This window comes from Achromobacter sp. B7, assembly GCF_003600685.1.
GTDB lineage: Bacteria > Pseudomonadota > Gammaproteobacteria > Burkholderiales > Burkholderiaceae_B > Achromobacter > Achromobacter spanius_B.
In genome coordinates this window covers 5,698,267-5,755,136 of the sequence record NZ_CP032084.1, presented here as the reverse complement: position 1 = coordinate 5,755,136, position 56,870 = coordinate 5,698,267, and the positions used below count along the sequence as shown (strand labels likewise).

The 56,870-nt window shown below is 65.9% G+C and carries 54 protein-coding genes, 2 tRNA genes and 1 riboswitch (2 of these 57 only partly in view); of the genes, 33 read left to right on the top strand and 23 right to left on the bottom strand.

The window, feature by feature from the left end; translation table 11 throughout:
* Both DVB37_RS26010 and DVB37_RS26005 read left to right on the top strand, forming a co-directional pair.
* Positions 1–1,419, top strand: partial view of an aldehyde dehydrogenase family protein gene (locus tag DVB37_RS26010; RefSeq protein ID WP_120157656.1) — the 3' portion only. 159 nt of this gene lie to the left of the window's left edge; only the last 1,419 of its 1,578 coding nucleotides appear in the window; its start codon lies beyond the left edge, outside the window; its stop codon occupies positions 1,417–1,419.
* 97 nt (positions 1,420–1,516) lie between these two features.
* On the top strand, positions 1,517–2,722 hold the full coding sequence (locus DVB37_RS26005; protein WP_120157168.1) for an acetyl-CoA C-acyltransferase: 1,206 nt from the start codon (positions 1,517–1,519) through the stop codon (positions 2,720–2,722).
* A gap of 14 nt (positions 2,723–2,736) precedes the next feature.
* On the opposite strand, the gene DVB37_RS26000 is transcribed toward DVB37_RS26005, so the two are convergent.
* The 5 genes from DVB37_RS26000 to DVB37_RS25980 form a co-directional block, all read right to left on the bottom strand.
* A complete protein-coding gene (locus tag DVB37_RS26000) occupies positions 2,737–3,126 on the bottom strand; it encodes a hypothetical protein (RefSeq protein WP_046803195.1) in 390 nt (129 codons plus the stop codon).
* 61 nt (positions 3,127–3,187) lie between these two features.
* Entirely contained in the window at positions 3,188–4,684 is a 1,497-nt protein-coding gene (locus DVB37_RS25995) for a caspase family protein (protein WP_305782003.1), read from the bottom strand.
* A 17-nt stretch (positions 4,685–4,701) separates the two neighbouring features.
* Positions 4,702–5,328, bottom strand: coding sequence for an anti-sigma factor (locus DVB37_RS25990; RefSeq protein WP_120157167.1), 627 nt, complete (start codon positions 5,326–5,328; stop codon positions 4,702–4,704).
* 2 nt (positions 5,329–5,330) lie between these two features.
* Positions 5,331–5,996 carry an RNA polymerase sigma factor gene (locus tag DVB37_RS25985; RefSeq protein WP_120157166.1) on the bottom strand — a complete coding sequence of 222 codons (666 nt, stop codon included), beginning with the start codon at positions 5,994–5,996 and terminating at the stop codon, positions 5,331–5,333.
* A 113-nt stretch (positions 5,997–6,109) separates the two neighbouring features.
* Positions 6,110–6,697, bottom strand: coding sequence for a hypothetical protein (locus tag DVB37_RS25980; RefSeq protein ID WP_046803198.1), 588 nt, complete (start codon positions 6,695–6,697; stop codon positions 6,110–6,112).
* A gap of 213 nt (positions 6,698–6,910) precedes the next feature.
* On the opposite strand from DVB37_RS25980, the gene DVB37_RS25975 reads away from it, so the two are divergent.
* The 14 genes from DVB37_RS25975 to DVB37_RS25910 all read left to right on the top strand — a co-directional run bounded on the left by DVB37_RS25975 (position 6,911) and on the right by DVB37_RS25910 (position 21,442).
* On the top strand, positions 6,911–7,372 hold the full coding sequence (locus DVB37_RS25975) for a hypothetical protein (protein ID WP_104142720.1): 462 nt from the start codon (positions 6,911–6,913) through the stop codon (positions 7,370–7,372).
* 105 nt (positions 7,373–7,477) lie between these two features.
* Positions 7,478–8,383 carry a hypothetical protein gene (locus DVB37_RS25970; protein ID WP_104142835.1) on the top strand — a complete coding sequence of 302 codons (906 nt, stop codon included), beginning with the start codon at positions 7,478–7,480 and terminating at the stop codon, positions 8,381–8,383.
* Between the two features lies 1 nt (position 8,384).
* Positions 8,385–9,989, top strand: coding sequence for a hypothetical protein (locus DVB37_RS25965; protein WP_120157165.1), 1,605 nt, complete (start codon positions 8,385–8,387; stop codon positions 9,987–9,989).
* A complete protein-coding gene (locus tag DVB37_RS25960; RefSeq protein WP_240434007.1) occupies positions 9,979–10,875 on the top strand; it encodes a glycerophosphodiester phosphodiesterase in 897 nt (298 codons plus the stop codon). The genes DVB37_RS25965 and DVB37_RS25960 overlap by 11 nt, the downstream gene beginning before the upstream one ends.
* A gap of 65 nt (positions 10,876–10,940) precedes the next feature.
* Positions 10,941–11,393: a hypothetical protein gene (locus DVB37_RS25955; RefSeq protein ID WP_120157163.1), complete on the top strand. Its 453-nt coding sequence runs from the start codon at positions 10,941–10,943 to the stop codon at positions 11,391–11,393.
* A 63-nt stretch (positions 11,394–11,456) separates the two neighbouring features.
* Positions 11,457–12,353, top strand: coding sequence for an amidohydrolase (locus tag DVB37_RS25950; protein ID WP_370512723.1), 897 nt, complete (start codon positions 11,457–11,459; stop codon positions 12,351–12,353).
* A 37-nt stretch (positions 12,354–12,390) separates the two neighbouring features.
* Positions 12,391–13,620 (top strand): MFS transporter, encoded by a 1,230-nt coding sequence (locus tag DVB37_RS25945; protein ID WP_046803203.1) that lies wholly within the window; start codon positions 12,391–12,393, stop codon positions 13,618–13,620.
* A gap of 214 nt (positions 13,621–13,834) precedes the next feature.
* Positions 13,835–14,473, top strand: a complete 639-nt coding sequence (locus DVB37_RS25940; protein ID WP_120157162.1) for an aldolase — start codon at positions 13,835–13,837, stop codon at positions 14,471–14,473.
* Positions 14,474–14,548: 75 nt separating this feature from the next.
* Positions 14,549–15,886 (top strand): MFS transporter, encoded by a 1,338-nt coding sequence (locus DVB37_RS25935; protein ID WP_104142727.1) that lies wholly within the window; start codon positions 14,549–14,551, stop codon positions 15,884–15,886.
* A gap of 46 nt (positions 15,887–15,932) precedes the next feature.
* Positions 15,933–16,718, top strand: a complete 786-nt coding sequence (gene otnI, locus DVB37_RS25930; RefSeq protein WP_120157161.1) for a 2-oxo-tetronate isomerase — start codon at positions 15,933–15,935, stop codon at positions 16,716–16,718.
* Positions 16,719–16,817: 99 nt separating this feature from the next.
* A complete protein-coding gene (gene denD, locus DVB37_RS25925) occupies positions 16,818–17,792 on the top strand; it encodes a D-erythronate dehydrogenase (protein WP_120157160.1) in 975 nt (324 codons plus the stop codon).
* Between the two features lie 40 nt (positions 17,793–17,832).
* Positions 17,833–18,741, top strand: coding sequence for an L-threonate dehydrogenase (gene ltnD / locus DVB37_RS25920; RefSeq protein WP_046803208.1), 909 nt, complete (start codon positions 17,833–17,835; stop codon positions 18,739–18,741).
* A complete protein-coding gene (gene otnK, locus DVB37_RS25915) occupies positions 18,738–19,997 on the top strand; it encodes a 3-oxo-tetronate kinase (RefSeq protein WP_120157159.1) in 1,260 nt (419 codons plus the stop codon). Before ltnD ends, otnK begins: the two co-directional genes overlap by 4 nt.
* 95 nt (positions 19,998–20,092) lie before the next feature.
* A complete protein-coding gene (locus DVB37_RS25910) occupies positions 20,093–21,442 on the top strand; it encodes an amino acid permease (protein ID WP_240434184.1) in 1,350 nt (449 codons plus the stop codon).
* Here the strand turns inward: DVB37_RS25910 and DVB37_RS25905 are convergent.
* Together DVB37_RS25905 and DVB37_RS25900 are read right to left on the bottom strand one after the other, a co-directional pair.
* Positions 21,423–22,130, bottom strand: coding sequence for a FadR/GntR family transcriptional regulator (locus DVB37_RS25905; RefSeq protein ID WP_120157157.1), 708 nt, complete (start codon positions 22,128–22,130; stop codon positions 21,423–21,425). The genes DVB37_RS25910 and DVB37_RS25905 overlap by 20 nt on opposite strands.
* Before the next feature lie 171 nt (positions 22,131–22,301).
* Positions 22,302–23,207, bottom strand: coding sequence for a LysR substrate-binding domain-containing protein (locus tag DVB37_RS25900; RefSeq protein WP_120157156.1), 906 nt, complete (start codon positions 23,205–23,207; stop codon positions 22,302–22,304).
* 253 nt (positions 23,208–23,460) lie between these two features.
* Between DVB37_RS25900 and DVB37_RS25895 the strand changes: the two genes are divergently transcribed.
* From DVB37_RS25895 to DVB37_RS25855, 9 genes are all read left to right on the top strand, one after another.
* A complete protein-coding gene (locus tag DVB37_RS25895) occupies positions 23,461–24,882 on the top strand; it encodes an MFS transporter (protein WP_120157654.1) in 1,422 nt (473 codons plus the stop codon).
* Positions 24,879–25,976, top strand: coding sequence for a M14 family metallopeptidase (locus tag DVB37_RS25890; RefSeq protein WP_120157155.1), 1,098 nt, complete (start codon positions 24,879–24,881; stop codon positions 25,974–25,976). The genes DVB37_RS25895 and DVB37_RS25890 overlap by 4 nt, the downstream gene beginning before the upstream one ends.
* A 351-nt stretch (positions 25,977–26,327) precedes the next feature.
* Complete coding sequence (locus DVB37_RS25885) at positions 26,328–27,191, top strand: ABC transporter permease (RefSeq protein WP_046803215.1); 864 nt, start codon at positions 26,328–26,330, stop codon at positions 27,189–27,191.
* A gap of 3 nt (positions 27,192–27,194) precedes the next feature.
* Positions 27,195–28,241 (top strand): ABC transporter ATP-binding protein, encoded by a 1,047-nt coding sequence (locus tag DVB37_RS25880; protein ID WP_046803216.1) that lies wholly within the window; start codon positions 27,195–27,197, stop codon positions 28,239–28,241.
* Between the two features lie 8 nt (positions 28,242–28,249).
* Positions 28,250–29,131 (top strand): ABC transporter permease, encoded by an 882-nt coding sequence (locus DVB37_RS25875; RefSeq protein ID WP_104142744.1) that lies wholly within the window; start codon positions 28,250–28,252, stop codon positions 29,129–29,131.
* A 25-nt stretch (positions 29,132–29,156) separates the two neighbouring features.
* Positions 29,157–30,404 carry an amidohydrolase family protein gene (locus DVB37_RS25870; protein ID WP_046803218.1) on the top strand — a complete coding sequence of 416 codons (1,248 nt, stop codon included), beginning with the start codon at positions 29,157–29,159 and terminating at the stop codon, positions 30,402–30,404.
* Between the two features lie 5 nt (positions 30,405–30,409).
* Positions 30,410–32,068, top strand: coding sequence for an amidohydrolase family protein (locus DVB37_RS25865; protein WP_120157154.1), 1,659 nt, complete (start codon positions 30,410–30,412; stop codon positions 32,066–32,068).
* A gap of 1 nt (position 32,069) precedes the next feature.
* Positions 32,070–33,053, top strand: a complete 984-nt coding sequence (locus DVB37_RS25860; RefSeq protein WP_120157153.1) for a GTP-binding protein — start codon at positions 32,070–32,072, stop codon at positions 33,051–33,053.
* A gap of 90 nt (positions 33,054–33,143) precedes the next feature.
* A complete protein-coding gene (locus tag DVB37_RS25855; protein WP_120157152.1) occupies positions 33,144–34,193 on the top strand; it encodes an ABC transporter substrate-binding protein in 1,050 nt (349 codons plus the stop codon).
* A 63-nt stretch (positions 34,194–34,256) separates the two neighbouring features.
* Here the strand turns inward: DVB37_RS25855 and DVB37_RS25850 are convergent, their stop codons facing one another.
* The gene (locus tag DVB37_RS25850; RefSeq protein WP_046803222.1) at positions 34,257–34,736 is read right to left on the bottom strand and encodes a VOC family protein; all 480 of its coding nucleotides are present in this window, start codon (positions 34,734–34,736) and stop codon (positions 34,257–34,259) included.
* Positions 34,737–34,830: 94 nt separating this feature from the next.
* Between DVB37_RS25850 and DVB37_RS29035 the strand changes: the two genes are divergently transcribed.
* From DVB37_RS29035 to DVB37_RS25830, 5 genes are all read left to right on the top strand, one after another.
* Positions 34,831–34,953, top strand: a complete 123-nt coding sequence (locus DVB37_RS29035) for a hypothetical protein (protein WP_371683149.1) — start codon at positions 34,831–34,833, stop codon at positions 34,951–34,953.
* A complete protein-coding gene (locus tag DVB37_RS25845) occupies positions 34,940–35,155 on the top strand; it encodes a type II toxin-antitoxin system RelE/ParE family toxin (protein WP_120157151.1) in 216 nt (71 codons plus the stop codon). The genes DVB37_RS29035 and DVB37_RS25845 overlap by 14 nt, the downstream gene beginning before the upstream one ends.
* A 160-nt stretch (positions 35,156–35,315) precedes the next feature.
* Positions 35,316–37,331, top strand: coding sequence for a TonB-dependent receptor domain-containing protein (locus DVB37_RS25840; RefSeq protein ID WP_240434183.1), 2,016 nt, complete (start codon positions 35,316–35,318; stop codon positions 37,329–37,331).
* Positions 37,332–37,475: 144 nt separating this feature from the next.
* Positions 37,476–38,261 carry a 2-oxo-tetronate isomerase gene (otnI, locus tag DVB37_RS25835; RefSeq protein WP_120157150.1) on the top strand — a complete coding sequence of 262 codons (786 nt, stop codon included), beginning with the start codon at positions 37,476–37,478 and terminating at the stop codon, positions 38,259–38,261.
* A 173-nt stretch (positions 38,262–38,434) separates the two neighbouring features.
* Positions 38,435–39,427, top strand: a complete 993-nt coding sequence (locus DVB37_RS25830) for a tripartite tricarboxylate transporter substrate binding protein (protein WP_120157149.1) — start codon at positions 38,435–38,437, stop codon at positions 39,425–39,427.
* Between the two features lie 26 nt (positions 39,428–39,453).
* Here the strand turns inward: DVB37_RS25830 and DVB37_RS25825 are convergent, their stop codons facing one another.
* Entirely contained in the window at positions 39,454–40,359 is a 906-nt protein-coding gene (locus tag DVB37_RS25825) for a DMT family transporter (protein ID WP_104142755.1), read from the bottom strand.
* A 56-nt stretch (positions 40,360–40,415) separates the two neighbouring features.
* Positions 40,416–41,060 carry a LysE family translocator gene (locus tag DVB37_RS25820; protein ID WP_082134356.1) on the bottom strand — a complete coding sequence of 215 codons (645 nt, stop codon included), beginning with the start codon at positions 41,058–41,060 and terminating at the stop codon, positions 40,416–40,418.
* A gap of 291 nt (positions 41,061–41,351) precedes the next feature.
* Here DVB37_RS25820 and DVB37_RS25815 point away from each other — a divergent pair, with 291 nt between their 5' ends.
* Complete coding sequence (locus DVB37_RS25815) at positions 41,352–41,822, top strand: Lrp/AsnC family transcriptional regulator (RefSeq protein ID WP_046803228.1); 471 nt, start codon at positions 41,352–41,354, stop codon at positions 41,820–41,822.
* Here DVB37_RS25815 and DVB37_RS25810 read toward each other — a convergent pair.
* The gene (locus DVB37_RS25810) at positions 41,809–42,795 is read right to left on the bottom strand and encodes a tripartite tricarboxylate transporter substrate binding protein (RefSeq protein WP_120157148.1); all 987 of its coding nucleotides are present in this window, start codon (positions 42,793–42,795) and stop codon (positions 41,809–41,811) included. The genes DVB37_RS25815 and DVB37_RS25810 overlap by 14 nt on opposite strands.
* A gap of 173 nt (positions 42,796–42,968) precedes the next feature.
* On the bottom strand, positions 42,969–43,892 hold the full coding sequence (locus DVB37_RS25805; RefSeq protein WP_120157147.1) for a LysR family transcriptional regulator: 924 nt from the start codon (positions 43,890–43,892) through the stop codon (positions 42,969–42,971).
* Between the two features lie 173 nt (positions 43,893–44,065).
* Between DVB37_RS25805 and DVB37_RS25800 the strand changes: the two genes are divergently transcribed.
* The gene (locus DVB37_RS25800) at positions 44,066–45,238 is read left to right on the top strand and encodes a M20 aminoacylase family protein (protein WP_120157146.1); all 1,173 of its coding nucleotides are present in this window, start codon (positions 44,066–44,068) and stop codon (positions 45,236–45,238) included.
* Here the strand turns inward: DVB37_RS25800 and DVB37_RS25795 are convergent.
* From DVB37_RS25795 to DVB37_RS25745, 11 genes are all read right to left on the bottom strand, one after another.
* Entirely contained in the window at positions 45,235–47,817 is a 2,583-nt protein-coding gene (locus tag DVB37_RS25795) for a mechanosensitive ion channel family protein (RefSeq protein ID WP_120157145.1), read from the bottom strand. The genes DVB37_RS25800 and DVB37_RS25795 overlap by 4 nt on opposite strands.
* Positions 47,818–47,861: 44 nt before the next feature.
* On the bottom strand, positions 47,862–48,641 hold the full coding sequence (locus tag DVB37_RS25790; protein WP_120157144.1) for an SDR family oxidoreductase: 780 nt from the start codon (positions 48,639–48,641) through the stop codon (positions 47,862–47,864).
* A gap of 1 nt (position 48,642) precedes the next feature.
* The gene (locus DVB37_RS25785; RefSeq protein WP_120157653.1) at positions 48,643–49,656 is read right to left on the bottom strand and encodes an ABC transporter substrate-binding protein; all 1,014 of its coding nucleotides are present in this window, start codon (positions 49,654–49,656) and stop codon (positions 48,643–48,645) included.
* 20 nt (positions 49,657–49,676) lie between these two features.
* Entirely contained in the window at positions 49,677–50,441 is a 765-nt protein-coding gene (locus DVB37_RS25780) for an ABC transporter permease (RefSeq protein ID WP_046803232.1), read from the bottom strand.
* On the bottom strand, positions 50,438–51,202 hold the full coding sequence (locus DVB37_RS25775) for an ABC transporter ATP-binding protein (protein WP_120157143.1): 765 nt from the start codon (positions 51,200–51,202) through the stop codon (positions 50,438–50,440). Before DVB37_RS25775 ends, DVB37_RS25780 begins: the two co-directional genes overlap by 4 nt.
* Positions 51,199–52,659, bottom strand: a complete 1,461-nt coding sequence (locus DVB37_RS25770; protein WP_120157142.1) for an acyl-CoA reductase — start codon at positions 52,657–52,659, stop codon at positions 51,199–51,201. Before DVB37_RS25770 ends, DVB37_RS25775 begins: the two co-directional genes overlap by 4 nt.
* The gene (locus tag DVB37_RS25765) at positions 52,656–53,738 is read right to left on the bottom strand and encodes a long-chain fatty acid--CoA ligase (protein ID WP_120157141.1); all 1,083 of its coding nucleotides are present in this window, start codon (positions 53,736–53,738) and stop codon (positions 52,656–52,658) included. Before DVB37_RS25765 ends, DVB37_RS25770 begins: the two co-directional genes overlap by 4 nt.
* Before the next feature lie 69 nt (positions 53,739–53,807).
* Positions 53,808–53,899, bottom strand: a riboswitch (TPP riboswitch).
* 119 nt (positions 53,900–54,018) lie between these two features.
* Entirely contained in the window at positions 54,019–54,411 is a 393-nt protein-coding gene (locus DVB37_RS25760; RefSeq protein ID WP_205571592.1) for a PIN domain-containing protein, read from the bottom strand.
* Positions 54,408–55,181, bottom strand: a complete 774-nt coding sequence (locus tag DVB37_RS25755) for a hypothetical protein (protein ID WP_120157140.1) — start codon at positions 55,179–55,181, stop codon at positions 54,408–54,410. Before DVB37_RS25755 ends, DVB37_RS25760 begins: the two co-directional genes overlap by 4 nt.
* A 131-nt stretch (positions 55,182–55,312) precedes the next feature.
* A tRNA-Phe gene (locus tag DVB37_RS25750) sits at positions 55,313–55,388 on the bottom strand.
* An 85-nt stretch (positions 55,389–55,473) separates the two neighbouring features.
* Positions 55,474–55,549 (bottom strand) — tRNA-Phe (locus DVB37_RS25745).
* Between the two features lie 215 nt (positions 55,550–55,764).
* On the opposite strand from DVB37_RS25745, the gene hemA reads away from it, so the two are divergent.
* Positions 55,765–56,870 carry the 5' portion of a glutamyl-tRNA reductase gene (gene hemA, locus DVB37_RS25740; RefSeq protein WP_046803238.1) on the top strand. 169 nt of this gene lie beyond the right edge of the window, so only the first 1,106 of its 1,275 coding nucleotides appear in the window; the start codon lies at positions 55,765–55,767; the stop codon falls past the right edge of the window.

Below are 56,870 nucleotides of genomic sequence, written 5' to 3'. Positions count from 1 at the left end.
GCGTTGCAGGAAGCGTATTCGCCAATCGATCATTGGTTGATGGTCGGCCGCTTTCCATGTGCCGATGCCGACACGGTTGACCGCGCCATCGCGTGCGCCAAGCGCGCGCAGCCGGCCTGGGATGCGCAAGGTTGGACTGCCCGCATCGCGGTGTTGCGGCGGCTGGCAATGGTGCTGTCCGAACGCAAGCTTGACTTCGCCATGGCCACGATGATTGAAATCGGCAAGTCGCGCCTGGAAGCGTTGGGCGAAGCCGAGGAAGCGGTGGACCTGATCCGCTACTACTGCGATCAGGCTGAACGCAGCGACGGTTACCGGCAACCCCTGGCGCGCGCGTTCGACAACGAAAGCACGCAGGACGTGTTGCGCCCGTATGGCGTGTTCGCGGTCATCGCGCCGTTCAATTTTCCGCTGGCCCTGTCGGTCAACATGGTGTGCGCCGCGCTGCTGGCCGGCAACGCCGTGGTCTACAAGCCGTCGCCACGCGCCGCGCTGACCGGGGCATTGCTGCTCGGCGCCTGCGATGCCGCGGGCCTGCCGCCCGGCTGCGTCAACGGCGTGCATGGCGGCGCGAAGACGGGCGCGTTGCTGGCGCAGCACACTGGCATCGATGGCTACGCATTCACCGGCAGTCTTGATGTCGGCATGGACCTGCTGCAAACCGTGGCCGCCGGGCCCTACGCGCGGCCCGTCATTGCCGAGATGGGCGGCAAGAATCCCACCTACGTTACCGCCAGCGCCGATATCGACGTGGCGGTGCAAGGCGTGCTGCGATCCGCGTTCGGCCTGCAAGGGCAGAAGTGTTCGGCCGGGTCCAAGGTCTACGCGCATTCGGCCGTGTACGACCGATTCCTGGAACGCCTGTGCGCGGCGGCCGACGACATCGTGGTGGGCGACCCGCGCGACCGCGCCGTCTTCATGGGGCCGCTGATCGACGAAGCTGCGTGGCGGCGCTACCGCACCGCGTGCGAAGACGCCGACGCCTGCGGTCGAGTCCTGGCCGGCGGCCGCCGCTTGAATGCAGGCGAATTGGCGTACGGGCACTATGTGCGGCCTACCGTCGTCGCCGGCTTGCCGGCCGATCACCGCTTGAACCGCCAGGAATTATTCCTGCCCTTGGTGTCGGTATTGCCGTTCGACGATTTGCACGCCGCCATCGACGACGGCAACGCGGTGGCCTACGGGCTGGCCGCCGGCTGCTATGCACGCGAGCAAGCTGAGATCGACACGTTCCTGAACCGCGCCCAGGCCGGCGCGCTGTACGTCAACCGCGCCAGCGGCGCGACGACGGGCGCGTGGCCGGGCATCCAGACGTTTTGCGGCTGGAAGGGCTCGGGCATGACGGGCAAGGGCGGGCTGGGTCCGTACTACGTTGCCCAATTCGCACGAGAACAAAGCCACACCGTCTGGCGCGCCTGATCCCGCAGTACCCACAGTCCGCAGCGCCTACAGTCCGCAACACCCCCGGTCCGCAACACCGCGCCGTCACCCGCCTACGCCACATCAGGAACCCATCATGAGAGAAGCCGTCATCGTCTCCACCGCCCGCACGCCCATCGGACGGGCGTATCGCGGGGCGTTCAACGACACCACCGCCCCGACCCTGGGCGGCCATGCGATATCGCACGCCGTGGCGCGCGCGGGCGTGGCGCCTGGCGAGGTCGAAGACGTGATCCTGGGCGCGGCGTTGCAGCAGGGCACCACGCACATGAACGTGGCGCAGCAGGCGGCATTGCGCGCCGGGTTGCCGGTACATGTAGCCGCGATGACGCTGGACCGCCAGTGCGCGTCCGGGCTGATGGCCATTGCGACGGCCGCGCGACAGGTCACGCAGGAAGGCATGGACATCGTGGTGGCGGGCGGGCTGGAGTCGATCTCGTTGGTGCAGAACGCCAGCATGAATCGCAACCGCTGGCTGGACGACGCGCTGATGCGCGAGCAGCCGGAAATATTCATGAGCATGCTGGAAACCGCTGAAATCGTAGCCAGCCGCTACGGCATCCCCCGCGCCGCGCAGGACGCGTACGCGTTGCGTTCGCAACAGCGCACCGCCGCCGCGCAGGCGGCCGGGCGCTTCGATGACGAGATCGTGCCGCTTTCCGCCGTCATGCAGGTCACCGACCGGGCCACGGGCCAGACCACCGAGCAGCCGGTCACGCTTGCGCGCGACGAGGGCAACCGGCCCGACACCACGCTGGCAAGCCTTGCGGCCTTGCAGCCGGTGTTCAAAAACGGTCAGCGGCTGGATGCGGGCCTACACATTACCGCGGGCAATTCATCGCAATTGTCGGACGGCGCGTCGGCCTGCGTGGTGATGGAAGCGGGCGTGGCGCAACGGCGCGGGCTGACGCCGCTGGGCATTTATCGCGGCATGGCGGTGGCCGGTTGTGGCCCCGAGGAAATGGGCGTCGGGCCGGTGCATGCCGTGCCCCGCCTGCTGGCGCGGCATGGGTTGACCGTCGATGACATCGGTTTGTGGGAGCTGAACGAAGCGTTCGCGTGTCAGGTGCTGTACTGCCGCGACCAGCTGGGCATCCCCGATGACCGCCTGAACGTCAACGGCGGCGCCATCGCCATCGGGCATCCCTATGGCATGTCGGGGGCGCGCATGGCCGGGCACGCGTTGATTGAAGGCCGGCGGCGCGGGGTGCGTTATGCCGTCGTCACCATGTGCGTGGGCGGCGGCATGGGCGCGGCCGGCCTGTTTGAAATCGCGGGATGAGCGCGCGTCGGCGGCTACTTGGCGACGTTCTCGTCGTCCACCGACAAGCCGCCGTCTTTCATGATGCCCTGCGCGATGTCCTCGGCCGACTTGCCGCCAAAGCCGTGTTCGCCCGCGGTGATGCGAAAGCTGTCGCCTTCCAGCGGGCTCATCAGCGTGGCCGACGACAGCAGGATGCCGTTTGACCGGATCTGGATGCGCTTGCCGACGCGGTCACGGGTGAAGTCGGCCAGGGCCTTGCGGCTGTCGGGTTTGAGTTCAATATCCACCACGCGTGCGCCGGTGTGCGGGTCGGATGACGCGGTGGCGCGCTGGGCTTGCAAGGTGACGCTCTCGGCGTGCGCGGCCAGCGGCATCGCCACGGCGGCGGCCACCGCCAGGACCAGGTGTCTCATTAGGGGCATCGCGGACTCCTTCTGTTGGACAACGCCAATATCCTAGCCGAAGTCGCGCGCCCCGTTAACGTCAGGGCTGGCCGGCCGGGCGCACGCCCAGCGCGCGCATCCAGGGCGTGTCCGGCAGCCCCTGGATGGGCGGCATGCCGGGCAACGCCATCCCCATGGGATTGCGCGTCACGTCTTGCAGCACGGCGGCCCACTCGCGCGGGTCCAGCGGTTCGCCCATGCGTACGCGCAGGTCCAGCAGATCCAGCGCGGCGCGGCGATGGCCGGCTTCGGCGGCGTCGCGAAACAGCCGTTCGGCCACGTTGTAGTTCTTGGGTACGCCGCGCCCCATCCCGGCCAGTTCGCCCAGATAGGTTTGCGCGGGCGCAAAGCCCTGGTCGGCGGCGCGCTGATACCAGCGGGCGGCAGCCTTGTAGTCTTGCTGCACGTGTTCGCCGTTCTCCAGGATCAGGCCCAAGGTCGTCATGGCCACCACGTCGCCCGCTTGCGCCCGCGCTTGCAGCGAGGCCAGGCGGGGTTCGTCCAGGTACTGCGCGCCGCGTTCGACTTCGTATTCCCACGCGCTGATGCGCGCCTTGATCAAGTCGCGGCCCAGCGTGGGCGACGGGCCGCGCCCCGCCTGGCCGGGCTGGCCGGCTTCGGTCGGGGGCGTGGCGGGCGTCTGGCCGTCGGCCAGACTGGTGAAGGTCACCGTGCCGACCAGGCTGCTGGCGTAGTGCGGAACCTGGCGGTAAGCGGTGGCCACCTGCACATCGCCCGTCAATTGCTTGAAGAAGGTTTCAACCGGCGCGGACGCGGGCAGCTCGGCCAACCCTTGCGCGAAATAAAACGCATAGGGGCTGTGGCGCGGGCCGTCATTGCCAAAGCCGTCTTCGGCCGTGGCGCCGGGCTGCGTCGAAAACGCGATCAGCTCGCCGCCCGCCGGCACAGCGCGAACCAGGCCCACCGACGGTGCGCCACGCGTCAGGTTGGTACGGCAGGCGTCCAGCACCAGCAGACGCGCACGCACCTGCGCGCGGCGCAGCGCCTGCGACACGCGCTTCAGGCTTAAGGAGCCCTGCTGCGCCGTGCGGATGCGCACGTCGGCCAAGGCCACGGGCAGCTCTACGCCGAACAGGTAGTTCACGTCATCCACCGCCACCGCGTGGCCGGCGAAGTACACCAGCGCCAGGTCGGCGCCGTTTGCTCGCGTGGCGAATTCGTCGACGGCCGCTTCCATCTGCGCGGTGGTCAGGTCGGTCAGCAAGGTGACGTCGACGTTGCGGCGGCGCAGCGTGTCGGCAACCAGACGCGCGTCATTGACCGGGTTCGCCAGTGCATTGGTGGGGACGGCGTAGCGGGCGTTGCCGATGACCAGCGCATAGCGGCGGGTGGCCAAAACGGGAGTGGGCGTGGGCGCGGCGGTGGCGGCGCCCGGCGCGGACAGGCTTGGCGGGGCGGCGCCCAGCAGGCCGGCGCCTAGCAGGGCGGTGACCAGGCGGCGGCGGGTCCGGCTAAGGCTGGGGGCGGACGTGATGGGCATGGAGGGCATGGCGGACATGGCGGACGTGGCGGACATGGCGGATCGGCATGACTTCATGGCGTGGGGCAGGCTCCAGGCAGTGCCGCCGCAACGCCTGCCGCGCCCAGCGCCGTGGCGGCATCGTGCAGCGAGGATTCGCGCGCGGCGCTCAACACAAAGCGGCCGTCTTCGTCGGGTCCGGCCACGATGGACACCGCGTACTGCGCCAGGGTGTTGCGCAATTGCTTGGCGCTGACGGCGTCGGGCAGGTCCACCACCAAGCGCGGGCAAGCGCCGCCGCCGCGCGTCAGTGTGCCGTCCTGCACCGGCACGCCGTCGGACTGGAAACCCTCGCGCGGGGCTTGCAGCAGCACGACCACCGACAAGGCGATGGCCAACGCCCAGCCCAGCGGCATCAACGGGCTGGCGGGCGTGGGCCACAGCCATTGCCACAGGCGCGCGCGTGGCGAAAGCGGTGCGGGCGCGGGGCGAACGTGTTCGGCCAGCGCGTGCAGAAACTGCGTGTCGCGCTCGGCCTGGCCGATGTCGTTATGCGCCATCTGGCGTGCTTGCGCCAGCAGGCGCCATTCGTCTACCTCGGCCTGCAATTCGGGGTTGCGCGCCAGCTCGGCTTCAAACGCGCGGCGCTCGTCGGCGTCCAATTCCCCGGACAGGTAGGACAGTACACGGTCTTCAGACATGATCAGTCCATTCCTTTGCGCGCGCAGTCGGTCACTAGCTTGCGCGCGGCATGCAGCCGGCTCTTGACGGTGGGCACGTGCAGGTCTTGCTGCTTGGCGATCTGTTCCATCGGCACTTCGTCCAGATACAGGAACATCGTGGCGCGCAAGGTGTCGCTCAGTTGGTTCAGGCAGTCGCGCATGCGCTGCACGACGGACAGGTGCTCGTACGCTTTGGCGGGGTCCGAGAAGGGCGATGGGTCGCCCACGTCTTCGGCGTCGTCAAACACGTTGTCCTCGTGCTGGGCATCGGCGTCCGGCCCGGTCCATGGCACTTCATGTCGCGTGCGCCGATGCATCTGGATCAGCTCGTGCAAGGACCCCCGGTACAGGTAGCCGCCCAGCTTGCTGACGGCCAGCTCGTGCGCCGCCCAGCCGCCGGCCGGCTGGCCATGCAGAAAGCCTTCATCCTTGAACGTGCGCGTTTGCAGGAATTTCATCAGCGCGTTGTTGAAGGCGTCGACCACGCCCTCCGGCGACGCGTTGAAGAATTTCTTGCGCAGCTTCAGCGTGATGTGCTGCTCGGCCTTGTTGCGGAAATCCAGCGCGTAGCGCGGGTCGGCATGCATGATGCGCAGCAGCGCGTCGACGTTGTTGATGACGTAGCGCTTGGGGTCGAGCGTGTTCATGGTTCAGTTTCTTGTTGTCGAACTGGACGCAGTAAACGTCAGCCCATCGGCAGGGAACGCCGCCGCCCTGCAAACCGAGGGCAGCGGCACCTTAGCCGTGCAAGGGCGGAAAATCAAGCGCGGCGGCGCAGGATGGCAACGCCACGGAGGGTGAAGCCGATCACGATGGCCAGCGACAGGTAGAAGCCAAATCCAAAGCTCATGTTGTTCCACAGGCCGGACGCCATATCGCCCGCCATGCCACGGCTGGCGCGCGAGCCGCCCATGAAACCGGCGAACTGCCGCGTGGCCGCCATCAATTCACGCACCTGCGACACCACGCCCATCAGCGCGATCAGCCACAACGCCAGCGGCATGAAATACCCCAGGCGCGCCGCGCGTTGCGGCATCAGCGACGGCAGCAGGGGGCCCACCACGGCCAACAGCCACAACAGCGCATAGATGCCCGCGCCGGGTGCCTGGCCGCCCATCGACCCTTGCATGCCGCCGCCATTCTGCAAGCGCAGCAGGTCATAGAAGCTGAGGCTGGCGTTCGATCCCATCATGCGCACGGTCAGCACCGAGAACACGGTGGTGGCCAACAGGAACAGCAGCGCGCCCACGGCATCGCCACGGTTGACTCGGGCGGCGGCGGTGGCGGCCCAGCGCCCGCCGTGGGTCTTGGCCTGGGTCAATACGTCGCGCAGCTCTTTACCTTGCATGGTCATTCCTTTTCGGTTGCGGCAAATGGATGCCTGTACCAATGGCTATGCGCGGGGGGCAAAAAGGTTCGATTTATTTTTGACGGAATTTTTTTTCGGTCTTTCTTCAATCTTTCTTCGATTTTTTTTCGAACCTTTTTCGATGCCGTGCGTAGCAAGAGGCAAGGGCACGGATTTTCCCGCTGCCAACCTTCCACACGGAGAACCCCCATCATGTCCAACCCCACCGCCCTGGCGACCCTGTATCAAACCGTGGTCCAAGATGAACTGGGCCTGGTCGCCCGCATCGATGAAGACGGCGACGTGATGTTCCGCTATCCCGACCTGGGCACGATGTTCTTCAGCGTGAGCGACGCCGATCCGGAATTCCTGCGCCTGGTGTATCCCAGCTTTGTCGACGCCAATGAACTGGGCCTGACCCGCGAGCAGCTGCTGGAAGTCATGAACGCGGTCACGCATCGCTGCAAGGCGGTCAAGCTCAGCCTGGGGCAGGACCGCGCCGACAAGGCCGGGCGCATCTCTGCCTCGGTGGAAGGCTTTGTGGCGGGGCCCGACTCGCTGCCGGCCGAAGCGCTGCTGCGCGGCATCGTGGCGCGCTGCGTCAGCGTCATCCGTCATGCGGCGGGTGAACTGGTCAAGGACGCGCTGGAACAGAAGCAAAGCGCCGCCGGCTAAGCCGCGCCGCGCCTGACTACCCGCCGGAATTGAAACAAGCCTGGCCCTGCCTTGTAACTTTGAGATACATTGCGGGGCCGGTTTCCCGACACCTTGATGATTTCGATGCACCCGTTCTTATTCCGTTCGTTGACCCTGCGCCTGATAACCATGCTGTTGTTGCTGGGAGGGCTGAGCGCGTGCGCGGTCCAGACCAACTCGCGCGGCAAGCTGGTCTACGGTGTGGACACGGCGGCGTTGTTCGGCACCGAGATCGGCCAGTTCCCATTGCAGGACGGCGGCGAGGGCACGCTGCGGCGCGAAGGCAAGAACTTCTCGGTCAAGCTGTCCGGCAACCAGCGCGTGGTGCCCCTGAAAAACGTGGACTCGGCTCGCATCGCGCGCACCGAGAACGTCGGCCCGCGCACCGTCGTGGTCATCGAGACCCAACGGCGCAACTGCGACTACCGCTATACCGTGCTGGCCATCCAGGGGTCGGACGTGCTGTCCTGGGACCTGGGCAACTGCCGCGACCGGCCCGCCGTGCTGGTGCAAGACGACCGCGCCGCCCTGACGCTGGACTTCCCGAAGGGGTCCGGCATCGAACGCTTCGTTTATACGCAGGACGGCCGCATGCGCCGTGGCGACGTGAAGTCTGTTGCCGGTATGAACCCGCGCGCCAAACCCTTTGCCGACGAATCGCTGTACCCGGCGGGCTACCAGGAATCGCTGCGCCAGTACGGCGTCTATCCGCCGCCCGCCGCGCCCGCCAAGCCCAAGCCTGGCAGGGCACCCAAGGCGCCCAGGCCGGGCAAGTCCGCGCCAGCCGCCCCGCCGGATTCGGCCCCGACCACGGCGGTTGCCGCGCCCGGCAACGGCCGCATGGTGCCGCCGCCCGTGCAGCGCATGCCCGGCAGCGACACGCCCGCCGCCGCCAGCGCACCACCGCGTGGCGGGGCGTCGCGCGTGCCCGCCAAGCTGGACCTGCCCGACGAGGAAATCACCTCGACCCGAATCGACCTGAGAGATTGACGTGCGGCAAGCCCAGATTCGCCAAATCCTTATCCTGATCGCCCTGACCGTTGTCTACCTGAGCTTTGAACTGGGTTTCAACGCCCGCCTGCTGGACGTGGTGGGCAGCCGCGCCACGCCGCACGACATCGAAGAGCTGGAGTTCTTCGGCCGCACGCTGTCGGGCATCGCCGCCGCGCTGGTGGTGCTGCAACTGCTGTGGACGCGCCGCCTGCGAACGGGTGGCCAGCCGTCGTTCCTGAAGATCGTCGTGGCCTGCGCGGTGACCGCGCTGGTGGTGTTCGGCGCCATCAAGATGCTGGTGAACGTGCTGGTGGACACGCGCGATGCCGACTTTCGCCGCGTCGCCACCAACGCCGGTCTGCTCCAGCGGTCGTTGGTGCAGGGCGACCTGCATCTGGATGGCCTGGTGGACGATGGCGTCTATGCGCGGCCCGAGGGCAAGGCGTTCCTGGCCGTGTTCCAGGTGCTGCTGTCCAACATCGACAACCTGGACGACAAGGTCGAGCCCAAGAAACGCCAGGTCATCCGCAGCGACCTGCAACGCCAGATGAAGACGTTTTCGTTCGACGGCCGCGATGTGCGCATGACGGCGCCGGGCATCCGCGGCTATCACCAGGTCTACACCAGCGTGATGCAGTCGGTGGCGGACCGCTGGAAGAAATATGCCGGCGTGCCGGTTGCGTCCGACATCGGGCTGGCGCGCGAGCAGGACCGCGCGTGGTCCGATTACCGCAATAGCCTGTCGCGGCGCGGCTGGACGCCGGAACGCGTGCCCGCCCGCTACCAGGGCCGCGTCACGCAAGATGTGCGCAAGCGCATCCCGGTGCCTGCCGATTGGCAGCCGCACGACCGCGCCACGTTCAACGAGGCGGTTGCCCAGCAGTATTGGAAGACCATGCGCAGCCGCACCGTGCATGTGGAAGGCGACGCCATTCCGCCCGGCCTGTCCTACGAGGATTTCGTGGCGCGACCCGGCGTGCAAAAGCTGCTGCGCCAGACGCTGATGGTGCCGGCCAGCATGAACGTGGCCGCCAACTACACCGATCCCGCCAGCTTCAAACGCTTGTACGACGGCATGCTGGACCGCGCCGTCGACGAGGCGATGCCGCGCTTTTCCGCCAGCGCGTCTGACTTCCAGCGCGGCGGCCAGCATCAAAAGCTGGGCGAGGACGCCGCGCGCGCGGCGATCGTGCCGCCGGTCGCGTTGCTGTGTTCGCTGCTGGGCGCGGTGGGCCACTTTGCCAAGCTGCTTTATCTGATCGCCAAGCTGCTCGTGTGGCTGCGTACACCCGCCGGCCAGCAGCCCGGGCGCACGGCAACGCGCGCCGCCGGCCTGGCCCTGGTGCTGACGCTGGTGTGTGTATGGACGGCGTTTTCGTTCATGCAGAACAGCGTGACCCAAAGCGAACTGTTCCAGCAGATGTCGCGCGCCGACGTCGGCCGCGATGATGAATCGCTGGGGCAGGCGCTGCGCCGCCGCGTGCTGGCCAACGTGGCGCACGTGGTGGTGGTGGGCCAGGCGTACACCTATCCCTTCAACGAAGCGGTGCGCACCCGCTTGCTGGGCGGCATCAAGTATGGATATCACGGCGATGCAGGCTAAACGCTGGATGGCGGCGCTGCTTGCCGCCGCCATGCCCTGGTCGGGCGCCAGCGCCGCGTGTCTGGGCATGCAGGTGCACGCGCATCGCGGCGCGCCGACGTTGCCGGAGAATTCGCTGGCGTCCATCCGCGCGGCGTATGCGGGCCAGTGGGACGGCGTGGAAATCGACATGCAGCGCCTGAAGGATGGCCGCTGGGTGTTGCACCACGATGTGCTGACCGGCAGGTCGGTCACCGGCGTCGGGCGCCGCGCCGTGCTGCAACTGAGCAGCGCGGATTGGCGCGGCGCCAAGCTGGCCGGGCAGGGCGGCGGACAGCCGCCGCCGTTCCTGGACGATGCGCTGCAAGTGGCGGCCACGCAACCGGGCAAGACCTTCAACGCCGAACTCAAGGTTGTCTACCGCGATTGCGCGCCGGTGGGCAAGCTGGTCGCCGGCATGAAGACCGCGTTGCCGCACGGCAACTGGATGATCACGTCGGCGTTTCCCGAGGCACTGCGCTGCGTGCGCGGCACGGACCCCGATGGCTATCTGGGCCTGATCGTGTTCGACCCGCGCCACGCGGACGCCGTCAGCGCGAACCCGCTGGGCAAGTACGTATCGCAACGCGCCACCGCGCCCTCGCTTAACCGCCAGTGGCTGGCCAATCTTGCCAAAACGGTGGGCGCGCCTGTCGGTGTGCATGTGGACGCGATGACGCTGGCCGCCAACCCGCAATTGCTGCGTGACGCGGCGGCGCAATCGGTGCGCGTCTTTGTCTACGCGGTGGGCGGCGATGCGGCCTTGGCGCAGCAACTGCGCGCGACGCGGCAGCGCGAAGGCTACCTGCCGTCGGGCGTGATCATCGACGGCGACGCGCAGGCGTTCTGCCGCGCCGTCGGGGGTTGAAACGCGGGGGATTGGGCATACACTGAACGGCAAATTTTTCCGTTCACCGTCCGCAAGGAAGCCCCATGCACGCCCGCGCGATTTCGTTCTTCTCCTGCCTGCTGCTGGCCGGCGCCGCCCACGCCGGCTCGGCGCCGGCCGAACTGTCTTGCGTATCCGATAGCGGCAAGGTCGCGATAAAGGGCACGATTCCGTCGCCGTCCTCCGAAGACCTGGACATCACGCTGAGCTACTTCGACGCCACCCTCGCCCTTAACGACACGACGACCCAGGGCAGCTATGTGGTGTCGGACTTTCCGCAGTCCGTGTTCCTGTTGCTGGTGCCTTCGCCAGGCACGGCGCTGACGCTTTACGCGCTGCCGTCCACCATGGCGGTGGAAAAGACCAGCGACAGCGGTGACATGGCGGGCAAGTTCCAGGCCAAGTTGAAGGCGCCCCGGCCGCGCTCGGCCACGGGGGCGCAGACCCCGGCGGCACTGACGGCGACGCTGAACTGCGAATATCGGTATTCGCTGTAAGGCCACAGGATGGGCCTTCGAATGGTCCGTTCAACAGGCCATAGGCCATTTGAGGAGACAACTTTGAACACCACCCCGATCGCGGGCGAACCGCCGTTGTGCCTGGCCCCGCTGCCCGACATGGACGCCGCCACCTTCGATATCCCGCCCGGCGCCTGCGACACGCACGCGCACGTCGTCGCCCCGGACACCGCGGCCTACCCCTTGGTGCCCGAGCGCACCTACACGCCGCCGCCCGCGCCGGAATCGGCCTACCTGGCCATGCTGCAAAAAACCGGCATGTCGCGCGGCGTGCTGGTGCAGATCAGCGTCTACGGCACCGACAACCGCTACATGCTTGAGGTGCTGTCCCGCCACCCCGACACGTTGCGCGGCATTGGCGTCGTGTCGCCCGATGTCACCGACCACGAACTGGAAGCCATGCACGCGGCCGGCGTGCGCGGCCTGCGCATCAATGTGCTGTTTGGCGGCGGCATCGGCTTTGACGCCATGGAAACGCTGGCGCATCGCATTGCCGATCTGGGCTGGCACATGCAGTTCCTGATGGACGCGCGCCAATTGCCCGAGCTGCTGCCCCGCATGCGCAAGCTGCCGGTGCCCGGCGTGGTGGACCACATGGGGCACATGCCGGTGGCTGATGGCCTGGGCAGCCCCGGCTTCCAGGCGCTGGATCACCTGGTGCGGGACCACGGCTGGTGGGTGAAGCTGTCGGGCGCGTATCGCATCAGCGAACGCTTTGATGATTTCAGCGACGTGACGCCGTGGGCGCAGGCGCTGATCCAGGCCGCGCCCGACCGCATGCTGTGGGGCAGCGACTGGCCGCACGTGCACCAGACCCGCATGGTCAATACGGGACGCCTGCGCAACCAGCTGGCGCTGTGGGCGCCGGACCCCGACGTGCGCCATCGCATCCTGGTCAGCAACCCCGAACGCCTGTACGGGTTCGCCCCGACGCGATAGCCGCGCATCGCCAGAACAACAACACAAGAGACAAGCCATGCAATGGTATAGAGAGCTGAACAAGACCGAACGCCGCACCTTCATCGCCGCGTTCGGCGGGTGGGCCATCGACGCGCTGGACTTCATGGTGTTCACGTTTGTGATCGCCACCTTGATGACCCTGTGGGGCATCGACAAGGGCCAGGCGGGCATGTTGGGCACCGTGACGCTGCTGTTCTCCGCCATCGGCGGCTGGCTGGCCGGCATCCTGGCCGACCGCTACGGCCGCGTGCGCGTGCTGCAATACACGATCCTGTGGTTTTCGGCCTGCACGGTGGCCATCGGCTTCGCGCAGAACTTCGAGCAGTTGTTCGTGCTGCGCGCGTTGCAGGGCCTGGGCTTTGGCGGTGAATGGGCCGTGGGCTCGGTGCTGATGGGCGAAATCGTGCGCGCCGAACATCGCGGCAAGGCCGTGGGCACGGTGCAAAGCGGCTGGGCGGTGGGCTGGGGCGCGGCAGCAATCCTGTACACGGTCGCGTTCTCGGTGCTGCCCTCGGAATGGGCGTGGCGCAGCCTGTTCTGGATCGGCGTCCTGCCTGCGCTGCTGGTGCTGTACATCCGCAAGAACGTGCCCGAACCCGAGGTGTTCCAGCGCGCGCAGGCCAAGGTGCAAGCCGGCCAGGAGCGCGCCTCGTTCTGGACGATCTTTTCGCCGGCGCTGATTAAGACCACCGTCATCACCGCCATCCTGTGCACGGGCGTGCAGGGCGGCTATTACGCCATTACGACGTGGTTGCCCACCTACCTGAAAGTCGAGCGGCAATTGTCGGTGCTGAACACGGGCGGCTACCTCATGGTCATCATCCTGGGGTCGTTCTGCGGCTACATCGCCGGCGCCTATCTGGCCGACCGGCTGGGCCGACGCGCCAATCTGCTGATTTTCTCGGTGCTGTCCACCATCAGCGTCTACGCCTACACGCAGTTGCCGTTGACCGATCACCAGATGCTGTTCCTGGGCTTTCCGCTGGGCTTTGCCGCATCGGGCATTTTCAGCGGTATCGGCGCCTACCTGACCGAACTGTTCCCGTCCGGCGTGCGCGCATCGGGACAGGGGTTTGCGTACAACTTCGGGCGCGGCATCGGCGCCTTGTTTCCCAGCCTGGTTGGTTTTCTCAGCCAGACGCACGGGCTGGGTTGGGCCATTGGCGCCTTCGCCACCGGCGCTTATGCGGTGGTGATCGTGACGGCGCTGCTGCTGCCGGAAACCAAGGGGCGCGTGCTGGAATAAGCGCTACCCGGCAACACTCAAAACGCCGACAAGGCCCGGGCATCGTCCGGGCCTTTTTTCTTTCGCCTAGGGTTTACCCGGTAGGGTTTGCGATCCTAAATTTGTATGATGACCCGATAACTTATATTCATGAGACAAGTCATCATGCCGTCCTGGCCATCACCTTCCCATTGCGTTCCAGCGCCTGTCCGCCCCTGCTTTCCAGGGGTTTTTCATGACTGACGAAGCCCGCATCCGCGAAGAAATCTGCGTCGTCGGGGCCAGCCTTTACCAGCGCGGCTACACGGTCGGCGCCGCCGGCAACATCAGCGCGCGGCTGGACGACGGCTGGCTGATCACGCCCACCGACGCCTGCCTGGGCCGGCTGGACCCGGCGGAACTGGCCAAGGTCGACCTGGGCGGCAACTGGGTGTCGGGTGCCAAGCCGTCCAAGACGCTGGTGCTGCACCAGGGCATCTATCGCGCCAGCCCCGAATCGCGCGGCATCATCCATACGCATTCCACGCACCTGGTCGCGCTGACGCTGGCCGGGGTTTGGAAAACCGACGAAGTGCTGCCGCCCATCACGCCCTATCAAGTGATGAAGGTGGGCCGCATTCCGCTGATCGCGTATCGCCGCCCCGGCGACCCGCAAGCCGCGGCCGAGGTCGAAGCCGTGGCCGGCCAGGTGCGCGGCGCGCTGTTCGAACGGCTGGGGCCGGTGGTGTGGGAACGCTCGGTGGCGCACGCCTCGTATGCGCTGGAAGAGCTGGAAGAAACCGCGCGCCTGTGGCTGATGAGCCAGCCGCGTCCCACGCCCTTGTCTGCCGACGCCATCGAAGAATTGCGCACAGCGTTCGGCGCGCGCATCTAAGCCCATCAACCGCAAATAAAGTCGCCTGGCCGCCTTGGCGCGGACCGGTGCGGCGCATTCTCCTGGAGACTTTTCATGCCCCCGATGGATCTGGCGTCAGGCGCCAACCCCGCTGCCGCTTCGGCATCCCAACCTGAATCCCGCGAAACCGCGCGCGCCTACGCCAAGGTGTTCTGGCGGCTCGTGCCGTTCCTGATGCTGTGCTATGTCATTGCCTACCTGGACCGCGTCAACGTCGGCTTTGCAAAGTTGCAGATGTCGCAAGACCTGGGCTTTAGCGAAACCGTGTTCGGGCTGGGCGCGGGCGTTTTCTTCATTGGCTACTTCCTGTTTGAAGTGCCCAGCAACCTGCTGATGCATCGCCTGGGCGCGCGCATCTGGATCGCGCGCATCATGATCACGTGGGGCATCCTGTCCGGCATGTTCATGTTTGTGGAAACGCCCACGGGCTTCTACATCCTGCGCTTCCTGCTGGGCCTGGCCGAAGCGGGCTTCTATCCCGGCGTGATCCTGTACCTGACCTACTGGTACCCGGCGCATCGCCGCGCGAAGATCATCGCGCTGTTCATGTCCGCCATCCCCGTGGCCGGCATCTTCGGCAACCCGCTGTCGGGCTGGATCATGGAAGCCTTTCACGGCACGCACGGCTTGCAGGGCTGGCAGTGGATGTTCCTGATTGAAGCCATTCCCGCGCTGCTGATCGGCGTGGTCACCATCATGTACCTGGACAACGGCATCGCCAGCGCCAAGTGGCTGACGCCCGACGAAAAGCAGCTGCTGACGCGCGAGATCGAACAGGACCAGAAGCAGACCGGCACGCAAAAGCACTCGTTGCGCGCGGTGTTTGGCGACAAGCGCGTGTGGTGGATGTGCCTGATCTATTTCGCCTTCGTCGCGGGGCAATACGGCCTGACGTTCTGGATGCCCACGCTGATCAAGTCCACCGGCGTGACCGGGGCACTGAACATCGGCCTGCTGTCGGCCATTCCGTTTATCTGCGCCATCATCGTGATGAACCTGCTGGGCCATTCGGCGGACAAGCGTCGCGAACGCCGCTGGCACTTGATCGTGCCGGCGCTGGCGGGCGCCATCGGCTTTACCGCCGCCGCATCCTTTGCCGACAACACCGTGGTGTCGCTGATCTGCCTGTCGTTGGCCGCCGCCGGCGTGCTGACCTGCGCGCCGTTGTTCTGGTCGTTGCCCACTGCCTTCCTGTCGGGTACCGCGGCGGCGGCGGGCATTGCCATCGTCAACTCCGTGGGCAACCTGGCCGGGTTCGCCAGCCCCTACATGATCGGCTACCTGAAAGACCTGACGAACTCCACGGCGTCCGGCATGTACGTGCTGGCCGCCGTGCTGGTCATCGGGGCCATCGCGGTGTGGTTCACGCCCGCCAAGCTGGTCAATCGCTAAGGCGTTATTGCCGCGTAGATAAACGTTATTGAACAAAGGACTCGCCATGCCGCGCCTGGCCGCCAACCTGACCATGATGTACACCGAGCATCCGTTCCTGGATCGCTTTGCGGCCGCCGCAAGCGATGGTTTTCAAGGGGTGGAGTTTCTGTTTCCCTACGACTACGCCGCCGCCGATATCCAGGCGCGGTTGCGCGATAACGGCTTGACGCAGGCCTTGTTCAACGCGCCGCCGGGCGACTGGGCTGCGGGCGAGCGCGGCATTGCGTCCTTGCCGGGGCGCGAAGATGAATTCCTGCGCGGTCTGGACCAGGCGCTGGAATATGCGGCGCAACTGGGCAACCGCAGCCTGCACGTCATGGCCGGGCTGATTCGACCGGAGCAGGACCGCGCGGCGCATCGCGAGGTGTACGTGAAGAACCTGGCCCACGCCGCGCGCATCGCGGCAACGGCCGGCATCACGGTGGTGATCGAACCCATCAACACGCGCGACATCCCTGGCTTCTTCCTGAACCGGCAAGATGACGCCCAAGCCATCTGCAAGGAAGTCGGCGCCGACAACCTGAAAGTGCAATTCGATTGCTATCACTGCCAGATCGTCGAAGGCGACATCGCCAAGAAGCTGGAACGCGACATGGCCGGCATCGGCCACATCCAGATTGCCGGCGTGCCTGACCGCCACGAGCCCGACGTGGGCGAACTGAACTATCCCTACCTGTTCGACCGCATCGACGCGCTGGGCTATACGGGCTGGATCGGCTGCGAATACCGGCCCAAAGCGGGCACGCGCGCGGGCCTGGGCTGGGCGCAACCCTATGTTGCCCGGCGCTGAGTCGTACAAGGCTGCGTTGATCAACATCACGTTGCTTAGCACCGAATTGCACATCAACGAATTGCACATCACCGAATTGCAAACCACCGAGATCGCATCATGAAAATCCTGATCACCGGCGGCGCCGGATTCCTGGGCCAGCGGCTGGCTCGCAAACTGCTGGAGCAGGGCACGCTGACGCTGGACGCCAACGGCCCGCAAGCCATTACCCGCATCGACCTGCTGGACGTCGTCAAGACCGATGCGTTCACTGACCCGCGCGTGCACTCGCAAGTCGGCGACATTGCCGACCCGGCCGTGCTGCGCCAGGCCATCGACACCGACACGCGCGCCGTCTTCCATCTGGCGGCCATCGTCAGCGGGCAGGCCGAGGCCGATTTCGACTTGGGAATGCGCATCAACCTGGACGCCTCGCGCGCCTTGCTGGAAGTGTGCCGCGCGCTGGGTCACCAACCGCGCGTCGTCTTTACCAGCTCGGTAGCCGTGTACGGCGGCGACTTGCCCGACACCGTGCGCGACGACACCGCGTTGAACCCGCAGTCGTCCTACGGCACGCAAAAGGCAATTGCCGAACTGCTGCTGGCCGACTACACGCGGCGTGGTTTTGTTGACGGGCGCGTGCTGCGTCTGCCCACCATCAGCGTGCGCCCGGGCCGCCCCAACGCCGCGGCATCGTCCTTTGCCAGCGGCATCATCCGCGAGCCACTTAACGGCGAAACCGCCGTCTGCCCCGTGGGCGCCGACACACGCCTGTGGCTGTTGTCGCCGCGTGCCGCCATCCAGGCCTTGATCGCCGGATGCGAGCTTTCGGCTGACGCCGTGGCCGACCGCGCGCCCATCAACCTGCCGGGCGTGTCCGTCACGGTGGCCGACATGGAACAAGCGCTGCGCGAGGTCGCGGGCGATGACGTCGCCGACCGCATCACGTGGCGCCCGGACGAACGCGTTGAACGCATCGTGGGCAGCTGGCCCGGCCGCTGGGACACCACGCGCGCCAGCCGCCTGGGCTTGAAGGGCGACAACAGCTTTGCCGACATCGTCCGCGCCTACGTGGCCGACGACTTGCCGCGTTGATACGCGGCGCCATTCTTACGACATTCCGGACGAACCCGCCATGAGCCTTCCGCAATCCACTCCCCGCCGCGTCGGCGTCATCGGCCTGGGCGCCATGGGCGCGGGCATCGCCCAAAGCCTGCGCCGCGCCGGCCACGATGTGCACGTGTACGACATCCGTTCCGAAGCGGCCGCAGCCTTTGCCGCTGATGGCGGCGTGGCCTGCGCCACGTTGGCCGACATGGCAGCCGCCTGCGACATCATCATCAGCGTGGTGGTCAACGCCGCGCAAACCGAATCGGTGCTGTATGGCGACGGTGGCATCGCCACCGCCTTGCGGCCCGGCGCCGTGTTCGTGATGTGTTCCACCGTGGACCCCAACTGGTCCATCGCGCTGGAAGCGCGCCTGGCCGAGCAGGGCGTCCTGTACCTGGACGCGCCGATTTCCGGTGGCGCCGCCAAGGCCGCCGCCGGCCAGATGACGATGATGACGGCAGGCGCCAACGCCGCCTACGACGCCTGCGGCGCGGTGCTGGAATCCATGGCCGGCAAAGTCTATCGGCTGGGCGACCGCGCGGGCGCGGGCAGCAAGGTCAAGATCATCAACCAGTTGCTGGCCGGCGTGCACATCGCCGCCGCCGCCGAAGCGATGGCGCTGGGTCTGCGCGAAGGCGTGGACGCCGATGCGCTGTACGAGGTCATCACGCATAGCGCGGGCAACAGCTGGATGTTCGAGAACCGCATGCCGCATGTACTGGCCGGCGACTACACGCCTTTGTCGGCCGTGGACATCTTCGTGAAGGACCTGGGCCTGGTGCTGGACACCGCGCGGCACAGCAAGTTTCCGCTGCCGCTGGCCTCCACCGCGCATCAGATGTTCATGCAGGCGTCCACCGCCGGGCATGGCCGCGAGGACGACAGCGCCGTCATCAAGATTTTTCCGGGCATCACTTTGCCGGAGGCAACATGAGCATCAACATCAAGCTTGGCTGCATCGCCGACGACTTCACGGGCGCCACCGACCTGGCCAACAACCTGGTGCGCGCCGGCATGCGCACCGTGCAGACCATCGGCGTGCCGGGTGAGCCGTTGCGCGCCGATGCGGACGCCGTGGTCGTGGCGTTGAAAACCCGCACGCTGCCGGCTGATGAGGCCGTGGCGCAATCGCTGGCCGCGCTGCGCTGGTTGCAGCAGCAGGGCGCCCAGCAGATCTATTTCAAGTACTGCTCTACGTTCGACAGCACGCCGCAGGGCAACATCGGCCCGGTCACGGACGCGCTGATGACGCAGCTGGGCACGCCGTTCACCATCGCCACGCCCGCGTTTCCCGACAACAAGCGCACCGTCTTCAAGGGCTATCTGTTCGCGGGCGACGTGCTGCTGAACGAATCGGGCATGCAGCATCATCCGCTGACGCCGATGACCGACCCCAACCTGGTGCGCGTGTTGCAGGCGCAAACCTCGCGCAAGGTCGGGCTGATCGATTACAGCGTGGTGGCGGCGGGCGCGGATGCCATCCGCGCGCGCATCCAGGCCTTGCAGCAAGAGGGCGTTGAGATCGCCATCGTGGATGCCGTGTCCAACGACGACCTGCTGACCCTGGGGCCCGCGCTGCGCGACATGCCGCTGGTGACGGCGGGCTCTGGCGTGGCCATCGGCCTGCCCGGCAACTGGGGCCTGGCGCCCAGCACCGTGGCCGTTGACGTGCGCGCGCCCGGCTTGCAGGCCGTGGTGGCGGGCAGCTGCTCTACCGCCACCAATGCGCAGGTAGCCGCGTTCATTGAAAGCGGGCGGCCCGCGATGGCGTTGGACCCGATGCGGCTGGCATCGGGCGAAGACGTGGTGGAGCAGGTGCTGGCATGGGCCGCGCCGCGCATGCAGGACGGCCCGGTGCTGGTCTATTCCACCGCGCAACCGGATGCGGTGATAGCCGCGCAAGGCGCGCTGGGCGTGGCGCGCGCGGGCGAGATGATCGAGGCGGCCATTGCGCGCATCGCGGTTGGCCTGGTGGAGCGCGGCGTGCGCCAACTGATCGTCGCGGGCGGTGAAACCTCCGGCGCCGTGGTCCAGGCGCTGGGGCTTGCGCAGATCACCATCGGCACGCAGATCGACCCGGGCGTGCCGTGGTGCGCCGGTCATTCGCCCGTGGCGAATGAAGACGTCAGCATCGCGCTGAAGTCAGGCAACTTTGGATCGCGCGACTTCTTCATCAAGGCGTTCCGCTGACGCCGATTCAGCCATACACACAAGCAGGAGGGCAGGCAGTGGCCAGCAAACAGAACAACGCGCTGAAAGGCGGCTTGAAATCACGGCACCTGACGATGATGTCCATCGCCGGGGTCATCGGGGCGGCGCTGTTCGTCGGCTCGGGCAAGCAGATCGCGCTGGCCGGCCCCGCCGTCATCCTGGCGTACCTGGGCGGCGGCATCCTGGTCATCCTGGCGATGCGCATGCTGGGGGAAATGGCCGTGGCGCAGCCGGACACGGGTTCGTTTTCCACCTACGCCGACCGCGCCATCGGGCGCTGGGCGGGGTTCACCATCGGCTGGTTGTATTGGTATTTCTGGGCGTTCCTGATGGGCTGGGAGGCCTATGTCGCCGGGCAGATCCTGCATGGCTGGTTTCCGCAGGTGCCGGATTGGGGCTACGCGCTTTTCATCACGGTGTCGCTCATCATCGTCAACTTCATGAACGTGCGGAACTACGGTGAATTCGAGTTCTGGTTCGCGCTGATCAAGGTGATTGCCATCGTGGCGTTCCTGGTGATCGGCAGCCTGGCGGTGGTGCACCTGTGGCCCTGGGGCGAGGCGCGCGGCGTGTCGCAACTGACGGCGCAGGGCTTCATGCCCAATGGCATCAAGTCGGTGGTGGTGGCCATGCTGGGCGTGATGTTCGCGTTCATCGGCGCGGAAATCGTGACGGTGGCCGCCGCCGAATCCGCCGACCCCGCGCGCGAGATCATCAAGACCACGCGCTCGGTGGTGTGGCGGATCTGCCTGTTCTATGTCGGCTCGATCTTCATCATCGTGTGCCTGGTGCCGTACAACGACCCGCTGCTGTCGCAGCCCACGCACGGCAGCTACAACGTGGCGCTGAGCCGGCTGGGCGTGCCGCATGCGCAGGCCATCGTCAATTTCATCGTGTTGACCTCGGTGTGCAGCTGCTTCAATTCGGCCTTGTATACCGCGTCGCGCATGCTGTATTCGCTGTCGCGTCGCGGTGATGCGCACCGCATCATGCAGGTGACCGGCCGGCGCACCGGCACGCCTTATGTCGGCGTACTGGTGTCCAGCGTGTTCGCCTTCGTGGCGATCTGGATGATGGCGACGTCCAAGATGGATCTGTACGACGTGCTGATGCAGGCCACCGGCACCATCGCGCTGTTCGTGTACCTGGCGATTGCGCTGTCGCAGCTGCGCATGCGCTATCGCTTGCAGGCTCAAGGCGTGGAACTGACGTTCAAGATGTGGTTGTTTCCGTGGCTGACCTATGCCGTCATCGTGTGCATCATCGCCGCGCTGATCACCATGGTGGTCGAAGGCACATACCGCAACGAAGTGGCCTATACGTCGTTGCTGGCGGGCGTGATTGTTGTGATGGGGCTGGTGGCGCAGCGCTTTGGCATCGGCACCGGCGGGCGCCGATTGCAGGTCAGCGGTGCGCCCGGCTAAGGCGCTTGGCCGCGTTGACCATGTGGATGCGCGCGGCTTCGCGCGCGCCTTCCACGTCTTGCCGGCGGATGGCCTCGACGATGGCGACGTGCTCTTGCAGCACGTCGCGCATCAGGTCGGCGTGGCGTGCTTCGTTGCCGCGCGTGACGCGCGTGGCGGCTTCCAGAAACTGGCTGACAAAGGCCAGCGTGGTCAGAAAATACGGGTTGCCCGTGGCGCGCGCGATGCTGCGATGAAAGGCCACGTCTTCCTTGACGCCGTCGCCGCCGTCCGCCACCGCCTGCGAAATGGCGCCCAGCGCGTTGTCGATATCCGCCATGTCGCGCTTCTTGCGCATGGCGGCGGCCTGCGCCGCGATTTCGGTTTCCAGCGCGCGCCGCAGGTCCACGATGTGCAGCACCGCGTCCAGTGAGGTGAGTTCCGTCGCATCGATCCGCAGCGCCCGATTACCCGTCAGGCCGGTAACGAAGACGCCGCTGCCTTGCCGCGCTTCCACAATACCGTCCTGCCGCAGGCGCGACACCGCTTCGCGGATGACGGTGCGGCTGACGCCGAACTGCTCGGCCAGCGCCGCTTCGGTAGGCAGTTTTTCGCCCGGCGGCACGCGGCCTTCGTCGATTTCGGCGAGCAGGCGCTTGGTGACCGTGTCGGTCAGCGTGGGCTGGGAAGGAAGGCGGGGGAACACCATGGGTATCAAGGGCAGGAGTAAGGCGGGTGCGGGGCAACGACGCCGGTCGCGGATGGCGATGTCGGACGTCTGTCGCGTGTTGACGCTGACGTTGATGTTGACTTTGACGTTGACAGCAGCGCGTGGCGAGGCCCGGCGGCAATGATAACCGGTAGACCGGCGCTACCGACGCTATCGGCGGGGTGGGCGGTGCTGGGCGTGGGCCTCGTGCAGGCAGTCGATGAAACAGCGCGCGGCGGGCGTGGGCGGCGAGTCGGCGCGCGTCAGGATCGACACCCGCGCGGCTGGCAGTTCGTGCAACAGCGGCACCATGCGCACGTCGCGCGGCAGCAGCCGGTGGTCGAACAGATTGCGCACGAAGATGCCCAGCGCGTCGCTGTCCGCGATGATGGCCAGGGCCACCGCGATGGACTGGCACGGAATCACATCGCGCGGCGCAGGCAGTTGTTGCGTTGCGAAAGCCAGCCGCAGCAGGTTGGCCGGCGCCTGGATGTTGCCGGGCAGCAGCCACAGGGCCTCGTGCAGATCGGCCAAGGTGCGGGCGTGGCGCAGCGGATGCCCGGCTCGCGCGCCCACCGCCAGCGGCAGCGTGAACAGTGTCGTGCGGGCAAAGCCGTCGTCGATGTCGCCGTCGTATTCCGTTTGCACCAGAAAGTCGTAGCGGCCCGATTCCAGTTGTTCGTGGCTGAAGGGCGGCGCCACTTCATTGAACGCCACCGATACGCGCGGCATGCGCGCCCGGAAGGCGGCCAGCGCGGCGGGCAGCACCGTCAACGCGGCCGAACTGATGGCCAGGTTCAGGCTGCCGCCTTCGCCGTCGCGCATCTGCCCGATCTCTTCCTGGGCGCGCCGCGCTTCTTGCAGGATCACCACGGCGCGCTTGTACAGCGCGTCGCCGTACGGGGTCAGTTCAACGCCGCGCGCGCTGCGGCGCACCAGTTCGGCGCCCACGCTTTGTTCAAGCTCGCGCAGGCTGCGGGTGGCGGCGGGCTGCGTCACGAACAGGGCGCGCGCCGCCGCGCGGATGCTGCCGTGCTCGGCGATCAGGACAAAGGCGCGCAATTGGCGAAGATTCATGGCGTGGGGATGGCGGGGGGAAGGAGTGATGACGGGGCCGGGATGGGCGGGGCTATAACAAAAAGCTTTCACTGGAACAAAAATACTGTCTTTTCCTTATCGTCCGCCATCCGTATATTCACGCGGACGGGGCAGGCAAAGCGACCGGGACATGACGCCCGGCGGCCATCAGGCCAACACGGCGCGGTCAATGCGTGACGCGCGCCGCGTGAAGCGGGACCATCGCCCCGGCAACGGACATCAAGGGGAAATCATGTCTATCGCCATCGCCGCCGATTCCGGCCGGCAGCATCTGCATTCATCGACGATGCGTCGGCGCGTCATTGCCGGCACCACCATCGGCAACGCGCTGGAGTTCTTCGACTTCACCGTTTTCACGTTCCTGATGCTGGTCATCGGGCCGCTGTTCTTTCCGGCTGCCTCTGGCTACGGCCAGTTGCTGTTGACCACCGCCACCTTCGGCGTGGGCTTCCTGATGCGGCCCGTGGGCGGCATGCTGATCGGGTCGTACGCCGACCGCCACGGCCGCCGCGCCGCCATGACGCTGACGCTGTGGCTGATGGGGCTGGGTTGCGCGCTGATCGCCGCCGCGCCCACCTATGCGCAGATGGGCGTGGCCGGGCCGGTGCTGATGGTGCTGGCGCGGCTGATCCAGGGTTTTGCCGCCGGTGGCGAGGTGGGCGCGTCCACCACCTTGCTGGTGGAACACGCGCCGGCCAACCAGCGCGGCTTTTATTCCAGCTGGCAGTTCGGCAGCCAGTCGCTGGGCGTGATGCTGGGCGCGCTGACGGTGGCGCTCTTGACCGCCACGCTTAGCCCCGAACAGATGCAGGCGTGGGGCTGGCGCGTGCCGTTCGTCATCGGCATCCTGACCGTACCGGTGGGCGCCTACATCCGCCGCAACCTCGAAGAAACGCTGGAGGCGCCGGAATCGTCGCCGGGGAATCACGCCCGCCAGGCGGTGCAGGGGGGGCATACCACCCCCGCCGCGCATTCCCCGGCCAGGGCGGCCGACTCGCGCGTCACCCCGGCAGCCTCGACCGCGCCGTCCCATCAACCGCTGCGCCGCGTGTTCACCGAGCACAAGGCGCAGGTCGTCAAGGGCATCCTGCTTGTCATCGGCGGCATGGTGTGCGCGCAGATCATCGGCTTTTACATGCCCGCCTACGCCAACAAGCAGCTGGGCCTGCCCGCCACGTCCACGCTGTTTGCCAGCGTGGTGCTGGGCGCCATCGGCTTTTCGATCGCCCCGTTTGTCGGCATGCTGGCGGATCGCGTGGGGCGCAAGAAGGTCATCTTCTGGTCGCGCGCCGCCACGGTTTGCGCCTTGCTGCCGTGCTTTGAATGGCTGGTGTCCGCGCCCAGCACGGCGCGGCTGATGACGGTGATTGCGTTGCTGGCCGTGTTGCTGGCCTTGCAGACCGCGCCCGTCATCACGATGCTGCCCGAGCTGTTTCCCAAGGCCGTGCGCACCACCGGCATGTCCGTCGTGTATGGTCTGGGCATCTCGGTATTTGGCGGCTTTGCGCAGTTCTTCGTGACCTGGCTGCTGCATGTCACCGGCAACCCCATGGCGCCCGCCTGGTATTTGATGGTGACCGTCACGCTTTCCACCGTGGTGCTGTTCTGGATTCAGGACCGCACCGGCCATGCAATCGACACTCAGGAGGCATGATGCCCAGCAGTACAAGCTACTTTCCCCGCAGCTACGCCGAATCGCGCGAGCGCTTTCTGGCGGATGCCGAGCGCCTGGGCGCGTCCGTCGCGTCCTACCCGATCGAGGCGGTGGGCAGCGAGGGCGAAGCCTTGGCCACCGACGTTGCGCTGATCGGCGCGCCCGACGCCAAGCGCCTGTTGATCATGACGTCCGCCACGCATGGCGTCGAAGGCTTTTGCGGGGCGGGCTGCCAGTTCTCGCTGATGGACGACGCGCCGATGCTCAAGCGCGCGCGCCAGGCGGGCGTGGCCTTGCTGCTGGTGCACGCGGTAAACCCGTACGGGTATTCGTGGATGGCGCGTACCGACGAAGGCAACGTCGACTTGAATCGCAATGCGCAACCCTTTGACGGCGCGCCGCTGCCGGTCAACGCCGGCTACGGCGCGCTGCATCCGCTGCTGCTGCCCACGCAATGGCCGCCATCCGACGACAACCAGCGCGATCTGGCGCGTTACGTCGCGGAACATGGGCAGGCCGCCTTTGCGCAAGCCGTGTCGCGTGGCCAGTACACGCACCCCGACGGCTTGTTCTACGGCGGCGCGGCGCCGGCGGCCTCGCTATCCAACCTGCGCCGCATCCTGCAAACGCATGCCAGCCCCTATGCACATATTGGTTGGATCGATGTGCATACCGGTCTGGGGCCGCGCGGCCATGGCGAAAAAATCTACGCCGGCCGCCGCGATGACGCCGAAGTGGCGCGGGCACGGCAGTGGTGGGGCCTGGACATTGCCGTGCCGTTTCAGGGGACATCGGCTTCCGTGGACATCACGGGTCATCTGGCCAGCTTGATCTATCAGGCCTGCCCGCAGTCGTCGCCCACGCTGATGGCGCTGGAATACGGGACGGTGCCCTTTGACGACATCGTGCTGGCGCTGCGCGGGCGCAACTGGCTGCGCGCCAACCCGGACGCCCCGGCCGCGCTGCGCCGCGACATCCTGCAAGCCACGCAGGACGCGTTCTATTGCCACGCCTATGACTGGCACGGCATGGTGCTGGGGCAAAGCCGCGTGGCGGTGCTGCAAGCGCTGTGCGGGCTGGAGGCGGCGCGCTGAGGCGCTGACACGCCGGTGCGCCGGTGCGCCGCTGCGCCGCTGCGCCGCTGCGCCGGTGCGCCGCTGCGCCAGCGCATGACGGACGGCACCGAGCCCCCGGCGCCGTCATTCCCATTGAAACCCCGGGTTGCACCTGCCCCTGTTTTCACACCGAGACGGGTTGCACCTGCTCGCGCCGCGCGCGTCGGGAATTACCCGCGTCGATGCGGCGTCGGGCGCGCAATGTTGGGTAATCCCTAGTTGAACGGCGCAGCAACCCATCGATATGCTTCGGTTAACCGAGAGAACCGAAGAGTTCCATGCGGAGGAGTTTTAAACCGAGCCGGCACCTCGCTGACAAGGAAACAGGATTTGCATAGCGCGCCTCCTTTGAACTCGGCCGTCACGGCCGCCCGGGTCAAGCCCATACGCGTGATCCCCTGGGCAACGTGGCTGCACCGAGTTTTCGTCGTACTGATGTATGCGTTCATGCTCTGCCCCATCGTGCTGGTGGTCTGGCTGAGCTTTTTCAAGGACGCCATTCTCTACTTCCCCCCGTCCGGCTACACGCTGTCCTGGTACGTCAAGGCCTGGGAAAATCCCGCGTTCGCCAACGGCTTCCTGTTCAGCCTGCAAGTGTCCCTGGTGGCCGCCGCCATCGGCGTGGTGATGGGCGTGCTGGCCGCGGTCGGCATTGCGCGCTACCGCTTCCAAGGCAGCAAGGGCATCAACACCTTGCTGCTGTCGCCGCTGCTGATCCCCGGCATCGTGGCGGGCGTGGGCATCTACCTGTTCTATCTGCGCGCCGAGGAAATGCTGGACCAGGACATCATCGGCACCTTCGGCGGCCTGGTCATCGCGCACGTCTGCCTGACGATTCCGTGGACGGTGCGCCTGGTCACCGCCGGCATGGCGGGGCTGGATGGCTCCATCGAGGAAGCGGCGCGCAACCTGGGCGCCAGCGCGCCCAAGGCCTTCATGCGCGTGACCCTGCCCATGCTGCGCCCGTCCATCGTGGCGGCGGCGCTATTCAGCTTCGTGGTGTCGTTTGAAAACCTGGAGCTGTCGCTATCGCTGGTGGGCCCGGGGCGCACCACGTTGCCGATCGCCATCATGCAGTACCTGGAATTCAATCTGGACCCGACCATCGCTTCGGTGGCTTCGGTGCAAATCCTGCTGTTGGGCATCATCATGCTTGTGACCGACCGCTATGTGAAACTCAGTCAGGTGGTGTAAGAAATGGCGAAGGTCTCAATCGAGAATATCCGCAAGCAGTTCGGCGCGGCGGTGGCGGTGTCCGACTTTTCCCTGGAGATCGCCGAAGGCGAACTCGTCACGTTCCTGGGGCCCAGCGGCTGCGGCAAGACCACCACGCTGCGCATGATTGCCGGCTTCATTACGCCGACGGCCGGACGCATCCGCATCGGCGATACCGACGTCACCCGTTTGCCCGTGCACAAGCGCGATACCGGCATGGTGTTCCAGCGCTACGCGCTGTTTCCCCACATGACGGTGGCCGAAAATGTGGCCTTCGGGCTGGAGATGCACAAGGTGCCCAAGGCCGACCGCGACGCCAAGATCCGCCGCGTGCTGGACATGGTGCGCATGACGGAATTGCGCGACCGCTATCCGCGCCAATTGTCGGGCGGACAGCAGCAGCGCGTGGCTATTGCGCGCGCGCTGGCTATCGAACCCAAGGTGTTTCTGCTGGACGAGCCGCTGTCCAACCTGGATGCCAAGCTGCGGCTGGAAGTGCGCGAGGAAATTCGATCGTTGCAGCAGCGCTTGGGCCTGACCACGGTATTCGTCACGCACGATCAGGAAGAGGCGCTGGCCATTGCCGACCGCATGGCCATCATGCATGACGGCATCGTGCAGCAGGTGGGCGCGCCCGCCACGCTGTACGAGCGTCCGGCGAATCTTTTCGTGGCCGACTTCCTGGGCAAGATGAACGTGTTCACGGGGCGCGGCCAGGCCGACAACCAGTTCCATACCGATGCGGGCCAGCGCATCGCCACGCCGGACGGCGCCGGCGCCACGCATGTGGGCGTGCGGCCCGAGCGGGTGCGCCTGGCCGAGCAGCCCCTGGGCGGCAACGCGCTGGCGGGCGTGGTGGAATCTTCGCTGTACCTGGGGTCGGTGCTGGAAGTGCGCGTGCAGCTGGAAGGCGGCAACCGCATGATCAGCCAGATCGTCAATGGCGGCGCGGGCCGCGCGCAACCGGCAACCGGCTCGCGCGTGTACGCGTGCTTCGAGCCGGAAGACTGCGTGGCCTTCACGCAATAGGAGCCGCCATGACGACCGCAACCGTAGACGGGCGGCCCAGCCGCTGGCTGGGGCCCGGGCTGGCCTTTCCCGCATCGCTGGTGGTGCTGGTGATCATCCTGGTGCCCATCCTGCAACTGGCCCGCTACAGCTTCAACCATTTCGATCCGGCGGAGCTGATGCAAACCGCCTTCACCTTCGAAAACTACGCCAAGTTCTTTGGCGACCCTTACTACCGCGACATCTTCTTCACCACCTTGTGGGTGGCGGCGCTGTGCACGGTGCTGGCCCTGGTGCTGGGCTTTCCCGTGGCGTATTTTCTGGCGCGCACGCAAAGCCGGTACAAAAGCCTGTTTGTGATTCTGCTGGTGTTCCCGCTGATGGTGGGCAACGTGGTGCGCGCGGCCGGCTGGATGGTGGCGCTGGGCAACGCCGGCGTGGTCAACGCGGTGTTGCAGGGCCTGGGCGTGATCGACAAGCCCATCACGCTGATGTACACGCCCACGGCGGTGGTCATCGGCACCACGGCCGTGGTCATGCCGTACCTGATCCTGACATTGCAAAGCGTGCTTGAAGGCATGGACCTGTCCGTGGAAGAGGCGGCGCGCAATGTCGGCGCCAACTTCTTCACGACGTTTCGCCGCATCGTGTTGCCGATTGCCGCGCCGGGCGTGGCGGCGGGCACGATGCTGGTCTTTATTCTTTGCATGAACGCCTACGCCACGCCGGTGCTGCTGGGCGGCTCGGGCCTGACGATGATGGCGCCCGCGCTGTACGACCAGATCACCCGCGCCTCGAACTGGCCGTTCGGCGCCGCGCTGGCCGTCATCCTGGTCTGCGGCACGCTGGTCATCGCACTGATATCGAACTGGCTGATCCATCGGCGCTACATCAAGACCATGGCGTCTTGAGCCCGAATCACAACAAGGAAATTTCATGGCATCCGTATTGTTCAAGAACGCGAACCTGCTTGATCCCTTGCAGGCCGAATTGCTGGAGGGCCACCATGTGCTGGTCGAGGACGGCGTCATCAAGGAAGTGTCGGACAAGCCCATCACCAGCGCCTCGGCGCAGGTGATCGACGCGGCTGGCCGCACGCTGATGCCCGGCCTGATCGACCTGCACGTGCACGTGCTGGCCACGCAGTTGAACCTGAGCACGCAGGGCGTGCTGCCCGATGCGCTGGTGATGATGCGCGCGGTGCCCATCATGGCGGCGATGCTGCGCCGCGGCTTCACCACGGTGCGCGATGCGGGCGGCGCGGGCTGGGGCCTGAAGTGCGCCGTCAACGAAGGCACGGTCAAGGGGCCGCGCCTGTTCATCTCGGGCCGCGCCATCAGCCAGACGGGCGGCCACGGCGACCCGCGTCCGCGTTCCGACCACCTGCGCCCCATGAGCTTTTGCGGCTGCTGCTTTCGCGCGGGCGACATCGGCCGTGTGGCCGACGGCATCGACGACGTGCGCAAGGCCGTGCGCCAGGAACTCCAGATGGGCGCGGACCAGATCAAGATGATGGCCTCGGGCGGCGTCGCATCGCCCACCGATCCCATTGCGTCCTTCGGTTATTCGGAAGAAGAAATCCGCGTCATCGTCGACGAAGCCGCCAGCCGCCAGACGTATGTGATGGCGCATTCCTACACCGCCGACGCGATCGAACGCGCCGTACGCAACGGCGTGCGCACCATCGAGCACGGCAACCTGGTGGATGAGCGCGTGGCGCGCTTCATGGCCGAGAAGGGCGCCTTCGTGGTGCCCACGCTGGTGACCTACGAAGCGCTGGCCAACGAAGGCGCCGACTATGGCCTGCCGGCGGACTCGGTTGCCAAGATTGCCACCGTGCGCACCGCCGGCCTGCACTCGCTGGAAATCTACAAGAAGGCGGGCGTGAAAATCGGCTATGGCTCGGATCTGCTGGGCCCCTCGCAACGCCTGCAAAGCGACGAATTCCGTATCCGCAACGAAGTGCTTTCCACCCAGGAAGTGATTCAGTGCGCCACCACCACGGCAGCCGAAGTGTTGAACCAGGTGGGCCAGCTTGGCCGCATCCAGCCGGGCGCGCTGGCCGATGTGCTGCTGGTGGACGGCAACCCGTATCGGGACTTGTCCTGCCTGTTGGGGCAGGGCGAGCACATCGCGCTCATCATGAAGGGCGGCGAAATCGAACACAACGGACTGGGGGTGTAAGCGCCATGAGCGATCCCACGTTTTCGCAATCGGAAGTCGGCGAAGAATCCCGCGACGTCAACGCGGCCAAGGGCTGGCATCCGCCTTCCGCGCCGGTGTCGCGCGACCGTGGCCTGGGGCCGTTTCCCCGGCTGATCCTGCGCGGCGCAACCATCATCGACGGCACCGGCGCGCCGCCCTGGGGGCCGGTCGACATCGTGATCGAAAACGACCGCATCACTGCGCTGGTCAACGTGGGCACGCCGCACAAGGCTATCGACCCCAAGCGCCGCCCGGGGCCGGGCGACCACGAAATCGACTGCCACGGCAAGTTCGTCACGCCTGGCTTTGTGGACGCGCACGCGCACATCGGCACGCCGTATCACGCCATGAGCGGCATCGTTCCGCCCGCCGACTACATCTACAAGCTGTGGCTGGCGCATGGCGTGACCACGGTGCGCGAAATGGGCGCGATGGGCGGGCTGGGCTGGACGATGGAGCAGCGCGAACTGTCCGCCGCCAACAAGATCGCCGCGCCGCGCATGGTGGTGCACAGCGTGTTTCCCGCCGTGAACGACCGCGTCAAAACCATCCACACGCCCGAGCAGGGCCGCGAATGGGTGCGCAAGCTGGCCGCGCGCGGTGCGGACGGCATCAAGTTCTTTGGCGCGCCGCCCGCCATCATGGAAGCCGCGCTGGACGAAGCCGCGCAACTGGGCCTGCGCTCGGGCTGCCACCACGCGCAGATGGCCGTGACCCGTGTGAACGCATTGAAGTCCGCGCGCTGGGGGCTGACCAGTTCCGAACACTATTACGGCCTGCCCGAAGCGCTGTTCGAAGACCGCGTCGTGCAGTCGTTTCCCACGGACTACAACTACAGCGACGAGTACTACCGCTTTGCCGTCGCCGGCCAGACCTTCATGCAGGCCGCGCAGCCGGGCTCGGCCAAGTGGCGTCAGGTGATGGACCAGTTCCTGGAGCTTGGCCACACCTTCGTGCCGACCTTCAATATCTACGACGCCAACCGCGACCTGATGCGCGCGCGCCGCGCGGACTGGCACGACGACTACACCTGGAAGGCAGTGTGGAAGTACTTCCAGCCGCAGCGCGGCGGGCATGGCGCCTACTGGTATCGCTGGAGCACCACCAACGAAATCGAGTGGAAGCAGAACTACCGGCTGTGGATGCAGTTCATCAACGAATACAAGAACCTGGGCGGGCGTGTGTGCGCGGGCAGCGATTCCGGCTTCATCTTCCAGATCTACGGCTTTGGCTTCGTGCGCGAACTGGAACTGCTTCAGGAAGCCGGCTTTCATCCCATTGAAGTGCTGCGCGCCGCCACCTCGCAAAGCGCCGCGTTGCTGGGCATCGATGACGACACCGGGTCGATCGATGTGCAAAAGCGCGCCGACCTGCTGATCCATGATCAAAATCCGCTGACCGATTTCAAGCTGCTGTTCGGCACCGGCGCCATGCGCCTGAACGACGACACGGCCAAGGTCGAATGGCAGCGCTGCCTGCGCACCACCATCAAATCCGGTGTGGTGTACGACACCGCCGAACTGCTGGCCGACGTGCGCAAGATGGTCAAGGACAGCTGGGCGGAAGACGTGGATGGCGAACGCCCGCCGTTTGGTGGCGCGCCGTCGGGTTCGCCTTGCGACAGCGCGGACGAGGCAGGCTGACATGGCCGTCGACCTGTTCCTGTTGTGCGGTTTCCTGGGCAGCGGCAAGACCACGCTGCTGGTGGATTACCTGCGCGATCCGGCGTCCCGCGACACCGGCGTCATCGTCAACGAGGCAGGTGAAATCGGCGTGGACGGCGCCATCGTTGCAAACGACAGCGACAACGTGCCGATGACGCTGATGGCCAATGGCTGCGTGTGTTGCTCGTTGCGCAGCGACCTGGTCTATACCTTGTCGGCGTTGCTGGACGCGCCGCGCCCCGAGGGCGAAGGCCCGTTGCAACGCGTGATCCTGGAATGCAGCGGGCTGTCGCGGCCCGGCCCGATCATTGCGTCGCTGGCCGACCCGGAACTGGCCAGCCGGGGCTTGCGGCTGACGGTGGTGTGCACCGACGATTGCGCGCGCGACCCGGATGCGTTGGCCGAGATGGATGAGGCCATGGCGCAGTTTGGCGCCGCGCACCGCATCGTGCTGACCAAGACCGATTTGCTGCCGGCATCCGAGCTTGCCGGCCGCGCCGCGCGCGCCGCCGCGCTGAACCCGCTGGCCGACGTCATTGCCGACCCCGACCGCCGGAGCGCCGTGCAAGCCGCCTTTGCGCTGTCGCAAGGCGTCGCCGACTTGGCCGGGCTGGCCGCGCGCATGCTGATCGCGGGCGGCGCCGGCGCCAATGCCGCGCACCCGCGCATCCGCGTGATGGCAGCGCGTGCGCGGGACGGCATGAGCTGGACCGATTTTTCCGAATGGCTGGATAACCTGGCCGGCTTGTGCGGCGAACGGCTCTTGCGGCTCAAGGCCGTAGTGCGCGTGACGGAATGCGCCGAGCCCATCCTGATCCAGTCGGTAGGCACGACCTTCAGTGCGCCGCAACGGCTGACGCGTCAGCCCGATGCACGCGATGCCATCATCGTCATCGCGCGCGACATCGACGCGGCCGAAATCCAGGCGCTGGCACCCGATGCGCCGGTCCAGATGCTGGTCTGACCGGTTTGAAAACCCAAGGCGCGCGGGCGGGCACAGCCGCTTGCGCGCCACCGTAGCAAGTCGTCAGTTCCCCTTCGATACGAGGTTGTTATGCAAGAGAAAAACCTGACTCGCCGTGGCTTCATCAAGACCGCCTCGGGCCTGGCCCTGGCCCCCGCGTTGGGCTGGGTGCCCGGCATGGCGCACGCCGCCGAAAAAGACCTGGTCGTGGGCACGTGGGGCGGCGACTACCAAAACCTGCTTCAGCAGATCATCAACCCCATCGTCGACAAGCAAGGCGTGAAGGTGGTGTACGACACGGGCAACGCCGTGGGCCGCGTGACCAAGTTGCGCGCGGAAAAGAATTCGCGGCGCGGCAGCATGGACGTGGCCCTGCTAGGCGAAGTCGATATGTATGACGCCGAACGTTCCGGCACGCTGGAGCCCATCGACGTCAAGAAGCTGCCCAACCTGGCGCACGCGATTGCCGCGCTGAAAACGCCGTATTCGATTCCGCACATCTTCAGCGCGATGACGCTGGTGTACAACACCGAAAAATTCCCGACGCCGCCGGACTCGCTGCAAGTGCTGCTGGACCCGAAGTGGAAAGGGCAGGTGGGTTTCTCGGACATTCTGTACCTGTACAACTCGGTCTTCGTCGGCCTGGGCGCGGGTGGGGACACCAAGACGTTTGACGGCGGCAAGCGCTTCCTGGCCAAGCTCAAGCCCAATGCGCCGCGCATCTATCCGTCCAACGAGGCGGTGGCGTCCGCATTCAAGTCCGGCGAAATCGCCATCGCCTGCATGTGGAAGGCGCGTGCGTTGCAGTGGAAGGACAGCGGCCTGCCGCTGGGTTTCGTGATCCCGAAGGAAGGCTCGGTGCCGGTGTCGTTCGAAGCGGGCGTGGCCAAGAACAGCCGCAACAAGGAGGCGGCGTGGGAATACCTGAACGCCATGCTGGACCCGCAAGGCCAGATCGGTTTCGCCGAAAAAATGGGCTACGCGCCCACGGTGACCAACGCGACACTGCCCGAGAACCTGAAGCGCGTCGGCTTCACCGATGCCGAAGTCAAGCTGCTGCACGCGTACGATTTGAAGGGCCTGACCGAACGCAAGGCCGACATCCTGGAATTCTGGAACAAGGAATTCAAGGCGGGTTGATGGGGCGGATGATGTGGCGGCGGGGCCGGGCGCCCGGCCCCCCCGTCGCCGCGCTTGCCGCAATCATCCCCGCCGCGCCGCCTCGATCCGGGCGACGTCGATCTTGCCCATCGTCATCATGGCTTCGAACACGCGCTTGGCGGCGGCGCGGTCCGCGCCCGTGTAGGCCTCGGTCAACACACGCGGCGTGATCTGCCAGGACAAGCCCCACTTGTCCTTGCACCAGCCGCACTCGCTTTCCCGCCCGCCGTTGCCGACGATGGCATTCCAATAGCGGTCGGTTTCTTCCTGGTCGTCGGTCGCCACCTGAAACGAAAACGACTCGTTGTGCTGAAACGCCGGCCCGCCATTCAGGCCCAGGCACGGGATGCCCATCACGGTGAACTGCACGGTCAGCACTTCGCCTTCCTTGCCCGACGGGTAGTCGGACGGCGCATGATGCACCGCGTCCACCGAACTATCGGGAAACGTCTGCGCATAGAACCGCGCCGCCTCCAGCGCGGTGCCGTCGAACCAAAGGCAAATGGTGTTCTTGGGAATCATCGGGAGTCTCCTGGTGGGATGAGAACCCGTTGACGCCTGGCGTCCGAACAACCGGCGCGCATCGCGTGCAGGGTCTCGTGATGTCGAGAATACTCTGTGTTTTCGCGAAAAGGTCCAGGAGGCGCTCGTCGATACGCGTCCAGCGGTTTCCCACCAGGAGGTGATGGCCGAGGCGCGTGCCTTGATCGGCAAAAAGAAGCATCGTGCCGGTTCTTGAATGGCGCCAGACGGCTCGCGAAGACCTGCTGGCGATTGTTGAATACATATCGGACGACAGCCCGGCGGCTGCGCTTCGCTTGCTTGATGAGATTGAGCAGAAGGTGGCTAAGTTGCGCCGGCGTCCACAGCTTTATCGCGTGGGGCGGGTCGCGGGAACCAGGGAGATGGTGGTCAAGCCCCCCAAAACTTCATCGCATTGATTCTGAAATGTTATATCATTCGTCCGCCGTTTGTAATGATATAACATCCGAGAGAACGTAGATGAAAGGCAAGAAGCTGGGGTTCAAGAAGGCAGGCCGGGTGGCAGCGAAGGCGCGCGGGCCGCGTCGGGGAAGCCTGAAACCGTTGGTGTGTTCGTTGATGCTGATCGCGCCGGTGGCGCAGGCCGAGAGCGATGCGGACGTCAACCGCGCCAAGACGTTGGCGCCCATTACCGTGTCGGCCAATCCCCTGGGTCTGGACCTGAACAGCACCACGCTGCCGGCGTCCGTGCTGGAAGGCGACGCATTGATTGAGCAGCGCACCGGTACGCTGGGCGAAACGCTGAAGAACCTGCCCGGCGTGAACAGCGACACATTTGGCGGCGGCGCCAGCCGCCCGGTGATTCGGGGCCAGACCGCGCCGCGCGTGAAGGTGCTGTCCGATGGGTCCGAAGTGATGGACGCATCCAGCATCTCGCCGGATCACGCCGTTACCGTGGAACCGCTGTTGGCCGAGCGCATTGAAGTGCTGCGCGGGCCGGCCACCTTGCTGTACGGTGGTGGCGCGATTGGCGGCGTGGTCAACGTGGTCGACAAAAAAGTGCCGACCGCCGTGCCGGAAAAGGGCGTCGAAGCCGAAGCGGAACTGCGCGGCGCAACCGGCACGAAGGAACGTGCGGGCGCCGTCGGCATCACCGCGGGCGAGGGCCAGTTTGCCGTGCGCGTCGAAGGGATGAAGCGCCGCACCAGCGACTACGACGTGCCCGACTGGCCGGGCGGCAAGCTGGAAGGCTCGTACAGCGAATCCGCGCAAGGCTCCGTCGGCATGTCTTGGATTACGCCGCGCGGCTACGTCGGCCTGGCGTTCACGCATCTGGAAAGCAAGTACGGCTTGCCCGGCCACAACCATGAATACGAAGGCTGCCACCCCCACGGCACGCATTTGCATTGTGGCGGCCACGACGATCACGACCACGAAGAAGAAGGCCACGACCACGATCATGATCACGAACATGGCGGCGTGCCCTATGTGAAGCTGCGCAGCAACCGCCTGGACCTGCGCGCCGAATACCAGGACCCCTTCGCCGGCTTCGAGAAAATCCGTGTGCGCGGTGGCTTGACGGACTATCAGCACGACGAGATCGAAGGCGGCGAAGTCGGCACGCGTTTCAAGAACAAGGGCTATGACCTGCGCGTGGAATTGCAGCACAAGCCCATCGCCGGCTGGCGCGGTGTGATTGGCATGCAGAACGCGTATAGCGACTTCAGCGCAGAGGGCGAAGAAGCCTTTCTGCCGCGCAGTCGCACGCGATCAAACGGTTTGTTCGTGCTTGAGGAATACCAGCTGAACGACTGGCGCTTCGAAGTGGGTGCGCGGCAGGACTGGCAACGCATTTCGCCCGAAGGCGGCGCGCCGCGCAGCAGCCTGTCCGGCACGTCGTTGTCGGCAGCGGCCATCTGGGACTTTGCGCCGCAGTATTCCGTCGCGCTGTCGTTGTCCCGTTCGCAACGCTTGCCCAACGCGCAAGAGCTGTACGCCGATGGCGTGCACCTTGCCACTAATACGTATGAGCTGGGCAACGCGGACCTGGGGCGCGAAACGTCGCACAACATCGACCTGACGTTGCGCAAGCATGCCGGCGACACCACGTTTTCCGCCAGCGTGTTCCACAACCGCGTGAAGAACTATATCTATGCCAACACGCTGGACCGCTACGAAGACTTTCGCTTGATCGAGTACACGCAACGCGACGCGGAATTTACCGGCGTGGAAGGCGAGCTGCGGCACCAGTTCACGCCTGTGTTCTCGGCCGCCGTGTTCGGCGACTACGTGCGCGGCAAGCTGACGGGCGGCGACGGCAACCTGCCGCGCATTCCGGCGGCACGCGCCGGCGTGCGCGGCAACGTGAAGTGGCAACAGTGGTCGGGCGGCGTGGAATACGCGCGCGTGTTCTCGCAGAAGGACATCGCGTCGTACGAAGACAGCACGCCGGGCTACAACATGGTCAACGCCGTAGTGGCCTATCGCGGCCGCTATGGCGACACGGGCTACGAAGTCTATGTGCGCGGCACCAACCTCTTGAACAAGCTGGCCTACAACCATGCGTCGTTCATTTCCTCGGTGGCGCCGCTGCCGGGTCGCAGTGTGATGCTGGGCGTGCGCATGACGTATTGATGCAGTGCGGCACACCACGCGGGGATCGCGCGCATCACTTCGCGTGGTTCCCGCGTGCAAATCGATTGCACGAAACCGGCCGGCGGTGTGCTAAGTTGCCGGAATTCCCGTTCGGAATTCCCGCTGGAACCCCAAGCCGCCGCCATGCTGAAATTCGCCGCCAACCTATCCATGATGTATCAGGAATATCCGTTCCTGGACCGTTATGCCGCCGCCGCGTCGGATGGCTTTACGGGGGTCGAATGCATGTTTCCGTACGCAGAACCCGCCGCCTTCGTGCGGGAACGGATGGACGCGGTTGGCGTGTCGCAAGTGCTGTTCAATGCACCGCCGGGCGTGACGGCGCGCGGTGAACGCGGGCTGGCGGCATTGCCCGGCCGGCAGGCGGAATTCCAGGCAGGGATTGAACATGCCTTGTCGTATGCGACGACGCTGTCTTGCTCCAATGTGCACGTCATGGCGGGGTTGGCGCCCGACGGCGTGCCGCGCGAATCGCTGCTGGATTGCTACCGGGAAAATCTGGATTGGGCGGCGCGCCAGGCGCGATCGGCGGGTGTCACGTTGCTGATCGAACCCATCAACACGCGCGACATCCCGGGCTACATCCTGAACCGGCAGAGCGAGGCCCACGCCATCGTGCAGGCCGTGAACGCCTCGAACCTGAAAGTGCAGATGGACCTGTACCACTGCCAGATCGTCGAAGGCGACGTCACCACCAAACTGCATGAGTACCTGCCCACGGGCCGCGTGGGCCACGTGCAGATCGCGGGTGTGCCGCACCGCCACGAACCGGATCGCGGCGAGCTCGATTACGGCTGGGTATTCAACGTGCTGCGCGAACTGGACTACAGCGGCTGGATCGGCTGCGAGTACCGCCCGGCGGGCCACACGTCGGCGGGCTTGCGCTGGCTGAACGCGGCGCGCGGCTAATCGCAACGCGCGGCTGAACACCGCGCTGTCCCTGTCCCCCTGTCCCCCTGTCGCCTTCTTCTGTCCTCATTTTCTCCTGCATTGCCGCCCGAAACGCCGGGCTTGCGGTCGTGCCGAAAATAGTTAATATGTTAATCAAAATAAATGCAAACCAAGGTCGAGGAGGCCGGGACATGATGACAAGCATCTTGCCACGCACGTGGCGGGCCGCGGCGCTGACCAGCGCCGCTGCATGGTTCGGCCTTGCATGCAGCGTCGCTTCGGCGGGTGAATTCCCCGACCATCCCATCCGCTGGCTGGTGCCATTCAGCGCGGGCGGCGGCAGCGATATCGCCACGCGTATCGTCGCCAGGCACGTGGGCGAATCGCTGGGGCAGACGGTCGTGGTCGAGAACCGGCCGGGTGCCGCCACCATCGTCGCCGCGCAAGAGACCGCGCGCGCCGCGCCCGACGGCTACACCTTGATGACCGCAGGCATGAGCACGCTGGCCTTGAACCCCTGGCTATACAAGAACCTGCCCTATGACCCCGCCCGCAACCTGACCCCGGTGTCCACGCTGGTGTCCCTGCCGATCGTGCTGGTGACCTCGCCCACTTCCGACCTGTCAGACATGCCCGCCGTCATGCGCTACCTGCGCAGCGACAAGCCGGGCAGCTATGCCTCGCTGGGCGTGGGCAGCCCGCATCACCTGGCCATGGAGCTGTTCCTGGAATCCATCGGCGGACGCGCCACGGCAATTCCGTACAAGGGCACGCCGCCCGCCTTGCAGGACGTGGCGTCGGGCGTGGTGCCGATGATGATGGCCGACCTGGCCGCCGCGCGGCCGTTGATCCAGGCCGGCAAGCTGCGCGCCATCGCGGTGCCGGCCGCGCAGCGCTCAGCCCAGTTACCCGACGTGCCGACTTTTGCGGAAGTGGGCGGGCACACGTTCGAGGCGGCGGCCTGGCAAGGCGTGGTGGCGCCGGCCGGCACGCCCGCACCCATCGTCGATAAGCTTAGCCAGGCCATCGTGGCCGCGTTGAAGTCGCCCGACGTGGTCAAGCAACTGACCTTGCAGGGCATGGAACCCACGGGCAGCACGCCGCAAGCCTTTGCCGACTATGCGCGCGCGGAAAACGAACGCTGGGGCGCGGTGATCCGGCACAAGGGCATTTCGGCGGAATAGCGCGGGATCAGCCGCGCCTGTGGCGCTTAGTCGCGCACCCTGGCGCGGCGCTTCTTGCCGCGCTGCGCCGTGGCCGCGCAACCCGCCGACGCGATGACGATGCCGGCAATTGCCAGCCATTGGGTTTGCGACAAGTGTTCGTTCAGCACGATCACGCCGGCCAGCGCGCCCATGGCCGGCTCCATGCTGAGCAGCACGCCAAACGTCTTTTGCGGCAGGCGCCGCAGCGCGATCATTTCCAGCGAGTAGGGCAGCGCGCTGGACAAAATGCCCACGCCGATGCCCGCCAGAATCAGCTTGGGGTCCAGCAAGGCCATGCCCGCATGCGCGACGCCCACCGGCAAGGCCACCATCGTGGCCGCCAGCAAACCCAGTGACGTCGCCTGGCCGCCATGCACGTTGCCGGCCATCTTTCCGAAGACGATGTATAGCGCCCAGCACACGGCGGCGGCCAGCGCGTAGGCAATGCCGGTCGGGTCCAGGTCGTGCAGCGACTGGCCGGTGGGAATCAACAGCACCAGCCCTGCCAGCGCGCAGCCGATCCACACAAAATCAATCGCCCGCCGCGACATCAGCACGGCCAATGTCAGCGGGCCGGTGAATTCAATGGCGATGGCGATGCCCAGCGGCAACGTGCGCAGCGCCATGTAGAACAGCAGGTTCATGCAGGCCAGCGTCACGCCGTACAGCGCGATCTTCGCTGCGTTTTGCCGGGTCAACGCGAAGCGCCACGGACGCCAGAACGCAATCAGGATGATGGCGCCGATAACGATGCGATAGGCGGTCGTGCCCTGCGCGCCCACCTGGGGAAACAAGGACTTGGCGAACGACGTGCCGATGCACAGCGACGCCATCGCGCCGATCAGCGACAGGGTGGGAAGCAGGGTCGAGCCCGTGGCGTTGTGCCCGGTGTTCAAGGTGGCGGCGGTCATGGGTGCTAGGTAACGCTCAATGCAGGAACGCGCGGACGCGCAACAAAAAACGAGGTTCAAGGCGCCAGCGTGGCGGCCGTGGAGTAAAGCACATACAGCGCCAGGCCCAGCATCACGGCGCCCAGCAAGCCTTGCTGCATGCGCAAGAACCAGGGGTTACGCCCGACCCAACCACGAATGCGCGACGCGCCGTAGGCAAAGCAGCTGCCGTAAGGCAGGCTGAGTACTTTCATGGTGATGCCCAGCACCATCATCTGCACCCACACGGGGCCGTTTTCCGGCGAGGTGAACTGCGGCAGGAAGGCGATCATGAACAGCAGCACCTTCGGGTTCAGCAGGTTCGTCATGAAGCCCTGCCAGAACGCATCGCGCGCATCGCCCGGCCGCGCCGACAAGGACACGTCGGCCGCCTGCGCGCAGCGGATCATCGCCTTGATACCCAAGTAACCCAGATACAAACCGCCCGCTGCCTTGATCGCCACGAACAGCGTCGGAAAGGCTTGCAGCACCGACGCCAGGCCCAGCACCACGGCGGGCACCTGGATGAAACCGGCCGCCACGTTGCCCAGCACGCTGTGCAAGGCCGGGCGAAAGCCTTGCGTCATGCCGCGCGACAGCGTCAACGCCATGTCCGGGCCGGGCGTGAGTTTAAGCGCCGCGTCGGCGGCAAGAAAAAGCAGAAAAAGGTGGAGCGACGGCATTGCAACGGCGGCTGATTGGCGTGTCCCACGGCAGGGCACCGGGGACGGAGGGCTCTCAGTGTACGCACGCCCGCTGATTTTTTCCTGCGTCCGGCGGCGGCCAAATGAAGTTTCCCGTCGAATTGGGGCCGGACCTGTTCGCGCCCAGGATTAGAATCTGCGCAAGCCCGGAATCAACCCCGACCTTGGCCCGCAGCCCGCCCACAGCCCGGGCCGTTATCCGGCCTGTAGTCCGGCCCGCCAGCCGAAGCCGCCACCGCGTTTCCGACCTCCCCCCGTTCCGAGACCCCAATGGAACTAGACGATTTTGATCTTCAAATCCTGCAAAGCTTGCAGGAAGACAACCAGCGCACCAGCCAGGACGTCGCCGAACGCGTGAACCTGTCGCCGGTATCCTGCCTGCGCCGCATGAAGCGGCTGCGCGAATCCAAGGTAGTGACGGCCGATGTGTCCGTGGTGGACCCGGCCGCCGTGGGGCGCGCCATCATGATGGTGGTGCTGGTGTCGCTGGAGAGCGAACGCGCCGACAAGCTCGACCTCTTCAAGCGCGCCATGCACGGCGCGCCCGAGGTCATGCAGTGCCTGGCGGTAACGGGCGAAGTCGACTTCGTGCTGACGCTGACCATGGCCGACATGGCCGAATACGACGACTTCGCCCAGCGCCACTTCTGGGGCAACCCGAACGTCAAGCGCTTCTCGACGCTGGTGGTGATGAGCCAGGTGAAGAACACGTTGACGGTGCCGGTGGCTACATCGGCTTGAGGCCCAGCGTCTGGATCATCTGGCGGTACTTGGCGACCTGAGCGGTGGCGTAGGCGTCTGCGTCGGGCTGGCTCATCGGCGCCAATAAGCGGCGCCCCTCGGCTTCCATGCGGGCGCGCAGGTCGGGCTGTTCCAGCGCATAGCCCACGGCACGACGCAAGGTGTCCACATCGGCGGCGGGCGTGTCCTGGCGCACGTAGTAACCGCCCGCGATCGTGTAGACGAAATCGGGGATGGTCTTGCTTTGCGATATCAGCGGCAGCTTGGCCAGCGCAGCGGGCAGCGTGTCCGAAAAGCTGGTCAGGATCTTCAACTGCTGTTGCGCGGCCATGCCCTCCATCGCTTGCTGGTAGGGCAGTACCGCAAAATCGACCTGGCGTCCGATCAGGTCTTGCAGCGCGGGCGCCGCGCCGCGATAGGGCACGTGCAGGAATTCCGCGCCCACGCGCCGGCCCAGGTATTCCGTCATGATGTGGTAGAGCGAACCGACGCCCACACTGCCGAAGGTCAGGGGGCTGGCGCCCGGCCGCTTGGCGTAGGCAATGAATTCATCCACGGTATTGACCGGCAGGTCCGCGCGCGCGAGCAACACGATGGTGGCTTCGCTGATGGGCTGCGTCAGCCGGAAGTCTTCGGGCTTGTAATGCGCGGCGGCGTTCAAGAACGGGCTGAGGATGACCTCGTTGGGCGACCCGTGCAAGAACGTGTAGCCGTCCGGCGCGCTGGTCAACACGCGGCGCGCGCCCAGCATGCCCGCACCGCCGCCCACGTTTTCCACCACCACCTGTTGCCCGAGCGCGTGCGCGATGTGCACGCCAAACTGGCGCGCGGACGCATCGCTGGCGCCGCCCGCCGGATACGGCACCACCAGGCTCAGGGGCTTCTTGGCCGGATAGTCCGCATGGGCCAGCGGCGTCATGGCGCAGGCGGCAAGGCAAACGGCGGCCATCCGGGCCGGTAGATTCCAACGCATGCTGCTTCTCCCTTGTCATTTCTGTTGGCGCGCAGCCGGTTGTCCGGTCTGCCGTATGCAGTCTAGGCAGCGGCGATTGTTCGCATCAATGACTGGCGGGAGGTCCGATCATTGTGATTTTTGCATCGATGGAAGCGGCCGGCCAAGGCGCTGCCGGCTGAGGCGAGACCGGCCTAGGTGCGGCGGGACTCCAGGGCGGGAAAGGTCTTCAGGATGTGGCGCAGCATGCTGGCCGTGGCGGGCGGCAGATGCCGGCCGGCCAGGCTGATGACGTGCGTGCGGCTGTTGTTCAGGATGGGGTTGGCCAGCGGCAGCGACACCATCTGGCGGAACTGCGCGCCCTTGAGCGGCACGGACAGCGGGTTCACCACATAGCCCAGCCCCTGGCTGGCGAATTCCCACAGGATCTTGAAAGAGTTGGTCAGCAGCGCGGGCTTGAGCTTGACGTTTTCATCCAACTCGGCCGCCTGGATGTGCTGGCGCACGCCAAACGATTCGTCCATGGCGGCCCACCCGTAGGGCGCCAGGTCGGCCAAGCGCAACGCACGGCGCGACCGCGCCAGCGGGTGGTCTTTGTGCACGTGCACGCGCATCGGCGCGGCGCGCGAATAGTGCGATCGCAAGCGCACATCGTTGGGCGGCTGAAAGGCCAGCGCAATCTGTACGCGCTCTTGCACCAGGCAACGCACGGTCTCGTTAGTGCCGGCCACGTGGATGCTGTAGGTGATGTCGGGGTGCTTGCGCACGAAGGACAGCAGCACGGGCTCCAGCACCATGTCGACAAAGCCCTCGCCCAGCGCCAGCTCCACATGGCCACGCGTTGCGCTTTTCAGGTTGTTGACTTCGGCCTGGAAGGATTCGTTCAGGTCCTGCTGACGGCGGGCGAACAGCGCCACCAGGCGGCCGGCGTCGGTAGGCACCACGCCGCGCCCACGGCGTTCCAGCAGCGTCAGCCCGGTGTCTGCCTCCAACCGGGCGATGGCGCGACTGATGGCGGACGGATCGGTATTGAGCTGATCGGCGGCGGCGCGCAACGTGCCGGTTTCTATCACTTGCAGCAAGCAGAGCGTCCGTTTGAACTCCAGGACATCATCCATGATTGGTTTCCATGACGGGCTTTCAAGAAAGACGCACCCCGCGTATTCGGCCGGTTGCATCGTTGCAAAAACCGCATCGATAAGACGCAATCATTGCTATCGGCTTTGTACCCGCGCCTGTCTATAGTCGATAGCCGTATTTCCCCCAAGCCTGCCTACGGAGAGACCGCAACATGGCTAACGTCCCATCGCCCATCAGTCTGGAACTGCTGCGCAACATGCGCGAATGGCGTCGCGACCTGCACGCCCATCCCGAAACCGCCTTCTGTGAATTCCGCACGGCCGACGTGGTGGCGCGCGAATTGGAGCGCGCGGGTGCCGTGGTGCATCGGGGCTTGGGCAAGACCGGCGTGGTAGGTACGCTGGCGCGGGGCGTGGGGCCGGTGATCGGGCTGCGCGCCGACATGGACGCGCTGGACATGCAGGAACTGGGCGACGCGTCGCACCGGTCGACCATTGCCGGCAAGATGCACGGCTGCGGCCACGACGGGCATACGGCCATGCTGCTTGGGGCAGCGCATCACCTGGCCGTGGACCCGGAATGGCGTGGCACGCTGCACCTGATCTTCCAGCCGGCGGAGGAACACGCGGGTGGCGGGCTGGCCATGGTGCAGGACGGCTTGTTCGACCTTTTTCCCTGCGACGCGGTGTACGCGCTGCACAACTCGCCCAATCTGCCGTTCGGCACCGTGTCCACGCGGGTGGGCACGGTGATGGCGAATTGCGACACGTATGAAATCAACGTCACCGGCAAGGGCTGCCATGCGGCGCAACCCGAGCATGGCATCGATGCCATCGTGGCGGCCGCGCAGCTGGTTACCGCCATGCAGGCCATCGTCAGCCGCAATGTGAAGCCCACCGATGCATTGGCGCTAAGCATCACGCAGATTCATGCCGGCGATACCTGGAACGTGGTGCCCAACAGCGTCATGTTGCGCGGCAGTTGCCGCACGTTGACCGCCGCCACGCGCGACTTGGCCGAACGGCGCCTGCGTGAAGTGTGCGCGGGCGTGGCGGTGAGTTCCGGCGCCCGTATCGAAGTGCAGGTGTTTCGCGGCTATCCGGCGTGCGTGAACACGGAAGCCGAGGTGCAGCTGGCGGTCCGTGCGGCGGCGCGCGTGGTGGGCGCGGACAAGGTTGACGCAGCTTGCACGCCGCGCATGGGCTCGGAAGATTTCGCCTATATGCTGCAACAGCGCCCGGGCGCGTACGTGTTTGTCGGCGCCGGGCGGCCAGGCGTTGAAAACCCGCCTGTGCATAACCCGTACTACGATTTCAACGACGACATTCTGCCGCTGGGCGCGCATTACTGGGTGGAACTGGTGAAGACGGCGATGCCGATTTAGCGCGGCGGGGGGCGGGTTTCTGACGGCTCGTGGGTGGCGGAAGGGGCGGAAGGGACGCGAGTAGAGGCTGTAGAGGCAGCAGAGGCAGCAGAAGCAGCGGACGCCGATTCGGCTGCCGCCGATGCGACGGATGCGCCTGCACGCGCCAACGCCGCGCCGGCTTCCTCCGACACCGTGCGCAGATGCAGATCGCGCTGCGGGAAGGCGATTTCGATGCCGGCCTGGCGCAGCGCGTCGTACAGGCGCGTCAACAGATCGCTGCGGATGTCGATCCAGCGGTCGAAATCGTACGTCCACGCGCGCACACTGAAGTCCAGCGTGCTGGCGCCGATGCCCATGAACAGTACCGTGGGCGCGGGGTCGGCAACGATGCCGGGCGTGTCGCGGGCGACGGCATCAAGCAGCGCGATCGCCTGGCGAGGGTCGGTGCCGTAGGCCAGGCCGATGCTGGCTTCAATGCGGCGGCTGCGGTCCAGCATGGTCCAGTTGGTCAGCTTGTCCGACAGCAGCGTGCCGTTGGGCACGATCACGTCGGCGCCTTCGAATGTCTTGATGCGCGTGGCGCGCATGCCAATGTCGCGCACCTGGCCGGACGTGCCGCTGATCTCCACCACATCGCCCGGTTGTATCGGCCGCTCGAACATCAGAATCAGGCCCGATACGAAGTTGTTCACCACGCCTTGCAAGCCAAAGCCGATGCCCACGCCCAGCGCGCCGAAGACGATGGTCAGCTGGCTGGTCTGGAAGCCCGCCGCCGACAGCGCAATGCCCAGGCCCAGCAGCAGCACCAGGTAGTACGACAGCGACGCAACGCTGTTGCCCACGCCACGCGGCAAGGCCATGCGGGTCAGCACTTCGTCGCGCAGGATCAGGCGGATGGTGCGCGCCGCCCAGAAGGCGATGATCACCGAAATAAAAAACAGCAGCACGTTGCCCAGGCTGATGGAAACTTCGCCGATGGTCAGCGTGTAGGACAGCACTTCGGTAACGAATGCATAGGTGGCGCGCAGGATGCGAAAGCGGTCCATCGCGTAGACGGCCCAACCCACCGCGGCCGTTGCGGTCAAGAGGCGGATCAGCAACTGCACCAGCGGCGGCGCGTGTTCGCGCGCCAGCCGGAAGCGCGAGATGCCTTGCCGGGTCAGCAGCAATTGCAGCAGGGTGATGATGACCGTCACGCCGGCATAAAGCACCAGCCCGAAGTAGCCGCAGCCGATCACCGCGCTGGTCAGCATTTCGGCCAGCGACACATTGCCGAACAGGTTTGCGACCAGCGACACGCCCAGCAAGGCGGCGGCGCCCCAGGCGATGGCGCGCAAGATGGACGCCAGCCGTGCCGAGGCGGCAGGGTGGACCTGACGGCGGGTGCGGTGCAGCAGCCACAGGATGGCGGCCAGCGCCAGCGCGGTCAGCGCCACGGTGGACAGGCGGTAGAACAGCGTGTTGGCCAGGAACAGAAAGCCCAGGCGCTCGGCCAGGAACAGTGCGGTGATCACGTGCGGCCATTGGTCCAGCTGGCGTCGCGCGGACGGCGGCAGCAGGCGCAGCACCGGCACGGCGGCCAGCACCAGCGCTACCTGCTGCACCATCAACGGTGCGTCGGGCTCCAGGGCCAGCACGCCCAGCATCGATAGCAGCAACCAGGTGGACAAGGGCCGGCCCAGCACCCCGGCGGCGGTTTCGCTCATGACGCCCGCGCGAATCGCGTCGCGACTTTTTCTTGCCAGCCACAGCAGCAGCGGCAGCAGCAACAGTTGCAGCACATGCAGCGCGCGCTGATTGCCACTGCCCGCCGCGCCGTAGTCGCGCGCGAAGCGCACTTCGATGTCCAGGCCGGTGCGCAACAGGGCCAGGGTATCTTCGCCCGTGTCCTGCGATTTGCCTGCATCCCAGAGCGGTGGCGAATCGATGCGCATCAGCCGCGCGTCGATATCGTTGATGGCGTCACTGACCGCGCGCTGACCCGCCTTGATGCGTTCTTCGACGGCGTTGGCGCGCTGTTCAAGCGCGGCCTGGCGCGAGAGCGGAATGGACAGGGCCTGCGCCGCCGCCGTCAACTGCGCCTGGACGGCGTCCACCCGGTCGGCCAGCGCGGGCGGCAGGCCGGCGGCGGAGGAAGAATCCTTGATGGCCTGCCATGCGGCGCGGCGGCGCAGCAGTTCGGCGGCGTCGCTGGCGTACCAGGCGGTAGCCTGGCGCAGGTCCGCCTGCCAGCGCGCCAGCCGGTTGGCGTCAAAGACCCAGTGCCGCTCCAGGCTTTCCACGCGCATGATGGGCAACGTGCGCAGTTGGGCAGGCTGGAATTCGTAGAGTTTTTCGTCGGCGGATTTGCCGATGGCCTCAAGCGCCGGGCCCAGGGTAGCGTCGGGGTCGGTCACGGCCACGCGCTGCAACACGCCCTCGGCGTAGCGGGTGTCGCTGTCCGCTCGCAGTGGAATGTCCGCCATCTGGATGGCGGCGGGCGGGGCAGGCGGCGATGCGGAAGGTGGGTCGGCGATGGCCACGCGGGCGGCGGCCAAGGCCAGCAAGCCTAGGGAACATCCGAACAGGTACTTGAGGACTCTGGCTCGGACGCGCATGTCGCGACTCCGTGGGGATGCTGCGAGGCGGGGGGCAATCCACTCTAGCGCATCACCAGTCCGCCGTCCACGAACAGCACTTGCCCCGTCATGAAACCGCTCCAGTCAGACGCCAGGAACAGCACCGGCCCGGCGACGTCCTGGGGGCGGGCGATGCGCCGCAGCGGCGTGGCCGCAATCAGCTGCTCGCGAAATGATTCCTGCGTGGCGCCGCTGGCGTCGGTCGGGTAGACCAGGCCGGGGGCGACGCAGTTGACGCGCACGCCATACGGCCCCAGCTCAACCGCCAGATTGCGGCTGAATGCCACCAGCGCGGCCTTGGCAGTGGTGTAGTCGTGGTACGGCACCACCGGATGTTCGACCAGGTTGCTGGCGATGTTGACGATGCAGCCTTGCGCGCGCTGCTTGAAATGCGGCAGTGCGGCGCGGCACACGTTGAATGCGGCGCCGACCGCGCCATCGAACTGCGATTGATAGTCCTGCCATTGCAGCGCATCGAAAGCGGTGCGCTGGCGGGGGTCGAACGCGTAGGGCCGCAAGGCATTGTTGACGACGATGTCCAGGCGGCCGGCGTCTTGCACGATGCCGTCGACCATGGCGCGCACGGCGTCGGGAACGCCGACGTCCCCCTGCACGGCCCAGGCATCGCCGCCGGCGGCCTGGCATTGCGCGACCACGCTGTCGGCCGCGGCCGTGTTGCGCAAATAGTTGACGACCACGGTGGCGCCTTCACGCGCGAAGCTGCGCGCGATTTCGGCGCCGATGCCTCGGCTGGCGCCCGTCACCAGCACCACCTTGCCTGCGAATTTCAACGCCGCATTCATGTCATGCCTCCGGCAACAAGTGCGTGTCGACAACGGCGGCGATGTCGATGGGCTGCTTGATGAGGCCCAACGCGTGGTAAGCGTCCGCCGCCTGTTGCAGCAAGCCGATATCGATGGTGCCCAAGGGCCTGCCGCCGGATGCGATGGATGCGGCGTTGCGCAGCCGGATCACTTCCAGGTTGACGGCCAGATCGGTGCCGTCAAGGGCGCGCTTGCCGGCCAGTTGGGCCGCTTCTTCGGGATGCGCGATCATCCACGCGGCGCTGTCGCGATAAGCCTTCAGGAAGGCGCGCAGCAGGGCCTGCTTTTGCGGCAGTGCCGACTCGCGCACGACGAACAGGTCGCTGGACACGTTCAGGGTGTCGCTGACCTGCATCACGTTGACCTCGCCCAGGCCGCGCTTGCGCCCCACCAGCAAGCCGGTGTCGGTGGCGGCGGTGGCGTCCACTTGCCCTTGCAGCAGCGGCGCAAAGTTCAGCACGCCGGTGACGACGATTTCAACATCGGCTTCGGTAAGCCCGGCCTGATGCAGCATCACCAGCAGGTTCTGGCGCGTGCCGCTGGACAGGCTGTAGACGCCGATGCGCTTGCCCTTCAAGTCGGCCGGCCGCGTGATGTTGGCCGACTTCAACGACACCACGTTGAAGACATTTTGCGGATAGATGTCGTAGATGGCGCGCAGCTTTTCGCCCTTGTCCAACGCCATGAAAAACGAGCCGGGGTCGGTGAAGGCCACGTCGGCCTGGCCGCTGAGCAGGTTGCGGATGGCGTCGCCACCGCCCGCGCCGGGCAGGTAGACAAGGTTGACGCCCTGCGCCTTGAAGAAGCCCTTGTCTGGCTCGGCCAGCAGGTTGGTGATTTCGCTGATGGGCTTGCTCCAGCCCGCCAGCGTGACGGTGCCGCTAACGGCTGTGGCCGAGGCGCCCTGGGCGCGTGCCGCCAGCGGCGCCACGGACGTGGCGGCAAGGCCTGCGGCGGCCGTCAGCAAGGCGCGGCGGGTGGGGGAAAAATGCATGGATGCGGTCCGGATGAAAGTCATGATTGATCGGCGTAGGGACGCAGCAGGCGTCGTTCCAGCATCAGCGTGGCCTGATAGCCCAGCAACCCGATGGCGGCAATGGCGGTCAGCGCGGCGAACATCAGGGGCGTGTCCATCATGCCTTGGGCAGCGATGATGACGGCGCCCAAGCCTCGGCTGGCGCCGATGAATTCGCCCACTACGGCGCCCACCAGTGCCAGCACCAGCGCCACGCGCAGTCCCGCCAGGATGCCCGGCAGGCCGGCAGGCAGCTTCAGCCGCAGCAAGGTTTGCGCGCGCGTGGCGCCCAGCATGCGAAACAGTTGCAGCCGGTTCGGGTCGACCTGGCGCAGCCCGGTCAGCGTGTTTTCCATCAAGGGGAAAAAACAGATCAGCGCGGTCATGACCACCGTGGGCGCCATGCCGAAGCCGAACCACACCACGAACAGCGGCGCCAGCGCCAGCTTGGGGACAACCTGGCTGACGATCACGTAGGGCTTGAGCACGCGGTCCAGCAAGGCCGATTCGGCCAACGCAATGCCGATGCCCAGGCCCGCCGCGCCGCCGATCGCCAGGCCCAGCAGCATCTCGGCAAGTGTTGCGCCGATGTGCGGCCACAGGTAGCCGGTGGCCAGGCTGGTCCACAAGGTTTTTGCGACGGCGGACGGGGCGGGCAGCACCAATGCCGAGATACCGGCTTGGCGCACGGTGATTTCCCAGGCGCCAAGCAGCGCGACAAGCAGCGCCAGCGCCAGCACGCGGAATCGAATGGCGGGCGTCATGGGCGCGCCCCGGTCATGAATTCATACACCTGCGCGCAGGTGGCGTTGAACGCGGCGCCGTGCCGCATGGCTTGCGTGCGGGGCGCGGGCAGGTCCACCGGCAGGTCGGCCAGCATGCGGCCCTGGTGCATGACGGCCACGCGGTCGCCCAGGTAGACGGCTTCGCTGATGTCGTGCGTGACGAACAGCACGGTGGTATTGCGCAGGCGGCACATGCGCAGCAGGTCGTCTTGCAGCTCGCCGCGCGTGATGGCGTCCAGCGCCGCGAAGGGTTCGTCCAGCAACAGCAAGGCGGGTTCAAGAATCAGCGCGCGGGCCAGCGCCACGCGGCTTTGCTGGCCGCCGGACAGTTGGCGTGGGTAGTGTTGTGCGTGGTCGGACAGGCCCAGCATGGACAGCAGATCGTGCGCGCGCCGTGCGTCTTCCGGCAGCGGTCGGCGTTGCAAGGACACGGGCAGCAGCACGTTGTCGATCACGTGTTGCCAGTCCAGCAGCGTCGGCGCTTGAAATACATAGCCCAGCTGCGGGCCGGGCGCGGCGGGCGTGCCGTCTTGCAGCACCACGCGGCCGGACTGCGGCGTCAATAGCCCGGCGGCAAGTTTCAGCAGCGTGGTCTTGCCGCAGCCGCTGCGGCCCACCAGGCAATGAAAGCCGCCGGCTTGCAGGCGCCAGTCGATGCCGTTCACGATGGGCGCGCGGCCGGGGTAGGTGTAGACCGCCCTGTCGATGTGCAGGAAGGGGCGGGACAGGTCCGCAATCATGGTTCGTACGGCGCGTAGGGGTCGGCGGCGGTTTCGGCGGACTGTTCGATTTCCGTCATGCGCACCAGGTCCAGCAGGTTGAAACGGCCGTCGTGATGCCAGCCCGCTTCGGGCATGCTCATCGCGCCAATCGCGCTGACGCGGGTAACGCCTGCCGCGCCCAGCTGATCGGCCAGGCGATACAGCTCTTCGGGCGTGGCGGCCACGCCCGCTGTTTGCAGGTAGTGGTGGTGGGGCGCCACGCGCGCCGCCACCTCATCCAGCGTGTCGATACCGGCCACCACGATGCTGCGTTGCAGGGCCGTGGGCGACAGGGAAGGCGCGGTGTCCACATAAGAGACCGTCCACGCGGCATCGGGGTCGCCGATCAGCACGTCGGCGGCGTTGGACGGCAACTGCCATTCGATGGACTGCCGCCATTTGGCCAGCGCCGCCGATTCGGCCAGATCCAACGCGCGGCGCGGAAAGCGGCGATGCAGATTGGCTAGCTCGCCCGCCAGGTAAGCGGCAAAGTCGCGCGGCGATACCAGGCCGCCACGCTGCACGTAAAAGATCTGCGGCGAATAACAGCCCTGCTGGTCGTAGCGCATCACGTCCCATGCCGCACGGCGCGCCAGGGCGGGGGCCTTTTGTGCGTCCAGCGCGGCCGCGCTGACCACGCCAAAGCCCAGCTTGTGGCCATGCGGCAGAAAGCGCGTCGTGACGGGCAGGCGGCGCTGGATGGCATGCAGGGCATCGTTGCCGCCGTACGCCACGACGGTATCGGCCTGCGCGTACAGCGCGGTGGCGTCGTCCTCGCCCGCGCCACGCCACCAGACCACGGCCAGGCAGTCGGCCAGCGGTGGGTGCACCTCGGCCAACAGGTGCGCGAACCAGCCGGCAAACAGCGGCTCGGCGCTGGGCAGCTTGCCAATATTGCCGGCCTTGACCAGCAGGCCGCAGATCAGGCTCCACAATGCCAGCGCGGGCACGTTGCCGGCCCAGCTGTGCACCAGCAATTGCGGGCCATGCGCGCGCACCGCGCCGCCCTTGGCCGCGGGCTGAAAGCCGTCCAGCACCTTGGGGTTGGCGAAGTCTTCGGCCACAAAGCGATGCAGCTGCGGCGCGCGGAAGGTCTTGAAAAAGCCGGTCAGGCCCAGCCGCACCATCTGCCCGTCATAGCCGCTGACGATCGGCAACAGCGCATCGGCTTGTTGCCGAACCGGGTCGTTGGCATCCAGCAACCGGGCGATGGCGCGGTCGATGACGTTGATGATCTCCGACACCGTCATCGTCTTCAGATGCCGCGCGCTGGCCTGCTTGACGCGTTCGGCCAGCGCTTGCATCTGTGAGGCGGTCAGCACCGGCACGGCCACGTCCACGCGCCGGCCGTCCTGCTCGAAGGGCAGGGTCTGCCATTGGACATCGGCCGAGGTCAGCCCCGGCAGATAGCCCGCTTGGACGCGTTGCACGCTCATGGCCGCGCCGACTGAATGAATGCTTCGACGGCCAGCGAGCAGCCCTTGGCCTGCGCGCCTTCAGCACGGCCCAGCAGCAAAAAGCCGCCATCGGCGGGTTGCCCGACGTCTTCAGTGAGGATGGTGCTGACCGAATTGAAGTTGCCCAGGTCGCAGTGCGCCAGGATGCCGCGTTCGCCCGCGGGCACGGTGCGGCCGCTGGCGGGGTCGACCAGGCGCGAGCGAATCCAGTGCGGCCCCGATTTCACGGAAGGGACGGTGGCATTGCCGTCGTCATAAAACTGGGTGCTGAGTTCGGTCATGCCATACATGTTGATGCACAGCGATCGCGGCACGCCCAGCAGCTCGGACAGCTCGGAATAAAAGGTGTCCAGCGGCAGCTCGCGCGACTGGCCCTTGTAGCCGCCGGTGTCCAGGATGCGGCTGCCCGGCGGCAAACGGAACGCGCGGCCCGCGGTGCGCAGCGCATCGATCACATGCACGAAGCTGAAACTGGCGCCCAGCAGCGCATAGGGCTGGCCGTCGCGTTCAGCCTCTTCAAGGCGACGCCACAACCCATCCAGGTCGATGCCCTGCGGCGACATGAAATAGCGGCTGTCTTCGGTGCCGAACGCGGTCTTGGCCAGGGCCAGATAGTGGGCCAGCGACGAATTGGGCATGGCGGCTTCGTCCGGAAACAAAATGCCCATCGGCAGGCGCGGCGTGCCCCGCATGACGCGCGCGGCGAAATTGCGCGTCATGGACAGATCGTAAATCTCAAGATGCGGGTGAAAGTGCCGCCCGCGCATATCGGCGCGCGTAGTGCCGCTGGTCATGAAGACACGCTCGTCGGCCCGAGGCGCCTCGCAGCGCAGCTCCATCGCCTTGAAGGCGTCGATGGGCACGGCGGGAATGTCGCTCCAGGTCTTCACATTGCGCACGGTGGCGCCGCGCCGCTGGCAAAACGCGCGATACGGCGCGTTGGCGCCATATTGATACGCAAAAAGCCGTAGCGCCATCCGGTCGAACTGCGCATCGGTGCAGCCGTCCTGGGCAATGAATTCAAGAAGTTCCGCGACGGGCGGGGCAGCGTTGTTCATGGGCGTTCGTCGATTCCGGTACAAGGAAGCTCCGAAGCCCGCCCGCGCAAGCGGCGCAAGGGCGCGGCAGGGTCGGACGATTGCTCTTCTTACGCCAGCATGAACCGGGTCAAGTTCGCGGGTCTGAATCTCAGCACTGGCGTGCACCCCGGAGCGAAGGCAATGTTAACCCGCTCTAGGGTTCGCCGCTTAGGTCGAATCCTTGCTGACCATCCATTCGGAAGGCTGCGGGGTCATAACCGCTGGCCAGGACGATGGAACGCACCTGGCATACGCCAGCCTAACGTAGCCGTTCGCAGTATTTGTGCAGCGAGGAAGCGTCCTCATTGAGGACAAAGGGAATGCGCTCGTGACAAGCCTGGGCAATGAGTTTGATGTCATCACGCGCAACTGCGCGCCCAGTGCCATCGCCCCTTGGGCCCAGCGCATTCCACAATTGGGCGGCTCGCTGCTCGTGCGGGATGTTGAACGGCAGGTGGCGAAACTTTTGCAGTGGTAAGTCGGTCAGTGCTTGCTTGATGCCGAATTCTGCTGCAACGACTGCCGAAAAATAAATCGGCAGAGACTCGTCGAGCATCTGCCGGAAGTACCGGGTGGCAATTTGGTGGTTGGGGCGAGTCGCGTCGACGAGCGAGATCAGATAGCTGGTATCCAGCAACACTGCTGCCGTCATGAGTCGTCGCCACGCAGTGATTCAACCCATCGTGTTGCGTCGGGTACGTCCGCCCAGGCCGCGGTGCCTTTGCGTACCATTCGCTGGAATTCATCGTCGTCGTACGCGGGGTGGTGCACCTCAAACGAGCGCAGATTCAAATTGCGCAATTCACCGGTTCGTAGATTCTCTTCAGCGGTCACGTGCAGCAAGGCTGGGCGATAGAGGCGATTTTCGCTCTCCTGTGCCAGTAATTGCTGAGTGGCGGCTACCGTAAGCGATTTGCCATTTTCAAGCACAAGGTGAACGTTCGCCTTGGTCTTGCCGCCCCAGTCCACGATTTTGCCGTGTAAGTACTTTTCCACGGTTACCCAAATATCGGCGGATTGTTTGAAGTCTGACTGGGCATTGACGATCGTCAGCGCGCGCCGCGTGTTGTCTTCAAGGGCGTAAACACGATCGGGATTGTTGCGTGCCTGGGCTTGCCAGCGCTCGATGACCGCCGCGCGCCGGGGATCAATGGCTTCGAGAGAATTCGGGACGGCTAAGCGTTCCACATCGGCCCAGAGCGTTGATGCCGCCAACAACCCTTCGGCGACTAAAACCAGCGACCCTTCTTCTATCGACACCAGCACTGCGGCCGGGTTGACCTCTCGGGTGGACCCTTGCAGAAAGTCGCTGACGTCTTTTTGAAACTCGCCAAGCAGGCTCAAGGGAACAGCCTTTGGGCCCACATCAACGCCGTTGATGCGGTCGCGCACAGCGAAGCGAAGATTGGCGGCCGGTTTCATACCGACGATTGTAGACCTCGTGCCCGGCTTTTTTGCCGGCATGTAATATTTTGCAAGCGGGCGCCGAGGCGGGGGTAAACGCCAGAATTTGGACGTAAAAAAATCCCCACAGCGGTGGAGATCAGGAGGGCTGGTGGCCTGGGGCGGAATCGAACCACCGACACAAGGATTTTCAATCCTCTGCTCTACCGACTGAGCTACCAGGCCAACACGTACACGGTGCAAAAAGCCCAGCGCGGCGGCTGGGCTTTTTTGGGTCTTGATATTGCTATCGCAATCCCAATAATTCTTTTGGTGGCCTGGGGCGGAATCGAACCACCGACACAAGGATTTTCAATCCTCTGCTCTACCGACTGAGCTACCAGGCCAACGAAGTCCGCAACTATACACAATTTTTTTTGCCCACGCCAGCCGTAGGGGCGGATCCGCCAACTATTTTTCGCCCCGTCGCGCCTGCGGACTGTTGGGTGAATGGAACGGAAGGTGCGACGCAGGGTCGCGGAAGTGGGCGCAAATGGGCTGGGGATAACCCGCAGGGGTATAATCTTTCAGTCATTTTCGTGGCAGTTCTTTACGCATCCACATGTCGGTCGCTGTCCTTGCCTTCGGTCTGAACCACACGTCCGCGCCGGTTTCGGTTCGCGAACGCGTGTCCATGCCCGTCGATCTGGTCAAGCCTGCGCTGGAAGGTCTGCGTTCGGCATTCGGCGGTTCCGTCCGTGAAGCCGCCATCCTGTCCACCTGTAATCGCACCGAAATCTATTGCGCGGCCGACGGTCACGTCGCTGATCAATTGCCCGCCTGGCTGGCTGAACATAACCGCCTGGACGCCGGCACGCTGCGCCCGCACCTGTACCGCCATCATCAAGACGACGCCGTCCGTCACGCTTTCCGCGTGGCCAGCGGGCTGGACTCCATGGTGCTGGGTGAAACCCAGATCGTGGGGCAGATGAAAGACGCCGTGCGCGCCGCCGGCGAAGCCGGGTCGCTGGGCACCTTGCTGCACCAGATGTTCCAGCGCACGTTCTCGGTGGCCAAGGAAGTGCGGTCGCAGACGGCCATTGGCGCACAGTCGGTGTCCATGGCCGCCGCCGCCGTCCGCCTGGCCGAGCGCGTGTTCGGCAACCTGGACCAGGCCCGCACGCTGTTCATCGGCGCGGGCGAAATGATTGAACTGTGTGCCACCCACTTCGCCGCGCAACGGCCGCGCAGCATGGTGGTGGCCAACCGCACGGCCGAGCGCGCCGAAATCCTGGCCAACCGTTTTTCGGCCAGCACCATGAAGCTGTCCGACCTGACGGATCGCCTGTCCGAGTTCGACGTCATCGTTTCCTGTACGGCAAGCTCCCTGCCCATCCTCGGCCTGGGGATGGTGGAACGGGCTACGCGCCTGCGCCGCCACCGCCCCATGGTCATGATCGACCTGGCCGTGCCGCGCGACATCGAACCCGAAGTCGGCCGCCTGGACGACGTCTATCTGTATTCGGTGGACGACCTGGGCCGGCTGGTGCAGACCGGCACCGACGCGCGCCGCGCTGCCGTGGTGCAGGCCGAAGCCATTATCGAAACCCGCGTCCAGGGCTTCATGCACTGGATGCAGTCCCGCGAAGTGGTGCCCGTTATCCGCGACCTGCACCAGGCCGCCGAAGACGTCCGCGCCGCTGAACTGGAACGCGCGCGCCGCCTCCT

Bases quoted from the DNA above. Each gene is read 5' to 3' on its own strand.
- DVB37_RS25910 (WP_240434184.1), top strand. From the start codon at position 20,093: ATGATGTCCATCGCCGGGGTCATCGGGGCGGCGCTGTTCGTCGGCTCG.
- DVB37_RS25905 (WP_120157157.1), bottom strand. From the start codon at position 22,130: ATGGTGTTCCCCCGCCTTCCTTCCCAGCCCACGCTGACCGACACGGTC.
- DVB37_RS25840 (WP_240434183.1), top strand. From the start codon at position 35,316: ATGCTGATCGCGCCGGTGGCGCAGGCCGAGAGCGATGCGGACGTCAAC.
- DVB37_RS25775 (WP_120157143.1), bottom strand. From the start codon at position 51,202: ATGATTGCGGACCTGTCCCGCCCCTTCCTGCACATCGACAGGGCGGTC.
- ltnD (WP_046803208.1), top strand. From the start codon at position 17,833: ATGAGCCTTCCGCAATCCACTCCCCGCCGCGTCGGCGTCATCGGCCTG.
- DVB37_RS25865 (WP_120157154.1), top strand. From the start codon at position 30,410: ATGAGCGATCCCACGTTTTCGCAATCGGAAGTCGGCGAAGAATCCCGC.
- DVB37_RS25765 (WP_120157141.1), bottom strand. From the start codon at position 53,738: ATGAACAACGCTGCCCCGCCCGTCGCGGAACTTCTTGAATTCATTGCC.
- DVB37_RS25755 (WP_120157140.1), bottom strand. From the start codon at position 55,181: ATGAAACCGGCCGCCAATCTTCGCTTCGCTGTGCGCGACCGCATCAAC.
- otnK (WP_120157159.1), top strand. From the start codon at position 18,738: ATGAGCATCAACATCAAGCTTGGCTGCATCGCCGACGACTTCACGGGC.
- DVB37_RS25895 (WP_120157654.1), top strand. From the start codon at position 23,461: ATGTCTATCGCCATCGCCGCCGATTCCGGCCGGCAGCATCTGCATTCA.
- DVB37_RS25855 (WP_120157152.1), top strand. From the start codon at position 33,144: ATGCAAGAGAAAAACCTGACTCGCCGTGGCTTCATCAAGACCGCCTCG.
- DVB37_RS25875 (WP_104142744.1), top strand. From the start codon at position 28,250: ATGACGACCGCAACCGTAGACGGGCGGCCCAGCCGCTGGCTGGGGCCC.
- denD (WP_120157160.1), top strand. From the start codon at position 16,818: ATGAAAATCCTGATCACCGGCGGCGCCGGATTCCTGGGCCAGCGGCTG.
- DVB37_RS25770 (WP_120157142.1), bottom strand. From the start codon at position 52,659: ATGAGCGTGCAACGCGTCCAAGCGGGCTATCTGCCGGGGCTGACCTCG.
- DVB37_RS25995 (WP_305782003.1), bottom strand. From the start codon at position 4,684: ATGTCCGCCACGTCCGCCATGTCCGCCATGCCCTCCATGCCCATCACG.
- DVB37_RS25935 (WP_104142727.1), top strand. From the start codon at position 14,549: ATGCCCCCGATGGATCTGGCGTCAGGCGCCAACCCCGCTGCCGCTTCG.
- DVB37_RS25945 (WP_046803203.1), top strand. From the start codon at position 12,391: ATGCAATGGTATAGAGAGCTGAACAAGACCGAACGCCGCACCTTCATC.
- DVB37_RS25825 (WP_104142755.1), bottom strand. From the start codon at position 40,359: ATGACCGCCGCCACCTTGAACACCGGGCACAACGCCACGGGCTCGACC.
- DVB37_RS25780 (WP_046803232.1), bottom strand. From the start codon at position 50,441: ATGACGCCCGCCATTCGATTCCGCGTGCTGGCGCTGGCGCTGCTTGTC.
- DVB37_RS25980 (WP_046803198.1), bottom strand. From the start codon at position 6,697: ATGCAAGGTAAAGAGCTGCGCGACGTATTGACCCAGGCCAAGACCCAC.
- DVB37_RS25890 (WP_120157155.1), top strand. From the start codon at position 24,879: ATGATGCCCAGCAGTACAAGCTACTTTCCCCGCAGCTACGCCGAATCG.
- DVB37_RS25830 (WP_120157149.1), top strand. From the start codon at position 38,435: ATGATGACAAGCATCTTGCCACGCACGTGGCGGGCCGCGGCGCTGACC.
- DVB37_RS25985 (WP_120157166.1), bottom strand. From the start codon at position 5,996: ATGAACACGCTCGACCCCAAGCGCTACGTCATCAACAACGTCGACGCG.
- DVB37_RS25955 (WP_120157163.1), top strand. From the start codon at position 10,941: ATGCACGCCCGCGCGATTTCGTTCTTCTCCTGCCTGCTGCTGGCCGGC.
- DVB37_RS25805 (WP_120157147.1), bottom strand. From the start codon at position 43,892: ATGGATGATGTCCTGGAGTTCAAACGGACGCTCTGCTTGCTGCAAGTG.
- DVB37_RS25975 (WP_104142720.1), top strand. From the start codon at position 6,911: ATGTCCAACCCCACCGCCCTGGCGACCCTGTATCAAACCGTGGTCCAA.
- DVB37_RS25790 (WP_120157144.1), bottom strand. From the start codon at position 48,641: ATGAATGCGGCGTTGAAATTCGCAGGCAAGGTGGTGCTGGTGACGGGC.
- DVB37_RS25960 (WP_240434007.1), top strand. From the start codon at position 9,979: ATGCAGGCTAAACGCTGGATGGCGGCGCTGCTTGCCGCCGCCATGCCC.
- DVB37_RS26005 (WP_120157168.1), top strand. From the start codon at position 1,517: ATGAGAGAAGCCGTCATCGTCTCCACCGCCCGCACGCCCATCGGACGG.
- DVB37_RS25800 (WP_120157146.1), top strand. From the start codon at position 44,066: ATGGCTAACGTCCCATCGCCCATCAGTCTGGAACTGCTGCGCAACATG.
- DVB37_RS25970 (WP_104142835.1), top strand. From the start codon at position 7,478: ATGCACCCGTTCTTATTCCGTTCGTTGACCCTGCGCCTGATAACCATG.
- DVB37_RS25880 (WP_046803216.1), top strand. From the start codon at position 27,195: ATGGCGAAGGTCTCAATCGAGAATATCCGCAAGCAGTTCGGCGCGGCG.
- DVB37_RS25850 (WP_046803222.1), bottom strand. From the start codon at position 34,736: ATGATTCCCAAGAACACCATTTGCCTTTGGTTCGACGGCACCGCGCTG.
- DVB37_RS25815 (WP_046803228.1), top strand. From the start codon at position 41,352: ATGGAACTAGACGATTTTGATCTTCAAATCCTGCAAAGCTTGCAGGAA.
- DVB37_RS25795 (WP_120157145.1), bottom strand. From the start codon at position 47,817: ATGCGCGTCCGAGCCAGAGTCCTCAAGTACCTGTTCGGATGTTCCCTA.
- DVB37_RS25900 (WP_120157156.1), bottom strand. From the start codon at position 23,207: ATGAATCTTCGCCAATTGCGCGCCTTTGTCCTGATCGCCGAGCACGGC.
- DVB37_RS25785 (WP_120157653.1), bottom strand. From the start codon at position 49,656: ATGCATTTTTCCCCCACCCGCCGCGCCTTGCTGACGGCCGCCGCAGGC.
- DVB37_RS25940 (WP_120157162.1), top strand. From the start codon at position 13,835: ATGACTGACGAAGCCCGCATCCGCGAAGAAATCTGCGTCGTCGGGGCC.
- DVB37_RS26000 (WP_046803195.1), bottom strand. From the start codon at position 3,126: ATGCCCCTAATGAGACACCTGGTCCTGGCGGTGGCCGCCGCCGTGGCG.
- DVB37_RS25990 (WP_120157167.1), bottom strand. From the start codon at position 5,328: ATGTCTGAAGACCGTGTACTGTCCTACCTGTCCGGGGAATTGGACGCC.
- DVB37_RS25870 (WP_046803218.1), top strand. From the start codon at position 29,157: ATGGCATCCGTATTGTTCAAGAACGCGAACCTGCTTGATCCCTTGCAG.
- DVB37_RS25760 (WP_205571592.1), bottom strand. From the start codon at position 54,411: ATGACGGCAGCAGTGTTGCTGGATACCAGCTATCTGATCTCGCTCGTC.
- otnI (WP_120157150.1), top strand. From the start codon at position 37,476: ATGCTGAAATTCGCCGCCAACCTATCCATGATGTATCAGGAATATCCG.
- DVB37_RS25810 (WP_120157148.1), bottom strand. From the start codon at position 42,795: ATGCGTTGGAATCTACCGGCCCGGATGGCCGCCGTTTGCCTTGCCGCC.
- otnI (WP_120157161.1), top strand. From the start codon at position 15,933: ATGCCGCGCCTGGCCGCCAACCTGACCATGATGTACACCGAGCATCCG.
- DVB37_RS25860 (WP_120157153.1), top strand. From the start codon at position 32,070: ATGGCCGTCGACCTGTTCCTGTTGTGCGGTTTCCTGGGCAGCGGCAAG.
- DVB37_RS25820 (WP_082134356.1), bottom strand. From the start codon at position 41,060: ATGCCGTCGCTCCACCTTTTTCTGCTTTTTCTTGCCGCCGACGCGGCG.